The organism is Paenibacillus sp. GCM10027630, from assembly GCF_042676305.1.
In the GTDB taxonomy this organism is placed as follows: domain Bacteria; phylum Bacillota; class Bacilli; order Paenibacillales; family NBRC-103111; genus Paenibacillus_S.
Genome location: NZ_JBHTGY010000030.1, coordinates 1 through 57,671, shown reverse-complemented (window position 1 = coordinate 57,671; position 57,671 = coordinate 1). Strand labels below are relative to the sequence as shown.

Sequence of the window (57,671 nt, the reverse complement as noted above, 5' to 3'; positions counted from 1 at the left end):
GAATGGCGGAACAATTGCAATTGTTAATTACCAAATTTAAGGTGTAGTTTTTGAAATCAATTATTAGGAGTGAGGCATCTTTATGAGCAGAGTTAAAAAGCGTGCCGGCTTTCGCATTCTGACAGGATTCATTATTGCTATTGTAATGGCTCTAAGTTCAGTGCCTGTTTATGCTGATTTTATCCCGATAGACTACGCATTGAATTCAACGGTAGGCAGCATTAAGACAAGCTCAATACGGGCAGGCTCCAAGCCGGAAAATGTATTTAAAGCTGGAATATCCGATTATTGGGATGTTGATCAGTCACAATCAACATCGGCTTCCGTTTCTCAGGGGAAAAACCAATTTTGGATTGCGGTTGACTTGAAAGAGCAAAAAGATATTTTTCAGTTTGTTGTTAACTTCCAAACTAATTTTACCCAGTTAAAGCAGAGAGCATCGCAGTATCGCATCGAGTATACCAATGACACCGATAAGTGGAGTGCACTGTCAACCACCACAATCGAGGGCTCTGGCGGCCTTGCTAATTATAACAAACCGGTTGGTTGGACTACTGTGGTAACCCAGAATACTGCAGATTTAGTTGATGGTAACGGTAATAAGACCATGACTTATACACTCGATAACATGATTAATGCCAGATACGTCATGCTGACAGGTGAAATGATACAGGGAGCGAGCTTTATACGGATTTACAACTTTATGGCCAATGGCAAACAGGAGATTGATCCGAAGCCGCCAGTAGTTTATCCGACCGAAAACATTGCAGATATCCTTCCGGTATACTCGGGCATGAGTCAGACTATAGGCCGTCCAGCCTTGGTTGAGCTAAATGGAAATGTCCCTAAGTTCACTGTTAAAGCCAAAAAAGATATTGTAATTGGCGGTGTGCTAAAGGACCCTGGCGGCAACCCTATATATTCATTCCCCCAACAGAACCTTGGCAAAGATGCGCTGTTAGAAATAACGCCATCTGCAACAGCAAGTCTTAAAGGCACGTATGTTATGAATTTCAATTTGAGTGATAACGGGAAACAATACTACGACAGCTATTATTTTACCGCAGTTACAGGTTCATCTGCCTATAATGACAGCACCCCCTATCCGGCTGTGGATAAAGGCAGTGACGGAAAGCTGGTTTACTTCCCTGACTATAAGGGAAATCGGGTTATAGACTATTCCGACGTAGGTTATAAGGGTGGGGGAGTTGCGATACCGAATGTTCCAGTAAAAATTATTCTTGAGCCGATTCCAGGCAATGGAGATGATTATACCCGCATACAGAATGCTATCGATGCCCTTAGTCGTATTGCCCCGGATGCGAACGGCTTTAGGGGAGCTATTCTTTTAAAAGCGGGAACTTATAGAACGAGCAGTACGCTCAAAATTAGCGCGAGCGGTATCGTAATCAAGGGAGAAGGCAATGGCATGATTGACAAGAATGCCCCCGCTATTACCCAAGACAATTGGTATGATTATGCTCAGTCCGAAAACCCTGAATCCGATGTCACGAAGATTGTCGCAACCTGGAAGTCGTTAGCCTATGATAAAAGTACGGCAATTTTCAATGTTGCAGGGGGCAGAGATTCCGTTAGTGAAGCTGCGATTCATGTGGTTGACCAATATGTTCCGGCAGGAGCACATACCTTCCGGCTTGAAAGTGTCAATGGTCTTAATGCGGGAGATACCGTGAATGTGAAAAAAGCAACTAATCTTGCATGGGTTCACGATCTTTATATGGATGTAATAACCGAAATGCCAGGAGTTATTTCTGAAAATCAGTGGTCAAGTGACATGAGCTATTGGGATAGTCTGGTAAAGGAAAGAACTATTAAGGCAGTAGATCAAGCTACAAATACAATTACATTAAAGGAACCATTGGATGATTCTCTGGATATGAAATATGGAGTGTCCACCGTTACTAAATTCAGCACTTTAGGCAGAATAGAAAACGTTGGAATAGAGAATATTCAACTGATATCAAGGTTTGATAAAGCAGTTACAAGTGTAAGCACATCATTCGGAATGACATATAAGCAATATGAGGATGAACTCCATGCACAGGTTGGTGTGCGATTCTCGGACGCCCAAAATGTTTGGGTAAGAAACTATACCACCTATCATATTGATGTGGCTGTAACTGCTACCAATGGCGTGAAATGGCTAACTATTCAGGATGCCAATGTATTGGAGCCTGTAAGCAAAACTACGGCGGGTGAACGCCGTTATGGTTTTTCCATATCTGGAGGACAGCTGGTTTTGACACAAAGGGCCTTTGCCAGATATCCTCGTCACGGATATATCGTTATGGGTGGTATATCGGGACCTAATGTGTTTTACAACTCCACAGCCACTTATTCAATGGATGCAAGTGAGCCGCATCTTAGATGGTCTTCAGGAGGACTTTATGACAGTATGAATGCTCGGATTTACATTCAGAACAGATGGAATAATGGTACAGCCCATGGCTGGGCGGGCGTCAACTATACGTTGTGGAACAACAATGGTCCGTATATCATAAGTCAGCCGCCACTCGATGCCAACTATTTATTCGGACAGTCAGCCGCATCGGTTAGAGTACCCTTTATCATGGAGAATGTGGACCCTGGAAAAGTTCCCAATTTCCCGGCATATGAGTACAGTAATGGGACAGCCGTTAATCCGGCAAGCCTATATATTCAGCAGCTTACGGATAGGCTTGGCCTCCAAGCTGTAGCTAAAATAAGCTCATCAACTGTTCCAAATTATATGGATGAGTCTGGTACGCTGAACACCTATGTTCCGAAGCTGTCAGGCATATATCTGGATGGTCAGCTTATTAACGGGTTTAACCCGGAAACAACAATGTATTCGGTACCCATTCCGCTTGATTATGAAAATTTGCCTGTTCTTACGGCTATAGGGGAGAATGGCTCTACAGTAACGATAACCACGCCAAACGATGCTGCAAAAAGCCCGTTTATAATTAAGGTTCATAAAGGTACAGATATTGACGGTTCTTATTCAGTTAATTATGATATTATCCCCAAAACAGAAACAATTACAGCAAGCAACGGAAGCAGCAGTGTAATCAATCTAATTGATAGCAATAAGGATACCAGCTGGTCGGCTTCGTCAAATGGAGGAGTTTGGGTACGTTTCTACCTTGGCGATACGCCAAAGATAATAAACAGTGTTTCTATAGGCTTCAATAAAGATACGCAAAACAGGAGACAATACTATTTTGATATTGAAACATCAATGGATGGAATCAACTGGACGAAGCAATCGAATCCGGCTTGGCAGCTTGATAATCTTGGAAACGGCCATATTATGAGCCACCAGGTTTTACCTGGAACAGAGTCTTCTCTGGCTGATGTTGAAACGTTCTTATTAGGGGCGCCCGTGCAGGCACGACTGGTTCGCATAACGGGCTACGGGACCCGAATAGGGACCGGGACTGGAACAGCTACTGCTAACAGTTATTTCTCCATGGAGCTTGGAGTCACGGATGGCGGCACGGTGGATACAATACCGCCAGTATGGCCAGTTAACAGTAGTATGACAGCTTCTAATGTTAGCCCTTCGGGGGCTACTCTTAATTGGTCAGCTGCAGCTGATAATATAGGGGTAACCAGATATAAGATTTACACAGTTACAGGCAATACCTATTCTGAGATCGCTTCCTTAAGCAGCCCGTTGACCCAATACAATCTGACGCAATTAAACCCGGACACTAACTATACGTTTACAGTCAAGGCAGCCGACGGAGCTGGGAACTGGAGCATGTATGGCCCTAGCGCTTCAATTCATACACCAACAAACGCCTCCGTAAGCCTTGTCACCTATATCAATTTATCTAGTAGTGGCGGTTCCGCAATCCATACTAAAGGAGGAACACTACAATTATCTGCCACGGTATTGCCTGTTAATGCGAGTAATAAGTCGGTTACTTGGTCGGTATATAACATCGACGGAACAGCCACTAATTTGGGGACAATTGATCAGAACGGGTTGTTGACTGCATTATTAAATGGAACCGTTAAAGTGGAGGCAGCAGCCAAAGACAGCTCCGGCGTCAAAGGACAAATGATGATCACAATCAGCGGTCAAGACGCTGCTCCCGCTCTATCTGCGACTTTACTTGGCAGCTCCAGCGTGAATTCAGGGCAAACCCTTGATTTGATCTACGGGTTAAACAATGGGATTCAGACTGTAAATGGAAAGATCTATGCTCAAGATCTGACTATAAACTATGATCCGGTGCAATTGGAATGGCTCTCTGTAACTCCATTGCTTAACGGTATCTTCATCAGTAAGTCCGAAACCTTAGGGCAGGTCCGAATTATTGCAGCAAGTGAAGGCTCTAACTATGCAATTAACCCAAACAACAGCGGAGCTATTCTGAAGCTGGGCTTTAAAGCCCGCTCCATTTCCCAATCTGCAACAAGTGCAGTAACTGTATCTAAGGTTGCTGTCTCTGACGGTGACGGGATAGTGAGCCAAGCAGAAGGAGCCACTTATACAGTACAAATTCATGTGGTCGATAAAGCACCTCTGAATGCGTTAATTCAAGATGCTCAGGCTCTATATAATTCAGCTGTGGAGGGCAACCAGCCAGGACAGTATCCAGCGGGGTCAAAAGCGATTCTGCAGGCCGCTATTGATAAAGCTAGGGCTGCAGCGGGCAGCGGGACTGTTTCACAAGAGCAGGTGAATCAGGAGCTCCAGCATTTGAATGCTTCCATACAGAGCTTCGTAGCTTCCGTTCATATTGCATTACAAGGAGACTTGAACGGAGACAACATCATTAATATCGGGGATTTGGCCATTGTTGCGAGTCATTATGGAGAAACCTTGGGAAGCCCTAATTGGCTTAATAGTGCGGATATCAATAAAGATGGTGTGATTGACATTGTGGACCTCGCAGCGGTAGCACAGAAAATCATTACTCCTTGAACGTCTTCAGAATGACGTTCGAGAGCTAGTGGAGCGATCCCCCACTAGCTCTGCCTTAAATAGCAACAAAGAGACTGCGATGGAATCTTTCCATCGCAGTCTCTCATTTGTGACGCAAATGCCGCTATATTGGATTATCTGAATTAGTTCATAAATTGCAGCAATTGCAATGATCTTTTCAGCATTACAGCCGCTTGGGCACGGGTTGCATTGTCATTCGGCGCAAATGTGCTGTCTGTAACACCATTCATGATACCCATACTAACAGAACGGGCAACAGCATCTTTCGCCCACCCGCTGATCGATGGGGCGTCTACGAATGAGGGGGTCCGTACAGGATATGCATTTACCTTTTTACCGGTCAGTGCTATAGCCCGTGTGATCATAACGGCCATCTGCTCTCGCGTAATATTGGCATTTGGACGGAACGTGCTGTCCTCATAGCCGTCTATTAAACCAGCTTTAACTGCGGCCCCAACTGCTGGAGCAAACCAATCTGAGGATTGGATATCAACAAACTTGGATGTATCAGATGCTGTAAGGCCAAGTCCGCGAGCCAGCAGTATAGCAAATTCCGCACGGGTAATTTGATTTTGAGGAGCAAAGCGGGTGTCGCTTTTGCCTTTGATGAGCAGTTTAGAAGTCAATTGCTCGACATCTGCTTTTGCCCAATGGCCCTCCATGTCTAAAAATGTCTTGGATGACTTTATAACCGTGTAGATGCTGTTACCGGTTCGTTGGATAGTAACCTGTAAGATACCGTTCGACTCTGTGAAGAGGGCTGGGACAAAGTTAATTTCCCCGGTGCTAGGATCGTAAATTACAGCAGCAGCCGTGTTTACATTGACTGAATCAGGTAAAACCAGAGTCCGGGGCACATAGGTCGAACCGAAGTCATTGACCGAAAGCGAGTTTCCGTTGGCTTCTGCTGTGATGTTAAATTCTATTGCATTCGTTAGTAATTGATATCCGGCTTCCTTTATTTTAGAGTCAAGTTGAGCAGCTGCAACTCCTTCAAGCTTTTGAATGGATATTGTGATTTTTATATCCTTTGCATCTGAATTCAGTGCACGGGTCAAGTCAGTCATATTCAGCGCTTTAAGAGGCAAGTCATAGCTAACGGTATCGAATTTTATGGAAATAACCGACTCGGATATTTTGGATAGAGCATATGCCAAACTATCAACGGGCAGCTGTACCTGTACGGCTTGAGTGTTTCCCCTTATTTCCAGTTCTATTTTACTTTGATTTCCGGAAGCAATTAATTGATCAACCGCTTGATTTAAAGCTGTCGCATCCAAATTCCATTTGGAAATGATACTTCCATCCGAGGTTTGCTCAAGCAGCGGGGAAGAATTAATAATATGTACTCCATCAGATGACTTACTGGGTCCATCTGCTGTCGGATTTCCAATATCGGGGGTACCAGTACTACTATTACTACCGCTGCTGCCCTTGTTGTTTACTAAAAGATTAGCTTGAGATCCCGAGTTCCATAACTGGTAATCAAGGTAATCGTCATGCTGGTTAACGGCTTTTACAGATCGCAGGATAATGGGAGAATTTCCAGAACTCTTACTAAAAAATGTAAATGTGCTTAGATTAAAATTACCGCTATTTACGTTATCCTTCCCTATATTGGTATGGGCAAAAGTGATGCGGTTTCCTTGCAGGATTGGAGTAATCGATAAACCGCCATCACCCATAATATTGACGGTTCGGACATATTCCAATTTATCCGGTTCATATTCCAATACAACTTCATAGCCATACAGATTGACTGCATGCTCAGCTTTGACCGTAACCTTCACTTCATTTCCTACTGTCACTTGCCCATTGTCTAAGGCCAGGCTGTAGACCGGAGCGCTGTCAGCTAATGTGGGTCCAGGATTAAACCACACTGCAAATAACAAAACAGCGACAAAAAGAAGATGGTTTGCTTTACGTAACATTGGGATGCCATCCTTTCGATTATCACTGGAGAGTAAGGGGAGAAGCGGAAACCATAAATGAAGCGCTTCCAAACACTAGATTTGAAGTCCAGAAGGGTCCTTTGAGAGCATTTTAACATCCATTTAGGTAAACGTTTACCTATCCGCTAAAATATTAATTAAGTAGCGCACCCCTCCATTCTCTAATGAAGTATAATTAACGACCTAAAATAAAGCCTACCCTTGAGCAGCCATGCTTGCTATACACAGGAGAAAGCCCCGTATTTATTGAATCTAAGGCTAATTGGAGAGATTATAACATACCCTGTTTTGATATTACAATACCCAGAAAGAATGGTTGATTTACCCAAAAATAACTCTTGACTTCGCTTACATTCCAGCATAATATTAATTTTAGAACACGTGTGCATAAAAATTTTTGAGTTGTTTGGAACACGTGTGCATAAACGGAATAAAGCAACTCGGTTGCTTTTTATAACATTAGAAAAGTAAACGTTTCCCTGTTATAATTAATAAGTTAGTAAACGTTTACCTAAGGAGAGGTGTTATCAAATGGAAAAGCTGAAAAAGAAGAAATACGCTACCCTAAATGACGTGGCCAAGTTGGCAGAGACATCTATAGCCACCGTTTCATATATCCTTAACGACTCAAATAAACGTTATGTGAGTGAGGATCTTAAGGAGAGGGTGCTGCAGGCAGCGAAAGAGCTGAATTACATGAAGAGCGCCGTGGCCAGCAGCTTGAAAGGTAAGGAGCGGGGCATCCTTGCTGTTCTGGTTCCGCAGTTCGACAATCCATTCTTTACCCGGATTATAATCGCGATAGAGGAAGCTGCACATCGACACGGATACTTTATTTCGATCAGTACAACCGTGGATGATATGGATAAGGAAAGACAAATTATCCAGAAGATGATTGAGCAGCGAGTAGACGGATTAATTATCAGCCCTAGTATTGGCGGGACCGAAAATACGGATCATCTGCGAAGCTTGGGTATCCCCTACGTAATTCTGGAAAGACCTTTGATTGGCGTTGAGCATTATGACTTCGTTGGTTCCGACAACTGGAACAGTGGTTACTCCGCCGTCAAGCATTTGGTTTCTCAAGGCCATACCCGTATCGGGTTTATTGGCTGGGATACATTTATTAACGTCCAAGAAAGGAAGCTGGGATATACAGCAGCTATGCACGAATGTGGTTTACAGTTGGAATCTAAATGGATTCAATTAGGTGACCTTAGCTCTGCGGAAGGTTATCGCTTAACAGAGCCGTTTCTTAATTCAAATGTAACCGCTATCGTTTTTGGACACCATATTATGGCAGAGGGGGGAATACAGTTATTAAGAGAGAAAGGGGTGAGAATACCGGAAGATTTTTCTGTGGTAATTATTGGAACACCGAGTTGGACTCAATTGAATGTACCTAAGTTTACATGTATCAGTCAGTCTGAGCAGCAAATCGGTGAGGTAGCTATGAAAGCTTTGATGAGAAGTATTTTAGACGAATCGGAAACCGAGCAATGGCATCAGGAGAAAATAGCTTGTGAGCTTATGCTGGGCGAATCGGTCAAGAAACTAAACTAATGGAGGTTGTATTTTATGAATCAAAAGGCAGTTGTTTGGGGTATTGCGGCAGTTGTTGTGGTTGGCCTTGCTATAGCTTGGCCAAAGGTTTCCTCAGTTTTCAAAGCATCGGAAGCAAACTGGCCGGCCAAAGATATTACTATAGTGGTTCCTTATAATCCAGGCGGAGGAACGGATCTTACCACAAGAGCAGTAGCGGACGAAATGGGCAAAGCATTGGGGAAAAATATTTCCGTAGTCAACACCCCGGGAGCAAGCGGATCGGTAGGAACATTGAATGTTCAAAACGCTCCTCATGATGGATATACAATAATGGGTAACGGTTTTATGTCCTTTGTAAGCTACCCGGTTATGGGCTATACAGAGAAAACACATCGTGATTGGCATATGTGGATTGCTGCCTTTTCTCCAAATGTCATATCTGTGAAAGCGGATTCAAAGTACAAGGATGTCAAGGAATTGATCAAAGGCATCAAAGACAATCCGGGTAGCGTATCCTTCGGTACTGCGGGTATTGGTACAGGCGGGCATATTGCGAGCGAAGTGTTGAAGTCTTCTCTTGGTTTTAACTACAAGCATGTACCTTATCAAGGTGGAAATCCTGCGATTATCGCTGCTATTGCCGGTGAAGTGGATGCTGTTCCTCAATTATCTATGGAAATGGTCGATATGTTCAGAGGTAAAAAATTAAAAGGTCTAGCAGCACTTACAGATAAACCGTTGGTTATTGAAGGCGCTGACCCGATTCCTTCCATTGCTGAGTTAGTTCCAGAAATGAAACCGTCCGTTCCACTTGGTGAAGCATTTGGTATTGCAGTACCTAAAGATACTCCTGAGGCTGTTGTGAAAAAAATCGATGAAGCTTTCAAAAAAGCAATAGCCAGCGAAAGCATCAAGAAATTTGCCAAAGAAAAAGGCGTGGAGATACTAGGCTACAGCGGTGATGAATCTCAAAAATATGTGGAAAAGCTTGCTTCAACTGTAGACTGGGCTTTGTTTGATGGCGGCGTAGCTAAGATTTCTCCTGAGAAATTTAATATCAAAAAACCAGCTAAATAATTTCAATGAAATAAGGTGAGCAGCAGATGGAGAAAAAATCGGAAATAATGGTAGAGAAGGTCAGGCATCTTGATTTTGCATCATCAATCTGTTTATTTCTGTTATCGTTATTTATTGTTTTGGAAAGCAATTTTATCCGTACAGACGCTGGAGGACCGCTATATTCATCTCCGGGGTTATTGCCATTATTTATTGGCAGCATGCTTATGCTTTGTTCGATCATCTTATTTTTCAAAAGTTTAAAAAATGCCGGAATTACAGGTAATTTCCGAGCTTTAGGTGCATGGTTTCCTCAATTCATTAAAGATAAAGATGTTTTAAACATGTTGGCAGGCATCGCAATTATCGGAATTTTCACATTTGTTCTAGTACCCAGATTTCCATTCATGCTGTCTTCATTTATCTTTTTAGTTTTTCTGATGAAGATTATGGAAGCAGGATCTTATCGTAAAATCATTCTGACAGCGGCTTCCGTAAGTATTTTCATCTATGTGCTTTTCGAAATTGGCTTCAAGGTGTCATTACCTTAAGGAAAGGGTAGGGGAAACATGGGCTTACATTATTTTCTGGAATCTCTTTATTTGCTCATTACACCGGTTAATATTTTGGTGCTCGTCCTTTCTGTATTGTTCGGACTGATCGCTGGCGTGCTTCCGGGACTAACTTCAACGATGGCAATAGCACTGTTGACTGGATTAACTTATGGTATTGGTGCGGAGTCAGCTATTTTATCCTTGGTCGGCGTCTATGTCGGTGCGATATCGGGAGGGGTTCAGACGGCTATTCTGTTGAACATCCCCGGGACGCCTGCCTCAGCGGCAACTGCTTTGGATGGCTACAAGATTGGACAGAGGGGGGAAGCCGGCCTAGGTATATTTATCGGAAATGCCTCTGCTTTTCTTGGTACTATATTCGGTGCTATTTGTGTCTTGCTGTTAACACCGCTTCTGTCATCGTTATCGTTAAAGTTCGGTTCTTGGGAGTTCTTTTTGCTGGCTCTCTTCGGCGTACTGATTTGCGGCAGCTTGACATCAGGTGGAGACTCGATTAAAGGCTGGATCTCCGGTTTGCTGGGATTATTCGTAGCACAAATCGGCTTAGATTCAATGAATTCATATCCGCGTTTTTCCTTTGGGCATGTGGAATTGATGGCAGGGCTTTCATTAGTTCCGATCATGATTGGATTGTTTGGTTTCCCTGAAATCGTAAATTCATTCAAACAAAATCAACTGAAGATTCCTACAGAGGTTCTCACCCTAAGAGTAAAAAGGGGATTGCAGATCATTAAAGGGAAAATACCAACGGTATTCAGATCGGGGTTCATCGGTGTCGTCGTTGGACTTATTCCTGGGGTAGGAGAGGATGTTGCTGGCTGGGTATCGTACTGGGCCGCCAAATTGCGCAGTAAAAATAAAGAAGAATTCGGTAATGGCGCTTATGAAGGTGTTATTGCTGCAGAAACAGGTATCAATTCCACTATCGGCGGACACATTATCCCGCTTCTGACTTTGGCTATACCAGGTAGTACCTCTTCTGCCGTACTTCTTGCGGCGATGTGGCTACATGGCTATAGACCGGGTCCGCTTATGATGAGCGAAAATCCTGGATTTATTTATACGATGAGTATGTATTTGGTTGCAAGTGCTTTTGTTATGCTAATCCTGGGTCTGCTTATTTCCCGATACACAGTTAAGGTTTTACGGATTGACAAACGAATTCTCATGCCGGTTATTTTCGTCATTTGTGCTGTAGGCTCATTCGTAATTGATAGCAAAATTTCAAGTATTTATGTCATGTTTATTTTCGGTATTATAGGGCTGCTTATGTCTAAGCTGAATTATCCGGCATCACCATTTTTGCTCGGAGTTGTTCTTGGGCCGATGGCAGATTCCAATTTAAGAAGAGCTTTGGTGTTGTCAGACGGCAGTCTGGAGCCTTTCTTTACAAGACCATTGTGCCTTGGATTGGTGTTCTGCATTTTGATCTTAATTATGTCGCAATTTAACATGTTTAGTAAGCTGAAGACAGTTATCTTCAAGAAGAAGGACACCGTGGAGGAACATCGCTAATGATAAGGGTTAATGTAGGCATTGTCGGTAGTGGATTTATCGCAACGACTCATGGTGACTGTTATAAAAAAGTATTCGGCATTGACGTCTGTCTTAAAACAGTAGCATCAACCAATAAGAGGACGAGGTCATTTGCCGAGAAATTCGGGATAGAGAAGATTTATACCGAGTTTGAACAGCTGCTAGAGGATAAAGAGATTGATGTTGTTGATATTTGTACCCCCGCATACCTGCACGAGGAAATGACGGTTCGCGCGCTGCAAGCGGGTAAACATGTCATTTGTGAAAAGCCGATGACAGGATATTATGGAACGTTGGGTGACGCTAATGTGGGCCTTAACGTTTCCAAAGAAATGATGTATCACGATGTGATCAGGCGCATGGATAAGCTTAGAGAAGTAGCGGAGCAAAGCGGGAAGCTGTTCATGTATGCAGAGAACTGGGTTTATGCGCCTTCCATTACCAAATGCTCAGAAATCATTCAAGCTAGAAAAAGCAAGCTGCTTCTGTTGAAAGGTGAAGAAAGCCACGGCGGTTCCCATGCAGCTCATGCTGCTCTATGGAATCATACGGGAGGCGGAGCTTTGATCAGGCAAGGCTGCCACCCATTATCGGCGATTCTTTACTTGAAGAAAGTAGAGGCAAAGGCTAGAAATGAACAAATTACGATTCAGAGTGTAGTTGCCGAGATTGGAAATATCACCAATCAATTGAGCGAAGAAGATAGGGGAGTTATCGCTGCCCGTCCCGTTGACGTCGAAGACTGGGCGAATGTGACCCTGACTTTCTCGGATGGAACGAAGGCTAACGTTATGGCAGGAGATATGATTGTTGGCGGGGTAAGAAACATTGTAGAGGTCTATTCCCCGGAAAGCGCACATCTGTGTAATCTAACGCCAAACAATCATATGCTGTCTTATTTCGCTGATGAGTCGAATTTGGAGAACACTTTTATTAGTGAGAAAGTAGAAACGAAACAAGGCTGGCAGTTCGTTAGCGCATTGGATGATATCATGAGAGGCTATGTCGACGAATTTCAGGATTTTATGGAATGTGTGGCTTATAATCGACAGCCCAAATCGGATTTCGATCTTGCTTATGATTCAATGAAAACGATATATGCAGCTTATTGGTCGGCTAGTGAAGGCAAAAGAATTCATGTTTAAAAAGTCATATTATAGAGAGTATGAAGATTCAGTCAGATTACTTGCATAAGCAGGATAAGAATCTTCATGAGGAGGAGCGGAGACATGGACAAACAGCAATATGGATTTGCAATCGTTGGTGCTGGAGTAATAGGGCAAACTCATGCGGAGCGTTTATTAAGTGTAGATAAAGGGAAATTAGTAGTCATTTGCGATGAAGTCGTAGACAAAGCCAAGGAGCTTGCTGAAAAATATGGTTGCGAATGGTCCAGCAATTTGGATGAAGTGCTCGCGCGCACGGATGTGGATATTGTTAATATTTGTTTGCCTAGTGGAATGCACGCCAAGTATACGATAGCAGCTGCACGAGCAGGCAAACATGTTATCACTGAGAAACCGATGGATATTACTTCAGACAATGCTTTGCAAATGATCCAGGAATGCCGTAAAGCAGGCGTGAAGCTAGCGGTTATATCCCAGCATCGCTTGCAGGCTTCTACGCAACAAATCAAGCAGGATATTGAAAGCGGCAAATTCGGGAAATTAATTATTGGAACCGGTGCAATCAACTGGTACCGATCGCAGGAGTACTATGACAGTGGGGCATGGCGCGGGACTTGGGCATTTGATGGTGGCGGAGCATTAATGAACCAAGGCGTACACACGGTTGACGTTTTGCAATATTTGATGGGGCCAGTTGAAAGTGTGCATGCCGCCTGCGAAACATTAGGTCATGAGCGAATTGAAGTAGAGGATGCAGCCGTAGCGACATTGCGTTTTCGTAATGGAGCTATAGGAACACTAGTCGCCACTACTTGCGCGTATCCAGGTCTTACGACCCGTGTCGAAATCTTCGGACAAGATGGCAGTGCCGTTATTGAAGGAGATGAGCTGGTATTTAGAAAGTTGAAGTCTGAATCGGGTGAGGATGGAAGTAACGCAAGCCATAGCTCAGTCAGTAAGAGCAATAAAGGGAACGGAACAACGGCTGCTGATCCAACAGCGATTGAAGGTGCAGGTCATATTAAACAGATGAATGATATGATAGCTGCCATTGAGGAGAATCGTGAACCGATTATTAATGGAGAAGAGGGCTACAAGCCTCTGGAGATCATCTTGGCTATTTACGAATCTGCACGTACCGGTCAAACTGTTCAGCTATCAAAGCTGGTTGGAGCTGTGTAAGTAAACGTTTACCTGATAGCGAATATTCATTAGAATAAGTATAAGGGTCTGTCCTAAAAGTCATTTTTGGACGGCCCACACACTACTTTATCCTGAATAGCTGGTTGCAAAGAACCCTCAATTCCGATTTGGAATTAAAGGTTCTTTTGCACTTTTTATGAGTCTCACTAGGGTACTCTTTTGAGACTTTTGAGACTACGGGTATTCTCAGCGATGCTGAGATGAGGTCACATTCCAACGTATGTTAATGTTGAGTCGGGATTTGGGGTTCGATTACGGCATTGGGTTGTCCTGCTAAAAAACGATTGACACTAGACAATGTAAACGCTAAAATTAACTTGTACAGTATTAACGTTAATACACCAAGCAGCTGCATAATCAGTAAACAGTATGAAGATTAGAGGTGATTCGTTATATGGAGTTAACGGGAATAGTGGCCGTAGTTTCTGGTGCGAGCTCAGGCGTAGGTCTCGCAACCTTGAAGGCTTTGGTGCAAAAAGGTGCATATGTAGTTGCACTTGCCAGGAATGAGCAAAATTTGATACAAGCTATAGAGTCCATTCATCCAGATTTAAAAAAGAACATAATCCCTATTGCCACAGATGTTAGAAATGAGACATCCGTAAAAATTGCAATTGACCATGCAGCTACCCAATTTGGTCATATTGATATTTTAATTAATGCGGCTGGAGTCAGTATGAGTGGCAAGCAATTGGTACAGGAAATTGATCTCGCTGAGTGGAATCGGATTATGGAAACGAATTTAACTGGAACTTTTCTTATGTGCCGTGAAGCGCTCCTCAAGATGACAGAGAGAAACTCCGGATATATTATTAATATTTTATCAACGGCGGCTTTTCAAGTCTCAGGAGGGAACAGTATTTATGCCGCTTCTAAATTTGGCGCAAGAGCTTTAACGGAAGCTATGATTGCAGCTAACAGGCGCTCCGGAATTCGGGTAACTTCTATCAGCCCAGGGGCAATCGACACTAACATCTGGAGTCATAAATTAAATCCTGTTTCACAGGAAAGCAGAGACACGATGCTGAAAGCGGAGAGTATTGCCGATATCGTTCTATTCCTTGTGAGTCAACCTCCTGAAGTACATATTGAGAATATTACGGTGACTCCCTGGTATCGGTGAATTCCGTAAGATGAGGGCTGGACTAGGATCATTTGCAGTAAATTTCTGATTTCTTAGAATGTATCACTTATAAGTGAAGTATCATGAAGGAGAGAGTACAATTGAAGACAAAAGCGTTGGGTAAAACGGATATCCAGGTTTCAAGCATTACTTTTGGCTGCTGGGAGCTCGGAGGAGGACCTTGGGAGTTTACAAGCGATGATAATAATATTAAAGCGATTCAGGCAGCCTTCGAGATGGGAATTACTACCTTTGATACGGCAGAGGGCTATGGGGATGGCCATTCAGAGGAAGTTGTTGGCACTGCTCTGGAAGGAAAGCGTAAGGAAACAGTAATTTCAACTAAAGTCAGTCGAGCTAATCTGGCACCGGCTAACGTACGCCGCTCTGCGGAAAGAAGCTTAAAGCAGCTGAGAACAGATTATGTGGATATTTATTATATCCATTGGCCAAGCTTTGAGATTCCGGTATCGGAAACCTTAAATGAATTTAATAAGCTGAAGGAAGAAGGCTTAATTCGTGCAATTGGGGTGTCTAATTTTTCATTAGAGCAGTTGAAGGAAGCATCGAACTACGTACAAATTGATGTCATTCAGCCTGAATACAGCCTGCTGCACCGGTCTATTGAAGAAGATATCGTTCCATATTGTGTGCAAGAAAACATTGGCATAATGAGCTATAGCTCTATCGCTAAAGGAATATTAACGGGAGCCTTTCACCTGAAAGGGAAACAACTGGACGAAGATGATTTCCGAAGTAAACGGCGGTTATTCTCCCCCGAGCATATGGAAAAATCAAGAGAATTGATTGTACTGCTCAAAGATATTGCAGAAGGAAAAAACAAGGCGATCTCACAGGTTGCTATCAGCTGGCTGCTTCATCAGCATGCTCTGACTACAGCTATAGTGGGCTCCCAAAGCATCAAGCATATGAAAGAAAATATTGAAGCAGTGGATATTGCTTTGACATCGGAAGAGCTAAGTGCTCTGGATACCCTAAGCCGTAAAGTCATTGCTGAAATAGACGCTGAATAAAGGAAGAAGGGTTTTTAGTATGTATGTTTATGCGGGCTGTATGACTGCCGAGGCATCTCCGAGCTTGTACCTGTGCGAGTTTCATGAAGAAGACGGGTCCCTTACTTTGGTCAACTCCTATAATGACATGTCCAAAACATCCTATTTGGCTGTTGATGCACCCGGAAATACTTTATATGCAGTAGGGATGGATTTTGAAAATGAAGGAATAGCGGCTTCGTATATATTCAATCCTGACACGACACAATTGCAGTTAGTTAGCAAACAAGCAACATTAGGTAAAAATCCAATCTATGTTAGCGCAGATCCAGATTTCACTACATTATTTGCAGCTAATTTCACGGGTGGGAGCATTATCGCTCTGCCATTGAAGCCAGGCGGGATCATGGAGGACATTTCCTGCTGCATCTCCTTCGAAGTTCACCATATAGGATTTGGCTCGAAGAACAAATCACGTCCGCATAGTATTGTGGTAGACCCGACAAACCGGTTTGTAGTCGTACCGGATTTGGGGACCGACCGGCTGTACATTTATGAAATAGATTATGCCCACCATGATTTGAAGCTGAAACAAACTATTTTTGTTGAACCCGGATCTGGTCCCAGACATTTTTTGTTTCATCCAACGAATCATTGCGCTTATATGATCAACGAGTATAGCTCGACTATCACCATATTTACTCATGATGCTTCGCAATGTGTTCTTGAGACGATTCAAACCGTATCAACTCTACCCGCAGATTTTGATGCGTTCAACAAATGTGCGGATATACAGTTATCTGCCTGTGGCAAATATGTATACGGTTCCAATCGCGGCCATGATAGTATTATCCAATATCGAATTGATGAAGACGGAAAGCTCACGTATGTGGGACATATATTCTCAGGAGGGAACAAGCCTCGGAGTATGGCTGTTTCTCCAAGCGGCAAATACATGTTGGTTGCCAACGAAGGGGCAAATCATGTTGCCTCATTTGCGATTAACCAGCACACAGGCGAACTGACTCCGGCCGGACAATTGAATTTGGAATCGAGTCCTATTTGCATCAAATTTATGATATAAGGGGAAACTTTCCGATTCTCTGCAACCTAACTTGATTGCTTATGGATAGAGACTGAGCTCTAAGCAAACAGGAAAAAGTCTTGCACGCAGATATGCGAGCAAGACTGTATACGAGCTGCACCGATTCGATTGGGAATGACATCTACTTAGAGCTGCAGCTTCTTTTTCATACGGACATGAGGGATGCCTGCATCCAGAAAGATTTCAGGCGATAGGGTAACATAGCCCAGCTTATGATAGAATGCTTCCGCTTGGCATTGTGCATCAAGAAGCGAGTAGTCAAAGCCTTGCTCGCGAGCCAGATCCTCCAGAGCGAGCACAATGGTTTTGCCTGCTCCTGTACCTCTTTGTTCCTTGCGGACGGCTATTCGCTGCAGCTTCATCGTTGTCTCATCATAAGGACGCATTCTTCCAGTAGCCAAAGCTTGTCCGTTGTCCAGTAGCAGCACATGCACACAGGCATCGGGACTTTGATCGAATTCGTCGATCTCGAGGCTTTCATCTACCTGCTGTTCTTGTATGAACACCTCATACCTAATAGCTAAGCACTGCTGTAATTGTTCTCTAGTTGTAACGATAAGAGTTGGTTTCACGGATAAGTCTCCTTTTTGTTCAAAAGAACCTTTGTCGAATGGCTAAAATGAAAGCTAGGAATAGGGTAACCTTCCATACGGCAATCGTCAAGCTGTTGTAAAATATTGAGAATTTAAAAGTAAAGCATTATTTCACCAATTAAAAAACAGAGCCATGGAGAAGGAGAAATGATATGAGTATTGTACACACCAATGAAGAGCCGTCCTCACAAGTTTACGAACAAATCCCTACCAGTCATTATTTGGTTGACAGCCGTAAAGGGCCTTATTATACAGGCGATTTCAAGATGGGCCTTAACTTTTACAGCTTCAGTCATAACTTGAACTCATGGGTGAATGGCAGCACGGATGGAGCCCCCCCAATCGATACGATGGAGGTTATCCGGTTCGCCAAAGAAGCGGGCTTCGACGCTGTCGATATTACCTCGTACTATATCCCGGGATATGATAATTATACGATGCCAACCCGATCAGATGAAGAGATTTTTGAATATGCAAGAAGTATTAAGAAGCTGTGTGAAGAGTTAGGGATTGCAATCAGCGGAACAGGGGTAAAGAATGATTTTGCCGATCCGAGCGATGAAAGACGTGCATTGGACGTTAAACGTGTCAAATATTGGATTGATGTGGCAGCTGTGATGGGAGCTCCTGTCATGAGAGTGTTTAATGGTGCGGTTCCAGAGGATATAAAGGATTCTAACTGGGAAACCATAGCAAGAGAGAGAATTGTACCGGCGCTTAGAGAATGTGCTGAATATGGTGCGGAAAAAGGAGTCATCATCGGTATGCAGAACCATGGAGACATGGTGTGTACAGCTGATCAGGTGATCCGGATTCTGAATTGGGTAGACCATCCTAACGTTGGACTAATCAATGATTCCGGTTTTTTCAAAAAGTTTCTTGAACGTACCGGTGAAGGTTATGCTTGGTATGACGATATTGAAGCAGTGCTTCCTTACACGGTGAACTTTCAGGTGAAAAGAAAGCCGGCCGGGGCTAATACAGACATTCTGGTTGATCTGGAGGAGCTCTTTACCCGAATCAGGTACAGCAATTACCGCGGTTATATTCCATTAGAAACATTGTGGGTGAATGGTGACAAGGATCATCCCAAGGACCTATCCGAGCCGCCTTTCGAACAAATAAAAGATTTTCTTGGCAAGATGAAGGCTGCCTCAGAAAGTACGAAAACATTACCGAAATAGTATCATAAAAATAAAACTGCCCTATTTGTTGATTTTGACATAGGGGCAGTTATTTTTTTGCTCAAAAAAGGCAAGCTGGTAGTATGGGTGTTTTTCCTGGGATTAAAGGAATTCTGAATACCGTTGCAGAATTGTATAGAGTGGATGACAGTTCTCATGATAAGGAACGGATTAACTGCAGAGGTGAGTAAAGTGAGCAAGCGAGTACGCCAAGAGGACATAGCCAAAGAACTTGGATTATCGATCAATTCCGTATCTTTAGCTTTAAAAAATAGCAAGCGAATTAATGAGGAAACAAGACAAAGAGTACAGCAGGTGGCCAAAGAATTAAACTATATTCCGAATTCCATCGCCCGTTCTCTTGTAGAAAAGAAATCGAAAATCATAGGATTCATCTTACCGAAAATAACGAATCCTGTCCAAATAGAGACGGCCCAGCTTATTGAAAGAAAACTTATGGCCAACGGATACAATATGATGCTTATGACCACCGATAGCGATAGAGATTATGAATCCTTCGCTCTGGACATCCTTGTATCCCGGCAGGTGGACGGCATATTCCTGTTTCCTACGAATAAACAAAATCAGGATAAAATCAGGTCCATACGAAATGCTCATATCCCGATGGTTCTTTTATCCGGTGGTAATTATGAGCCGGCGAGCGATTCCGTCTACATGAATCAGTATAAGGGCGCTTATAAAGCTACAGCCCATCTGGCCCAATTAGGTCATCGGCAGATCGCGTTTATTCATGGCGGGGCAGCGAATATGGAAAAATATACGGGATATCAAACGGCATTGAAGGATAACGGGATCGAGTTTAATCCGGAGCTTGTTATTACCGTCGACAAATATAGCTACGAACAAGGCTATCTGTCGGCTTCTAAGCTTTTTCCTCAGGGGGGAGTAACAGCCCTCTTGGCATCCAGCGATTATTTGGCGCTGGGAGCGCTGCGTTGGTGCCGCGAGCAAGGAATGCGAGTACCCGAGGATGTGGCTATTGTTGGCTTCGATGACCTGGAAGCAGCCCAATATGCTGAAATACCTCTGACTAGTGTAACCTATAAGGTAGAGGAATTAACTACTCTTGCCGTAGAACTGCTATATCGGTTGATAACCGAGCAGGAGCAGACTGCCAAGTCCAAACCGACAAGAATCGAAATCGAGCCTTCGCTGCAAATAAGGAGCTCATGTGGATATAAAAGCCAAAATAGTGAGGTCTCAGCATGCAAAAAAGGTTAAGCCGCAAACATTTCCGGGCTCGGCTGGAAGTCATGATTGGTACTTTGCGTCAAGAAATTCGGTCTGGCAAACTGGCGATTGGCAGCTACTTGCCTTCCGAAAGTGATTTGGAAAAGCAATTCGAGCTCAGCAATGCTTCCGTTCGCAGCGGTCTGAAGGTTCTGGTTGAGGATGGATACATCGAGAAAATACCACGGGTAGGCAATAAGGTACTGAATCCCTCATCTAAACAAAAGACCGTTATTAAATTTGGCTATGTCCATTCTTTTGCCCGAATAGTCGAGATGGAAGTGCTGCTGGCTGAGTTTTCCCGGCAATTTCCGCATATTATTGTACAGCCGATAGAGCTGTCGTCAAGCAGCTATTCCAAATCATTAAAGCAATATATGGAATCGGAGATCCTCGATGCAGTTTTGATCAATAATAATAATTTTCAGGATTTCATTGAAAATGGCTGTACGGACTTATTGGAGCCGATTGAGCAAATAGATGATATATATCCGTTCCTGACGCAACCATTTCAACAAGGAAAGGATACGCTGGTTCGTCCGTTCAATTATTCACCTGTAGTTTTATGCTATAACAAAAAACATTTCGAGCAGTCTCATGTTCCACAGCCAGACAGCAGCTGGGCATGGAGAGATCTTTTTAAATACGGCCAACAATTATCGGTAAAAAATGAAAGGTTCGGATTTTATTTTTATATGCCGTCGCGTAACCGCTGGCCGATCTTTATGCTGCAGAGTGGAACGAGCTTTCAAACGGATGCTAACGGAAAATACCAATTGCGGGGGAGCAAGATAATAGAAAGTCTGGAGGCGTGCAGAGAACTGCTGGCGATGACAGATGTTTTCCCAAGAATTTTGTCAGAGAGCGATGCCGATGCGGAGGCCCTCTTTCTGGAAGGAAAAGTTTCGGTTATTATGACAACCTATTTTTTCTTAAATCAGCTTAGGGATTCCAATATTTCCTTCGATGTTTCTCCATTGCCGGGGTTGCAGGATACGAGCACACTGCTCATTATTAATGGACTTGCCGTCAATAGCCGGTCTTCTAACAAAGAGGCAGCCAAACTGCTGGTCGATTTCCTGTCTTCCTACGAAATCCAATTATTGCTTCGCCGCAAAACGTTGAATATTACCGCACACCGACATGCTATGGAATGGGAGGGGGAGGAGTCCTTATATCGTCCCTCCAGATTTTTTTTGTATAGAGAAATTTTCCCAACCTTACGGTTGCTCACGGAGCTCGGCCTCAGCAATTACCAATTGAAAAGCATCCAACGTGATATTATGTTATTTTTGTCCGGCTTGCAAAATAGCGATGCGCTTAGCTCGAGGCTGGAACAATTGCTCATTGAGGCTAAAGAAAGCAACATCATTCAATCGTCCTAAAATTTTGCTTTTGCCAAACTAAATCGTAATAGGCATGCTTTAATACATAAAAGGTGCAGGCTCTGAAATAGAGCTTGCATCTTTTTTTGTCGCTACATTATCATTATCTACCCCATAAAATCACAAGTCAAACTAAAAAAAACCACATTGACTACGCTTACATTAGTGATATCATGATGTTAATGAGTTAGATATGAGTCACAATAATGAAAAATGATTGGTGGGTCAACTAGCATGCAGCATAAGGATGTTTATTTTCATAATGTCACGGAGCTTGAACAGCGCCCGCATCTGCCGGGACTAAGATTACACCGGTTTCCGAGGCAAGTTCGCCACAGCTTAACGGAGAAGGGAAGAACGAAGGCTGTACAGTCGAACGGCTGCGAGCTTCGTTTTGTTACAGAAGCGAAGCACGTGCAAGTGGTGCTGGCCTCGCAGGATACTAACGGTAAAGTGCTGGTGTTTAAAGGCGACTTCTTCCATTCCTCTCATCAGCTGGAAGCGGGGGTTGTTACAACGATCCAATTGGAAGAACCCGAAAGATTTGCACAGGTATTCCCCGATAAGCTGAACAACAGAGCATTTTCTTCCAAGGTTTGGCGTATTTTCTTTGAGCGGTTCAGCGCCGTATTTTATGACATCGATGCGTTCGGATTTGAAGTGAGGCCTCCTCATAAGCATGAGATGCCACAATTGACGCTGCTTGCCTATGGCTCATCTATAACTCAAGGGGCAGGGGCTTTAAGTCATTACAACGGCTATGTACAGCAGGCTGCCAGACGTCTGGAAATAGATGCCCTTAACCTGGGCCTTAGCGGGTCCTGCTTCTGTGAACGGGAGCTGTCAGATCATATTGCGGAGCGCAATGACTGGGATATGGCCTATCTTGAAATCGGTGTCAACATGAGGGCGGTAGTACCTGTTGAAGAATTTGAACGGCGCTCGTCCTATTTGCTAGACCGTATCATTGAACGGCAGCCGGAGAAGCCGGTGTTTCTAACTTATATTTATCCGAACCGAGCCACGTATTTCAGCGACTATAGCCATGCTTTGAGCGAGGCAGAAAGACGCTACAATGAAGTTTTGGAGAAGTATACGACAAACAGAAACCACCCTTTCCTGCATCTTTTAGACGGGAACAAGATTATGGATGATTTTACATCGTTGACTAGCGATCTTATTCATCCTTCCGATTACGGCCATATTCGCATGGGGGAAATGCTGGCAGGATTAATGCTTCCAACTGTAAATAAACTGCGGGAATCGCTTGTGAAGCATGCCGTGCACTTGGGGCAGAAGTAAGGTTTCTGAAGGCTCAACTACTTTTATTAAGGGGAGATTGATATGAGAAAGAAATGGCTTTTATCGATAGTCAGCGCATCATTGCTTGCCACAACAGCAGCGGGATGCTCGCAGTCAGGGAAGCAGGAAGCGGAAACCGCAGGCAAGCCTGGGGGAGGGAAAGCGGCCTTCTCCATCTCCTTCCGTTCCGGGAACATTTCGTACGCGGAAAATCATCCGAACATTAACGATGAGAAATGGGTAAAAAAGCTGGAGGAGCTAACGAATACGGATTTGGACATCCGTTTAATGCCGCACAAAGAGTTTGATCAGAAGATGATCCAGATGTTTGCTATAAACGATATTCCCGATGTTGTGCAGGCAAGCTCCGGCTTAACTAATCCGCAATTGGCCGGGTCGGTGCAGGCTGGGGTATTTATACCTTTGAATGATTTGTTGGAAAAGCACGGCAAAAACCTTTTGAAAAAAATACCTAAAGAAGCATGGGAGAAAGAAACGGACGCCAAAGGAAATATTTACGCAATACCGGAGTGGTTGTCCAATCCTTCCAGAAGAGCAACGTGGATTCGTACGGATTTATTAGAAAAGACAGGACTACCAGAGCCCAAAACGGTTGATGATTACCTCAATGTTATGCGAGCATTCAAGAAACTGGGTGTTGAGAATCCATTCATGGGACGGGAGGATTTCGTATATGCGGATGCTTTCTTCGGCGCTTATGATGTTTTTGGAAATTTCTTTATGAAGCAGGGCGACAAGGTCGTTCCTAAGTTTTTTAACGTAGAAAATATGCAAAAGGCAATCCAAACCTATAAAACAATGGTGGATGAGGGCTTGGTCAGCAAAGAGTTTGCAACGATCAATCCGACGAAGTTTAAAAATGATATTATAGCCGGAAAAGCGGGGATTTGGAACATGAATGCCAACTTGTTGATTCAATGGGATCAGCAGCTGAAAGAAAGCGTTCCCACCGGGAAAATGAAATTGATTGCATCCCCGACCGGGCCGGATGGCAAGGGAGGCTTGCGCCTTGTAGGCAACGTTACCAGAGCTTATTTGATCAATAAAAAGGCAAAGGATCCCGCGGCTATCATTAAATTTTTCGATTGGATGGTTAGTGACGAGGCGGAGAAATTTTTTACCTTTGGCATTAAAGGCGAGAATTACACCGAAGAGAACGGCAAGATCAACTATAAAGCGCCTACCAATGCAAAGGATGTGGATGAGGAGACGTACAGACAGGTTTTACTATGGCTTGTTCAGGATACGACCTATAACAAAGGAACGTTGAGCCTTACACCGGAGGGGCAAGGTTTGATGAAGCTGTATGACACGGTATTGGCCAAGGAAGGCCGAGACGGGATTCAATTCGATCCTCAGCTGCAGGGATATTTGAAAAATCCCGATATTGCGCCAACTGGAGATAAGCTTCCGCCGGTTATTCTTACACATGTATTGAAAATGGTTTATGGAAAGGAACCGATATCGGACTATCCGAAGGTTTTGGAAGAGTGGAAGCAAAAGGGTGGCAATGATGTCATTAAAGAAGCTACGGAGAGATTTGAAAAGAATGATGGCGTTAACCTGTCAAGAACTAAGTAATATCGAAGGTATGAAACTGTGTAGAGCTGGCATCTATGCAGTTTTTCTTTAGGGGCAAAATAACAAGGTGAGCGAGGAGATAAAATGAACTATTTACTGCGAAGTATCGGGGTACGTATAGCCTTATGTATAATGCTGCTGCTGACTATGATTACACCAATATTCGGAATTCAAACGCTTTCGGCTGAGTCTGCAGATAAACAGCTTTTTTATGACAGCTTTGAATATGGTGACGGAGTTGCTGTCCCGACTGCATCGCCATCCCTGTGGTCTCAAGATGGCTCAGGCGGAAGTCTCGTAAAGACGACAACCAGTGGCAAGCATACTGGAGCCTACGGTATAAAACTTGATGCGACCGATTCGTTAAGTCTGCATCTTAGTACGGTTGGATACCAAAATATTCAGATGAGCTACTGGTACAAATCCAGTGTCACAGCCGGTGGCGTAAAGGTAGAGTATTCTGCGAACGGGGGTTCCACTTGGTTTGCTTTAGATCCCATTAATGGGGCACAAGGTTCCTTTAAACAAAGAACGTATACCATCACGGCAGCAACCTACACATCTATGGATAATTTACCGGATGTCAGAGTGAGGTTCAGCGTGGATTCGGCAGTACCTTTAGCCGGCAACGTCTATATAGATGATGTGGAAGTTAGAGGCACGGCTATTCCGAGTACGCCGGAGGAGCCTTCGACTCCACAGCCCGAAGGGCCGGAAATCGAATTCTTCTCCGATAATTTCGATGATCCGGACAACTACGGTTCAGATGGCAATGTAACCATCCCATCTCCTTGGGTACAGGAAGGTGCTGGGGGAAGCGCAGCAAAAACTTCAGTTTCAGCTAGTGCGCCATCGCTTCCCAACTTCGTCAAAATCGATTCTACCGATGCGCTGGCATTGCCACTCAACACGACCGGATATGGAAATATCAAGCTGAGCTACTATACAAGGGCGTCCTCTTATGTTAGCGGAAGCATTATAGTGGAGTGGTCGGGGAATGGAGGAAGCAGTTGGACGACATTAGAAGAATTCAAGCTGCCTCAAGGCACTGCGGAGCAGAAGAATAGCGAATCCAACAAGCTGAAAGCTTGGATATTAGGGGCTGGTGCCAATAACAACACGAACCTGAAGATAAGATTCAGGGTTGGAAATCCGATGCAGGCGAATATGTACATAGACAGTGTATCAATTAAAGGGCAGGCTATTCCGGGTATTCCGCCTGCTGTAACACCTGTGCCGGATTCTCCGACAACGGACCCGGTGCCTTTCCCAGTGCCGAATGGGGTTACTTTGTATGAAGATGTCGCAATAGGAACGGCTGGCAGCCGCCCCTTATATACATCGATAGCGGTTCCCAGTACTCCGCCTGCGGCTCCAATGCCTGTCGTGGTTTATATACATGGTGGAGGCTGGAATCATGGAGACAGGAAGCAGGCGCTGGCTAACATATGCGGATATGTGACGAAGAGGGGATATATTGGCGTTTCACTCGACTACCGCCTTACTCCTGAAGCGCCTTTTCCGGCTCAAATTCAGGATGTGAAGCTGGCAATTCGTTATTTGCGAGCGAATGCAGCTCAATATCATATTGATCCAGATCGTATCGGTGTCTGGGGCTCATCGGCGGGGGGACATCTTGCTTCCCTGCTCGGGACCTCCGGGGATCTTATGACTACGGATCGGGTAGTTCTCGATACTGGAAACACGGTGCAAGTTCCGGATCTGGAAGGCTCAGGAGGCTGGCAGGAATATTCGGATAAAGTGCAGGCGGTGGCTGACTGGTTTGGGCCTGCTGATTTCACGACAACCTTTGCCAATAATTATAGCTCTGTAACAGCTCTCATGGGTGGCAAGAAAGCCTTCACGGTTCCGGACCAAGCCAGACTCGCAATGCCCGGTACGTACGCATCTCCAGATGACCCGCCATTCTGGATCCGGCATGGGGACGCCGACTCTACGATTCCCTATACAGATAGCGTAACATTTGCTAATCAGCTAACAGCAGCGGGCGTTAAAGTCGTTGACTTTAAAGTTGTTCCAGGCCAGGGCCACGGATTTACGGGAGCTGCATCCGAAACAGCCAATGCGGAAGCATGGGCATTTATGGATCAGCATGTTAAGAACAGAACCGTGACAGAACACATTTTATACAAAAACGGCCACACACCAGGCAATCCAACCGATCCTAATAATCCTAATCCGGGAGCTCCGAATGTTGCAGCTGTATTGAATCCATCTGCATTTACTTTGGAAGCAAACGGGACAAAGGAGTTGACTGTATCGCTTGCGCCTAGTGACACAATAGCGAAGACGGTCACATGGACAACTTATGACAGCAGCGTTGCTGCCGTGTCCTCCTCCGGGCTGACATCCGCCTTAGTGACAGCTGTAGGTCCGGGCAAAACGAAAATACGGGCAAACATTACAACCTCCGTCAATCAGCAGGTTTATGCGGAAAGTGAAATAACGGTCATGCCTCAGCAGCCGTCAGGGCCCGGAGCTGTGGTGGAAACGGATATAGGCAGTCCGCTGCCTACAGATGATGCACTCATTGACAGCAGCAAAGCAGATACGAATTTCAATTCCGCCACAGGTACAAGTGCTGGACTGTTCAGTGTTTCCTCAGGAAATACCAATAAAAAATTTGTATATTTCAAATATGATTTGTCCGGCTTAAGCGATCCCGCTTACAACTATATATTTCAAGTGGCCGGGAAAAAGGGCAGCTCCAACACCAATGTGGAGATGTCACTTTATGGCATAGAGAATACGGATTGGAACGAAACGGATCTCACATGGGGCAATGCGCCGGTCAATAATCTGGCTGCTGCTGCATTTGTCGGCAAGTTTACGGTTTCAGCTGATAAAGGATCCAATCCGGAATTGTACAGTGTGGATGTATCCGACTATGTCAGAAGCCATTTGTCTCAAGGTAAGATTACCTTTGTAGTAGGAGATGCAGCTAATACAGGCACTTCTATAAACATCTATTCGAAGGAAGCCAACGGCACGAGTAATCCAAAGCCACGATTAGTTGTTAAGGAGATCATCGATATTTCCAACGACAAGACGCCTCCCTCATGGTTGAGCGGCAGTAAATTAGCCGTATCCAACCTGGGGACTGATTTCATCAACTTATACTGGCCTGCTGCAGTAGATGATACCAAAGTAACCCAATACCAGGTTTATCAAAATAATACGCTGCTTGCAGTTGTAAAAGGAAGCACTTCTTATAACGCTGCAGGGTTGAATCCAGGGGCAGCGTATACATTCAAGGTTGAAGCAGTAGATGCAGCGGGAAATATCAGCACGACTCCGCTGACTATTAGCCGAACAACGCTTTCGGAACCGCTGACACCTCTACCTGTCATAGGTGTAACCGCAAGCAGCAGCGATGGAAACATCGAGATTAACACGATAGACAGCAATTCTTACACTCGTTGGTCTGCATCGGGTGACGGTCAATGGATTATGTTCGACTTGGATGAAATCAAAAGCATCGGATATGTCGGTATCGGATTTTACAAGGGAGATATGCGGTCAACGAATTTCGAAATTGAGACGTCTGTTGACGGAATAACATGGACGCAGCGGTTCAGCGGTTCCAGCAGCGGCCGAACTACGGCTATGCAAGCCTTTGACATTCCGGATACGGATGCCAGATACGTGCGAGTCACAGGTCATGGCAACTCAGATGGCAGCACCTTCACAAGCCTTACAGATGTCCATATTTATGCTCCATTTGCTAATGGGGACACTCCGGTTGCCGTTATTCCTTATATCGTACCGGGCCCGCCTCCTGGAGCCGTACCTTTCACCCAACCGGGGATGACGAATGCAGATGGCACGAACCATCCTGTTCATATGCCTCATGTAACATCGGGCAGAGTTATTAATGTGCTGGATTATGGTGCAGACCCTTCAGATAACCGTACAGATGACCGTCCAGCCATTCAAGCGGCTATAAATGCAGCGGTTGAAGGGGACGAAGTTTACCTGCCGAATGGAACGTACAACCTGAATACCGCTCCTGACGGCATAGCTAATCTATTGTTGAAGACCGGGGTCAACCTTCGTGGTGAAAGTGAATCCGGAACGGTTTTGAAAACAGCTCTTAATAAAGTTAAAAACAGTACGTTGTTAAAAGCAGCCAATCAGCATGAGCTGGTTATTTCCAATCTGACGCTAACCTCAACATGGGAAGGCGCCTATACAACAGACCATAAGGTTAACAATCCGGCAAGCGGCGGACCGGATAGCATGATCGTCATTGCGAACTATGGAGATTATCCTTCCTACAATATCACCATAGATCATGTAACGGTTGAAAAGTTCACTCGGATGGGAATTCGCATCGACAATAGTCATGATGTAGTTGTAAAAAACAGCAGCTTCCGCAATGCCACCGACGTAGGTCCGGGAGGGTCGGGGTATGGAGTTGCTATCCAAGGGATGGCGAAGGTGGATCGGCTTGGGTATGACAATGATACAAGATGGAATTTGGTGGAAAACTCATCCTTTGAGGGGCCATACTTAAGACATGGAGCGCTCATTCAATTTGTCGCACATAACAATACGGTACGCAACAATCATTTCAATAAGACCAAGCTGGATGCTATTGATCTCCATGGGGAACTGGAATACCTAAATGACATCTATGGCAATCTCGTGACCGACATTACCACTGGCGGAGCTGTAGGTCTCGGTAATACAGGCGGCACAGCGCCAAGCAACCATAGTAAATCGGGTCCCAAAAACTATATCCACGACAATATTATCAGAAACTCCCGAGAAGGTATTGTGGTTACGATGGGTACACCGGATACGATTATTGAGAACAATCTAATCGAAAATACGACGAATGTTGAAGATGCCGCAGGCATCAATGTTTTGAACGGACCTGGAACCATTATTAGAAATAATGTGATCCGCAATAATACAGCCCCTAATTATTGGGCTATTCTTCTGGAGCATGACAAAGGGGATGAGAAAGCGAATTATATCGGTGAAGGTGATCCGCTTAACGTGCAGATTTTGAATAATACGATTACCGGGAACACCAACGGCATACAGCTTCAAGCCGGGACTGGCATTGTGCTTAGAGGCAATAAACTGGACAACAGCGGTACAAATTACTTGAAGGCTCCAGGTGTGACGGCTGTGGAGGAGGAGGAACCGCCGATTGAAGAAGCCTCCTCCAATGCCGACCTGAGCGATCTTAAGCTTAGTACCGGAACGTTGGCTCCTGTATTCAATCCCGGCACAACCGCGTACACCGTAACCGTGCCAAATACGGTTTCAAGCATTGCGGTTACACCGACTGCAGCGGATGGCAAAGCATCGCTGACTGTCAACGGCACTACAAGTGTGAGCGGAGCTGCTTACAACGGGTTGAGCTTGAACGTGGGGGATAACCCGATTCAAGTGATAGTTACGGCTGCCAATAAAGCAGTCAAAACGTACACAGTGGTTGTTAAACGGCTGGAACCGCCGATTGAAGAAGCCTCATCCAATGCCGACCTGAGTGATCTTACGCTTAGTGCGGGAACGCTTGCTCCCGCATTCAATTCCGGCACAACAGCGTACACTGCAACCGTACCGAATACGGTTTCAAGCATCGCGGTTACACCGACTGCAGCGGATGGCAAAGCATCGCTGACTGTCAACGGTACTGCAAGTGTGAGCGGAGCTGCTTACAACGGGTTGAGCTTGAACGTGGGGGATAACCCGATTCAAGTGATAGTTACGGCTGCAAACAAAGCAGCCAAAACGTTTACAGTGGTTGTTAAACGGCTTGGATCATCCGGCTCCAGCAACCGGAACTCTGGCGGAACTTCTTCTTCCTCTTCTGAGCCATCAACCGGTAATGCTGCTGATGCCGGAGTTACAGGAGTTACAGGAATTACAGAAATCAAAAACATAGATGGCAAGTTGGCTTCGTTTACAATTGTAAATGAAGAACAGATTGGCAAAGCTTTGCAAAACACAAGCAATGGTTTGCTCGCCATCTCTGTTGATAGCCGTGAGGCCGAGCAAGTGAATGTAATGCTGGACAGTAAAGCACTGCAAAAAATAATCGATGCTCAATCGATCCAGACCGTTTCAATTAGTACGAAGCAGGGAACGTATTTGCTGCCGAGCCAGCAGATTAACATTATTCAATGGGTTTCACAATTGAACGTCAAACGCGAGGATATGAAGCTTGAAATAGTCATCAGCCGGAACGATAGCGCTGAGCAGCGCGCTGAAGCATCCGGATTAAAGGTGCTTAGTGCTGTCGATTTCACCATACATGTGACTGCGTCCGATGGTAGAACATTGAATATTGATTCATTTACCCAATATGTAGCAAGGAGTATTAAATCGGAACACCCAGTAAATGAAGGAACCCTTGCTGCAGTCCGTGTTTCGACTGATGGCAGCGGAAATGTCGGCTACTCTCCGGTACCATTTACTGTAAAGGGCAATGAAGTGACCCTTTACAGCAGGACGAACAGCACCTACATGCTGATGGATAATCATCTTACATTCAACGATATTGAGAAGCACTGGGCCAAGGCCGATATTGAGAAAATGGCCAATAAACGAATCGTTCAAGGTGTGACATTTGAGGAATTCCATCCGAATGAATCGGTTACTCGCGCAGAATTCGCTGCACTCATTACCCGTGTTCTTGGATTGGAGCATGTGAAGTTATCAGGCGAGGTCAGCTTCAAAGATGTCCCAGACGATGCTTGGTATCGCAGCTCCGTTGCAGCCGCTGTACAATCAGGTATTGTAAGCGGGTATGAAGACGGCATCTTCCGCCCCGACCAAACCATTAGCAGGCAGGAGATGGCACTTATGATCTTCCGGACTATTCAATTTGCAGGGAGCAAGGAGCAACAGACGGTCAATAAGCAGACGCTGTTTGCGGATCAGGGTAAAATAGCGGGCTGGGCACAAGAGGCAGTTAGCCGCTTGACTGGAATGAAACTGATGGAAGGCGTTTCTACCGATAGATTCGCGCCTTCCGATGCTGCAACCCGTGCTCAAAGTGCGGTTATGTTATCCAGAATGCTTTCTGTGCTTTCGTTTACGAAGTAGGAAAGGTCATTGAAATTGGCTTACATATTAAAAAGATACAACAAAATCTAAAAAAATCCCAAGCATCCGCGGCCACATATAGGGTACTCTTAAGGTTAAGGGTTATTCGATTCTATGGAGTGGCTCCGGATGTTGGGTAAAACTGTCTCAGCTATTGTCCGAGTATTAGCCATCACCCTGGTGGTTGCGGTATAATTAAGAGGATTTTACACTTGAACATCTGCAATGACATTAGTATGGAGTGCACTTATTTATTACTTGGGAGGTACATAGGAATGAGCAATATTGGTGTATGGGAAAATGCGGAGCCTGGCGTAAAAAGAAAAATTTTTGAACCAGGTGAAACGATTATGATGATGGAAGTTCATTTTGAAGAGAACGCTGAAGGCTACGAGCACAGCCACCCGCATGAGCAGCTGTCCTACTTGATTAAAGGAAAGATTGAATTTACGATCGACGGACAAAAGACAGTAATTGGCGTAGGGGAAACAATCTTTATTCCAAGCGGAGCTAAACATGGTGCCAAGGCTTTGGAACCTAGCATCCTGCTGGATACATTTACTCCGGTTCGGGAAGATCTGGTCAAACGTTAAATAGTGATTCCGATGAATAAGAAGTCTGTTCAATCTCCTGCAGCCGCAATAATGGAGAATGAGCAGGCTTTTTAGTTATTTCTGAAATTTCAGATGCAAGGAGCTTTGTTGTATGCATATCCATATTTTTCCGGTTTCTGCAACTATAGTAAATCTAGAACGTTTATGTTATTAACTTCCCGGAACCAATGGACCAAGAATCTGTCATAATGTGAGTGCGATGTTCGACCTATTGAGCGCTTTCAGCCTTTAGGTACTATAAAATAATAGTACTGTTCACTTCCCTTTAAAGCGTCTATTATGGGGTTAGTTAGCTTCTGATTCGAACACAGCTGGAGGTTCTGATGAAAAAGGGGATCGCACTGCTTGTGCTTACAGCGTTATGCTTCTTTAATTATGTGAAAAATGACACGCTGGAACAAAACCCTTTTCTGATTACCGATTACAGCCGGCTGCAGCCCGTTAAGGTGGAGCGGGTGGCAAAGGGGAGAGAAGAACAGCAACTGATTCAATTAGTTAATGAAGCCAAAGAGAAGAAATTAACAGTATCCATCGCCGGACAGCGTCACAGCCAAGGCGGCCATACTTATTACAAGGACGGCATAGTTGTAGATATGACCGGCTATAATAAAATTTTATCGTTCGATCCCATAGCACAAAAAATTCGTGTTCAAGCAGGTGCTACATGGAAGGACATTCAGGAGAAAATCAATCCGTACGGGCTCTCGGTCAAAACGATGCAATCGCAAAATATTTTTACGGTTGGGGGATCCATTAGCATTAACGCCCATGGCCGGGATCTTAGAAATGGCTCGATGATTAAGAGTGTGGAATCGTTTCGGTTGTTGACGGCAGATGGACAGATTAAACAGGTAAGCCGAACTGAAAACGAAGACATGTTCCCTCTCGCTCTCGGCGGGTTTGGCTTATTCGGTATTATTTTGGATGTGACTTTAACGCTAACAGAAGATGAAGTGTACAGGGTAAGGACGGACACCGTTAACGTTGGTTTATACAGCCGTTATTTTGCGGAACAGGTGAAATCGAATCCCGATGTTCACATGCACATCGCCCGCATCTCGGTTGCGCCTGGCAGTTTTCTTACCGACATGTACGCCGTTAATTATACCGCAGACAAATCCCCTCCCCTGTCAAAATACAATAGGTTGAAAACGCGGGAGGCTTGGGTGATTCCGACAAAGGCTCTTTTTAACCTCAATCGATCCTCTGACTGGGGAAAAGATGTCTTTTGGTCCCTCCAAACGTACTATTTCTCCAATCAAAAAGATACATGGATCAGCCGCAACAATGCGATGAACTCCGAATCCGAATTTATGGAATATCACGAAGCAGGGAAAAACGATGTGCTGCAGGAATATTTCATCCCGATGGATCGGTTTAATGGGTTTGTCCAGAGCTTGAAAACGGTGCTGCAGGAAGAAAATTTAAACCTGTTAAATATTACCGTTCGGTACGTGAATGAGGATGAGGAAGCGGTACTGTCGTATGCTAGGAAGGATATGTTTGCGCTCGTCTGTTTGTTCAATGTGTCACTTTCTAATGAAGAGCAAGCCACGACCAAGCAAAGCATTCAAAAAGTACTCAATGAAGTTATCCGGCACGAAGGCACCTATTATTTACCGTACGCTTCTTATCCTAGCCAAGCTCAGTTTGAAGAAGTATATCCGCGCCACCGATTATTTTTTGATAAGAAAGATCAGTATGATCCGGAACATCTGTTTATGAATTATTTTTATGAGCAATACAAAGGGGAATAGGACAATGGATATCCAATGGCTTGTTCGGTCTCAAAGCATCGTAACGCTGGCAGCGGGAATGATTTATCCGTATTACTTACTATTTTTAAAAAATCTGGGAAACAGCTATTCCAAGTATGGGCTGGCTTTTGCAGTTTTTACCGTTAGCTCAGCTGCCGTCTCTGGTTGGCTTGCCCCACGTCTGGACCGTAACGCTCGTCAAATGCTCTGTTTAAGCTCTCTTGGCATGATGGCGGTGATGCTAGCTTTTCCTTGGGTAGTATCTTATGTGTGGGTGCTTATTCTTCAACTTCTGATGGGCATCTGTAGCGCCATGCAAAAAATGAGCGAGCGGCTCCTTCTAGCCGACAACTCGAAGCAAGGCGCGCGTGGTCCGCTGATTGGCTCTTACCACTTCTGGACTTCTGCAGCCTCTGGCTTTGCGGTTATCCTTGGAGGGTACTTAATTGATTGGCTTACTATCAACGCATTGTTTTATTTGAGTGCTCTGTTATATGGCGCTAGTGCTTGGGTTGTTTGGAGGACACGGAAGGTGTAGCTTCAGATCGGCTTAGATGGACCATGACGAAGCAGCCGCTTCCGTATAAGCTCGTTTTACTTGATTGTACCAAAGCAGGGTAGTGGGAGAATCATGATTTTTTTGCAGATGGACGAGCCGCTGCTTCACCTGTTCATTTTCTTCGGGAGACAAGTAATCGTTCAATATTTTGGAATGGGCAGCAAGCAGAGCTACAGAGAAGATCTCATTATTCATGGCTCCATCTTTTAATAAATCATTTTTTAGCCGATGGACAAGGTTTTCCTTCACATTCACTTGTACGGTCCAGTAGGTGAACGGAAGGAGGGACAACCATTTTTTTTGATGCTTTTCCATCAGTCCTTGAGCTTCCATTGACTCGGTTAATTGCTGTTGAATAGTGCGGCTGTTCCAAGTATAGAGAGAAACTATCCAATTTTTGATGGAATCAGTTTGGGTTTTCTTATTTATTTTATCGGTAATTAGTTCCAAATGGGCTTGAATTCCTGCGGGGGGTGTCTTGTTGAACATCACTTGATCGTTATTGGTCAGTCGAATGGTATCCGAAAGAAGCAATTCCAGCAGGCCTGATGCTGCCAAATAAAATCCGAGCATGCCGGACAGCTGTTTGTTGAATAAGCCGGAGCTTCTGTCTAACGCGAGTAATATAAATTGTTCAGATACGGATAATTGCATAACATCCCTCCATTTCCATACGAAGCTGCATTTTTTCTGATAGTAACCATTTTGTCATGAAAAAAGACCGCTGCCAACTGCTAATGCGCAGCTTGCCCGGTCTTTCGGGTGGACCCGATCAGATCAGATGTCTGTAAAGTTAATGGTACCTACGATTTGCGACAGGAATTCAGTCAATTCACCGGCTTCTTCTTCCGAGATCTTGAAAACATGCTCCAGATAGCCTTCTTCCTGCAAATCATCTGGACCAATAACGGCTGTTTTCCCGGACTGCAAATCGGTAATAAGCTTCTTTCCATAAAAACGGTTCGTATTAGTGATAGCCAGATCGAAACGATGCAGCGATGTCCCTACAAAACAGACAAAGCGGGTCGTTGTTTCCTCGTTCGTATCATATAAATAATCAAAATCAAACATAATGTCATGTCACTCCGTTCAGTTCATAATTGCAGTGTAACCTGATTATACATGAACATTGGAGTTCCGGCAAAAGGAAAGAGCATCTATTTCGGTACTTAACGTTTTCATTTTCGGTCAAACATGATAGAATTTAAAGAATGCAAGCATCATGAGTACCATGCAATTGACCCTAAAAGAAACGGGAGGCCGTACTTGAAATGTCTAAAACCAAAATGAGAAGTGATATGATTAAAAAAGGCTTTGATCGCGCACCACACCGCAGTTTGCTGCGTGCTGCAGGCGTCAAAGAGGAAGATTTCGACAAGCCATTTATTGCTGTTTGTAACTCTTACATCGATATTGTCCCTGGTCATGTTCATCTTCAGGAGTTCGGAAAAATCGTTAAGGAAGCAATCCGTGAAGCGGGCGGCGTGCCTTTTGAATTTAATACAATCGGTGTAGATGACGGAATTGCAATGGGCCATATCGGCATGCGTTATTCACTGCCAAGCCGTGAAATTATTGCGGATTCCCTTGAAACCGTAGTTGCAGCCCATTGGTTCGATGGTATGGTCTGTATTCCAAACTGTGATAAAATCACCCCGGGTATGATGATGGGAGCACTGCGTGTCAATATCCCGACAATGTTTGTCAGCGGCGGCCCTATGAAAGCGGGTAAAGACAAGAACGGTAAATCGATCTCCCTTTCCTCCGTGTTCGAGGGTGTAGGAGCTTTCCAAGCCGGCAGAATTGAAGAAGCGGATTTGACCGAGCTTGAACAATACGGTTGTCCAACATGTGGTTCATGTTCAGGCATGTTCACAGCTAACTCTATGAACTGTTTGGCAGAAGGTCTTGGCCTTGCGCTTCCGGGTAACGGAACGATTCTTGCTGTAGCAGAAGAACGTAAGGAATTTGTTAAGCGCTCAGCTAAGCAGCTTATGGAGCTTATCAAGCTGGATATCAAGCCACGTGATATCGTTACATTGGAAGCTATCGATAATGCGTTTGCTCTTGATATGGCAATGGGTGGTTCAACTAACACTGTACTTCATACATTGGCTCTTGCACATGAAGCAGGATTTGAATATCCGATTGAGCGTATCAACGAAGTAGCTAAGCGAGTGCCTCACTTGGCGAAGATTGCTCCGGCTTCCGATTATCACATTGAGGATGTTCACAATGCTGGCGGCGTAAGTGCAATTATCAATGAGCTGTTGAAAAAACCAGGCGCGTTGAATGGGGATTGCATCACCGTATCCGGTAAAACTCTTCGTGAGAATGTAGCTGGTTGCGAAATTTTGAATAAGGACGTTATCCATCCATTGGACAACCCGCACAGCGAGCAAGGCGGATTGGCTGTATTATTCGGTAATATTGCTCCTCACGGAAGTATTATTAAAGTAGGCGCAGTCGATAAAGAAGTTGGCGGCTACCATAAAGGACCTGCTATTTGCTTCGAGTCCCAGGATGAAGCTTTGTCAGGAATTGCTAACGGTAAAGTAAAAGAAGGGCATGTTGTCGTTATCCGTTATGAAGGTCCGAAGGGTGGACCAGGGATGCCGGAAATGCTTGCACCTACTTCGCAAATCGTTGGAATGGGCTTAGGCGCCAAGGTAGCTCTTATTACCGATGGCCGCTTCTCCGGCGCTTCCCGCGGAATTAGTCTTGGGCATATCTCACCGGAAGCGGCTGAAGGCGGTCCGATAGCTTTCGTCGAAGACGGCGATATTATTGAGCTGGATCTTGTTAATCGTACGATTGACCTTCAAATCTCTGATGAAGAGATGGAACGTCGTAAGGCGAACTGGAAGGGCTTTGAGCCAAAGGTTAAAACAGGATATTTGGCTCGTTATTCGAAGCTAGTTACTTCCGCAAGTACTGGCGGAGTTATGAAGATCTAATGTCAATATAAGATACGGCAGGAGGGGCAGTAATGTCCTTTCTGCCGTTTTTGCATTTACACCATCTGGGTAGGGCCTATTCTTCAAGAGTTTCCACATCGTCATCGCCTGAGGAATCATGGGTTGGGTGTGCTCCAGGGTAATCACGTGAAATACCTGCGTGCAGCTCGCGGTTTTCATAGGTAAAGCGATTTGGCGGGCGCTGATCCTCACGCCAAGGCGTACTTTTCCCAAGAGTCTCAGATATAAGGCTTGAGCCGTAGGGGCCTTCGGGAAATTCCTCGGCTATAAGGTCATTGCGCTGAGATTCCACGCTTGCCAGATCGGTATACTTATGACGTTCCTCTTCGATGAATTTATTTTTCTTTTGAAAAGAACTCATGGCTGCGGGCACCTCCTTAAATAGTGATTTTGAGTATAGGTTGTCCATTGCTAAAGCTATTATCCATTTTTCGCCGTATTTCGAGGGAATTCTCTTTTGTCTATTGCCACATTCCCCATATTGTGATAATATGGAAATAATTTCAAACCGTTGAGGAAGCACCTCTCTTACTTTTGTAGGAGGGGTGCTTTTTTGCGTTTGAATTAATACATGTTGGAGGGATGCTTGTTGAATATGATGTTTTTGAACAGCCTGGAGATGAAGGTGGGGGACGATCAGGTACGCAGTGCTCAAGTTTCCATAAGTGAAAATCAAGGGAATTGGTTTGTGGATTGGAAGGAAATGGATGGTAATGTGTTGTTATTACAGGAGTCATGGTATGAGGGGATTAGTCTGGAAGAGATGCTGACCGTATTCCGAACTCATATTTTTACGAAACAATGTCAAGGGTTCACACCTATATTCGATGGCAGAGTTCAGTCGGATGCTGTAAATCTTGAGAGCAGAGCAGCACAAGCCCAGCTTTTGCATTATTATAGTGAAATCCATGTGAATGATGAGCTGTACGAGCAGCTGCGGCAGTGGCGGCTAAAGCAGTCAAGCTTGGAGGGGAAATCGCCATTTCTGGTAGCTACGAACCGCTTGCTGCGTATGATCTGCACTTTTCTTCCGCATAGTCTGGAGGAGCTGCGGCAGCTTCCCGGTCTAGGGGCAAGCAAGATCGCAGCTTATGGCAATGACTTGCTTGAGTATACGCAAAAGCATGAAAGAGGCACTGAGTTTCCACTGCATTGGGTGGAAGCAGAGGTTGACCCAGCCAAGTTCAATGCATGGCTGCAGCATGAGAAGGACCGCAAGCTGAAGGCAGAGCAGAATAAGCGGGATACCAAGCGCAAGCTGCTTGAAGCTATTACACGCGGCGACAGCTTGGATGCATTGCGGGAGCAGACTCAGCTGCAGCGAAGAGATCTGCTGCTATGGATTGAGGAGCTGGATCGGGAAGGCTATGATCTGGAGCCATATATCGAGAGAATGCTCCTCGATGTATCCGCAGAGGAGCAAGAATTGGCTTGGGCTGCCTTTGAGCTGCAAGGAGACCGTTATTTGAAGCCGGTTCTGCAAGCTTTATATAAGCAAGAAGAGCTTGAAGCTAAGGAAGTGGACCGCATTTATGAATGGTTAAGAGTACTGCGGATGAAGTTCCGCCGTGTGAATACGGTGAGGCAGGCTGAAGCGGGCTAATAGTGGGCTTTTGGATGATATGAAAAGGCTTTTCACCTCGCCTCATAAGCTTGCAGGACAGGGTGAAAAGCCTTTTTGGTATATGGGCTTGTGAAGATATCAATTAAGAATGATGGCAAATATCAATGCAGGTGAATGCGCCTAATGTTTAGCTGAAGCAGGCTTATAGATAATTTATTTAACAATTAACACGGGTATCTTGGCATGTTGTACAATTTCGTAGCTCACACTGCCCAGCAGCAGCTCCTTGAACGTTCCTAAACCTCTGCTGCCCGAGATGATAAGATCAAATTGATGCTCTTCGGCATAGTCTAAAATGACTTTGGCTGGCGGTCCGCCATCAAGTAATGTAGCCGCTGCAAAGGGAAGATGAGCAATCTGCTGTCTGACTTCACTTGTTAGTGTCTCAGCTGCTTCATACAGATCGTCTTGCACCATTACAGGTGCGGTTAAGAGTGCATCGCCAAGAACAGCACTAGCGACTTGGAATACATGTACGACTTCAAGATAAGAATCCTTTAATGTCATTTTCATCTCAATAGCTTTGTGCAATGCGTTTTGCGCTGTTTCGGAACCGTCATAGGCAACCAATATTTTGTTGAACATGGCTATCACCTCTCTATTCGGTTTATCTAATTTATTAAACATTTCAGAATATTTTGAAACATGAGGTTCATGAAAAAAGCCTCCGCGCTGGCTGGATGCCAAGGCAGAAGCTTTGCAAAAATTGTTTACAGCCAATCCTTTTTTCGGAACAAAACCAACATGGATATACCGACAAGTACCATGAAAATGACAGCGGCAACTCCGCCAAACTCCCAATGAATACCAGGGATATATTCGAAGTTCATTCCATAAATACCGGTTATAAATGTGAGCGGCATGAATATGGTAGTTAAAGCCGTAAAAACACGCATGATTTCATTCGCCCGGTTGGCCAGGCTGGATTGGTAGGCCTCACGTAAGTTGGCCATCAAATCGCGGAATGTATCGAATGTTTCTGAGATTTTGACGGCATTTTCGTAAATGTCTCCAAAATATTTTTTGAGCGGCTCGCTGATCAATCTAAGTTCCTTTTTGTTTAAAGTGGAGATTACTTCTTTTTGTGGAACGAGAACCTTTTTCAACCATAAAATTTCACTTCGCAAACCGATGATTTCGTTCAAGTGAGATTTCTTGGTGTGCATTAATATATCTTCTTCCAGCTTCTCGATCTTAACCTCGATCCGATCGCCAACGCTGGTATAATTATCGACTACAAGATCCATCAAGTGATAAAGAAAACGGTCCGGCGCAGCAACCTCTTCCTCCCACAAAATGGGTTTTAATGCGCGCAGTTCATTAATTTTTTGGCGTGTAACCGTAATAATATAATGCTTGCCAAGAAAAATGTTCAACGCCCGCAGAAAGATTTCCTCGTCATCAAAACGAATGCTATTAATCACTATGAAATAATTAGAGTCATAAAGTTCGATTTTGGGACGCTGTTCTTCTTCAGTCAAGCAGTCCTCTACAGCCAATTCATGGAGATGGAATAAAGGCTGGAGAATCTCCAAATCCTCAGTATCCGCATCAATCCAGTAAAAGCCGTGCTCCGGCGCTTCCATTGCATGTGTTACATCTTCAACCAACGTAAAAATACCGTCCTGCACCAAACGTGTTTTCATCTGCCCCACCCCTTCACATAGATAAGTGACAACCAAACTTCATAGTGTCTGAAGTCATGGTTGCACTGTAACCGTGAGGAATACAGCACAGAAGAAACGTCGTCGATTTGTGCGAGACAGCTCCTTAGGTAAAATTGGATGAGATCAACCGTAAAATTAGGATAAAGCGGCTAAGGTCTGTTCGGCGCAAGCAAATCGGCGGCGTAAGCCGGCTGCATTCCAAACGAAATATTTGGTTGTACTTGAACGCAGATACTACTCCTCGGGTCTCCGTCCATTCGATTGCTGCACCCCTTTGCTAGTGTTGTCTAATACTTGTCTAGTATAACCCTTCATTTTCCACACATCAAGGTGAAATGAATGGATTCCATATGTTTTTTGTATGTATGATACTGTATGCAAAAAAGCGGGGAGAGGGTCCTCAGAATGAGCGGATCGGTTCAACTTTTCAACATTTTTTGACCGCTTGACGTTAAAGAAGTTTTCGTATAAAGTATTGCTATAACATCTGAATCTTATAATTCAGCCAAGCTGAATGATTTAGATGGTTCAAGAAAAGCTACCGCTTATACACGAATGTATCTTCATCGAATAAGCATCGAATGGAAGCTTTTCTTATAACATCTGAATCTTATAATTCAGCCAAGCTGAATGATTTAGGTGACAACTTAATAAACTTTAGATTTAAACTCTTATCAAGAGCAGGTGGAGGGACTAGCCCTATGACACCCGGCAACCGACAAACTTTTGTCAATACGCTAACAGCGTGTAGATAGAAGAATGCACGGTGCTAATTCTTGCGGAAGCTTCAAGCTTCTGAGAGATGAGAGAGGACATTGTTAAGTATATAACAAGGCCTTTCTCGTTTGCGCGAAAAAGGCCTTTTTTGTGCCTTTTTGCGGGATTTCGATGATATACAACGGAGATAATGCTTAAGAAGCAAGCTTTCTGCGAAACCACTTAAAGGAGTGATTTACCCATGCCTATTAAAATCCCCGACCACTTGCCAGCTAAGGACATCCTATTGAATGAGAATATTTTCGTGATGGATGAAACGGTTGCTTATCACCAGGATATCCGCCCCTTGAGGATTGCCATATTGAATTTGATGCCTACCAAGGAAACAACAGAAACTCAGATTTTACGATTAATCGGCAATACACCGCTGCAGTTGGAGTTTGTGCTGCTGCATCCGGGAACGCATACTTCGAAGAATACTTCTGCTGAGCATTTGGAGCAATTTTATAAAACCTTTGAGGATGTCCGGCATGAGAAGTTCGACGGTCTTATCATCACTGGAGCGCCGGTTGAGCAGCTGGAATTTGAAGATGTAACCTACTGGGAAGAACTGAAGCAAATTTTGAAATGGAGCCGCAGCAACGTCACTTCAACTTTGCATATATGTTGGGCAGCGCAGGCAGGACTTTATTATCATTTTGGAATACCGAAATACGGTTTGGATGAGAAAATGTTCGGCGTATTCCCGCATGTGACGACCAAGCAAAATGTTAAATTACTGCGCGGCTTCGACGAGATGTTTCTGGTACCGCAATCCCGTCATACCGAGGTTCGCAAAGAGGATATCGATAAGGTGGCTCATCTTGAAATTTTATCGGAGTCACCTGAAGCCGGTGTGTATATCGTAGGAACTAAAGATGGCAAGCATATATTTGTAACCGGCCATTCTGAATACGATGCTTGTACATTGAAAGCTGAATATGACCGTGACGTGAATAAAGGAATGGACGTAAAGGTACCTAAAAACTACTATCCTAATGACGACCCGTCCAAGCCGCCTCTTGTTTCATGGAGAGCCCATGCGAATCTGCTGTTTTCCAATTGGTTGAACTACTACGTGTACCAAGAAACCCCGTATGACTTACACAAGGAGGACTTTTCTATATGAACGAACAAAATAAGGATTTGAAAATCGAGAGCCGATTGGCTCAAATCGGTTCCATTGAGGAGCCGGTTACGGGTGCGGTGAGCTTCCCAATCTACCAGGCAACGGCTTTCCGCCACCCGCAGCTGGGTCAAAGCACCGGCTTTGATTATGCCCGCACGAAAAGCCCGACGCGCAAGGTGCTGGAGGAAGCTATCGCACAGCTGGAATCCGGCGACGCGGGTTTTGCCTGCAGCTCAGGCATGGCTGCTCTGCAAACGATCTTTGCCTTGTTTAGCCAGGGAGATCACCTGATTGTCTCGCTTGATCTATACGGAGGCACTTATCGTTTGCTGGAGAAAATTATGTCCCGCTTTGGTGTAACGGCAACTTATGTGGACACGAATGATCTGGACGCATTGGAATCGCATTATACTGCGAATACCAAAGCGATACTGATCGAAACACCGACGAACCCGTTGATGATGATTACTGACCTTGAGCTTGTATGCGGATGGGCCCAGAAGAAAGGCATATTATCGATCGTCGATAATACGTTGTTAACGCCTTTCTTCCAACGTCCGATTGAGCTCGGAGCCGACATCGTAATTCACAGTGCGACGAAGTATTTGGGCGGACACAATGATGTGCTTGCCGGTCTGATTGTAACCAAGGGCAAGGAACTTTCTGAGCAAATGGCATTTTTACATAATTCCATGGGTGCCGTACTAGGCCCTCAGGACAGCTGGCTGTTGATGAGAGGCATGAAGACGTTGGCGATTCGTATGGAACGCCATCAGTATAATGCTACCCAAATGGCCCACTTCCTTCTGCAGCATCCGCAGGTGGAGAGCGTATATTATCCGGCTTTGGAAACTCACCCAGGCTATGAAATTCAGCAGAAGCAATCTTCAGGCAATACGGGTATTTTCTCCTTTAAGCTTAAGGATGCCCGATTCATTGAGCCGATTTTGCGTCATATTAAATTAATTGCTTTCGCGGAAAGTCTTGGGGGAGTAGAATCGCTTATGACCTACCCTGCGGTCCAGACTCATGCGGACATTCCCGAAGAAATACGTCGACAACTTGGTGTGGATGACCGGTTGCTTCGTTATTCAGTCGGCATTGAGCACGTGGATGACCTGATTGCTGATCTGTCTAGAGCGATTGATCTTGCACAGGCGGAAGTCGAGGGGGTTTAGTCGATGGCGCGCAATCGTACCGAAGGACAAGCTGAACGTCAATTCGCAACGAAGCTCATTCATTTTAATAGAGCCATCGATTCAACAACAGGAGCTTCCAGTACTCCAATTTATCAGGCTTCAACTTTCCATCAAGAAGCTTTGGATGAGCAGCAAGAATTTGATTACACGCGCTCAGGAAATCCGACCCGTCAAGCTCTAGAGGATTACATTGCGGTGCTGGAGGGCGGAACGCGCGGTTTTGCTTTTGCATCAGGTATGGCAGCTATTTCGGCTGCTGCGATGCTGCTATCCGCAGGCGATCACGTCATATGCACTGAAGATGTGTATGGGGGCACCTATCGGCTGCTGAGCACGATCATGACGAGGATGAATGTCGAGACAACCTTTGTCGATATGACCGATCTGGATAAGGTAAAAGCGGCGCTCCAGCCGAATACCAAGGCTGTGTTCATGGAAACTCCATCGAATCCTACACTGAAGATTACGGATATCGGGGAAATCACAGCATGGGCTAAGCAGCACGACCTGTTGACGATGCTTGACAACACATTCATGACTCCATACCATCAACGTCCCATAGAGCACGGAGTTGATATTGTATTGCACAGTGCCACCAAGTTTTTGGGCGGTCACAGTGATGTCACTGCTGGTCTTGCTGTTGTTGCCAACGAAAGCTTGGGTATCCGTATGAAACAGCTGCAGAATGGGCTTGGAACCATTCTAGGTGTATCTGATTCCTGGCTGCTTATGCGTGGGATGAAAACCTTGAAAACACGCATGGATGCTCATGAGAAAAGTGCACAACGCTTGGCTGAGTGGCTTTCAGAGCATCCTGAAGTAGAAGCTGTATATTATCCTGGCTTACCGGGTCATCCTGGCCGTGCCATCCACGAGAAACAATCGCTTGGTTACGGAGCTGTCGTATCCTTCGATGTTGGCTCAGGAGAACGTGCCAAGAAGGTGCTGGGCAAGGTGGAGATTCCATTGGTTGCTGTCAGCCTGGGGGCTGTGGAAAGTATATTGTCCTACCCAGCCATGATGTCTCATGCGGCAATGCCACGGGAGGTTCGATTGGAGCGAGGGATTACGGACGGTCTAATCCGATATTCAGTAGGGCTGGAAAGCATCGAAGACTTGATTGCTGATCTGGAGCAAGCATTAACATTTGCCGAATAATGTCAAATTTTCAGCCGAAGGATTGTTAGTTGACATTCTTCGGCTGTTTTCTATATATTTTGAGCAATTGTTTAGTTCTTCGGCATCATTTTTAATTTGAAAGCGCTATCTTTATGTTATTATACTATTCACCAACGGTTAACTCATGATATGATTAATTTCAAATTTCCAACAATTGTTGGCGGCAAAATGGGGGATACAATGACCGTACTTTCTTATTCTAACTGGAAAGAAAAATTAAAAATGATTTGTTATTTACCTTTTTCCAACAAGTCATTGAAGTATTTCCCCCCTGATTTTTCACTACGCGATCCTATAGTCTCGATCCTTCAGCAATATCGGCGTCAAGGCGGTAATTGCGGTTTGCTTTTGTTTTATATGGAAGATTTCCATCATCTTTTTGCCACTTATCCCCACTCATTTATTCAGAATTTGCAGCAGCACATACGCATAACGATGCGCGAAGTGATACCAACATTTTTTAAGAAGCAAGATATTCTTGGAATTAAGCAATTTGGCGGTGAAGATTTCTGTATTTTCATCAAGGAGCATCAAGGCTTCACTTATGACGAGATGCATCGAAAATCCATTCTATTACGGAATGAGTTAGAGCGGAGACTGCGCTTGCCAGCCCGTTTTCATGAGGAAGCTTCATATACATTTCAGGTCGGCTGCTACATGATAAATCAGGATATTGAAAATACGGAAGCGGCCATACATAGTGCCTACCATTATGCCCATTCGATCGCAACCAAGAAATTGCCGCCCCATTTTACTAAATCAAGGCAGCATTTGGTTGATATTATACAAACGGAGAATATTTCCGTGCTGACGCAGCCGATTATGAACTTAAATACCGGTGAAATCTTCGGTTGGGAGATTTTGACCCGAGGCCCGCATAATACTCCTTTTCACTCCCCCATTGAATTGTTTGATTTTGCTTATCAGGCTGATCTATTATCAAAAATGGAGTTTTTAGTTATCAAGAAAGCATTTAATGAAATTGCCGTCAGACAGATCCGTGAGCAAGTATTTATTAACATCACACCTGTAACCTTGTGTCATCCGCTTTTTTTAAATGAACTGCTAGACGTCATGTCTCAGCATCCAGAAGTTTCACCTTCGCAAATTGTTTTGGAGATTACAGAACGCCATGCCATTCGAAATTTTGATTATATGGGTCATTTACTAACCAAATACCGTTCCCATGGCTTTCGTTTTGCTGTTGATGACGCCGGCGCAGGATACTCCAGTCTGCAAACGATCTCGGAGCTCGTTCCGGACATCATCAAAATCGATAGATCGCTTATTCAAAATATCGACAAATTTGAAGTGAAGCAGTCACTGCTTCGTGCCATGCTTCATTTTGCGGAAAATATTAATTGTCAAGTTATTGCTGAGGGTGTTGAGAGGCAAGAAGAAGCCGATGTCCTGTATGAAATGCAGGTACAGATGGGGCAAGGCTTTTATTTTGCAAGACCGGAGCCTTTCATAGCGAATCAAGACCGAACTCAACAGTTCCGGTTGGTGAAAGAGAAGATTAGAGGGAACCGCCAAGTATACAGCGCCTAGAGCTATGAACTAACCCAAGAGATTGCCGAAGAGCATTTTGCTCAGGGTAATCTCTTGTTTGTTAAATTTTAAACGGGATTTTCTTTTAATGACTAAGCCCTTCGTTTATGGTACGATAGTTTAGATGATTTTCTTCGTATACAAAACATATAGCCAGAATAAAAGGAGTGAGCAGGATGAGTTCCGTTGACCGCATCCTTGATAATGCTTTAGCAGGAAACCGTATCAGTCTTGAAGACTGCATCGAATTATATGGATCTGACCAGATTGAGAAAATGGGACATGTAGCCAATCGGATTATGCTCAAACATCATCCGGAGCCGATTACTACATTCGTCATTGGACGTAATGTCAATTACACTAATATTTGCGATGTGTATTGTAAGTTTTGTGCCTTTTACCGTGCTCCCGGCTCCAAGGAAGGTTATGTTCTGTCCGACGAGACCATCTTCAACAAAATTCAAGAAACGTTGGATGTGGGCGGTACAGAAATATTGATGCAAGGTGGGACTAATCCAAACCTTCCGTTTACTTATTATACAAATCTGCTTCGCGAAATTAAGAAGCGGTTTTCCATTCAAATGCATTCCTTCTCACCGGCAGAAATTTTGAAGATGAAGGATGTATCGGATGGGCTTACGCTGGAAGAGGTTATGCGTGAGCTGCATGAGGCTGGATTAGATTCATTGCCTGGCGGTGGCGCTGAAATATTGGATGACCGTACCCGGAGAAAGATCAGCCGTCTGAAAGGGTCCTGGCGTGATTGGATGGATGTCATGCAGACAGCTCATAAAATCGGCATGCATACTACAGGCACAATGGTAATTGGCTTTGGTGAGTCGATGGAGGAGCGGGCCCTTCACTTGCTTCGCATCCGTGACGCTCAAGACGAATGTATTGCGAATAAACATAAGACGCCAGGATTTCTGGCATTCATTTCTTGGTTGTTTCAGCCCGACAATACGAATTTGAAGGCTGAAAAGCTAGGACCACAGGATTATTTGAAGAATGTTGCGATCAGTCGGATCATGCTGGACAATATCCCTAATTTCCAATCTTCCTGGGTAACAATGGGACCGGAGGTAGGGAAGCAATCCCTTCATTATGGTTGCAATGATTTTGGTTCTACCATGATTGAGGAGAATGTTGTTTCGGCTGCAGGCACCACGCATAAGGTCAACATTTCATCCACCTTGGACATTATTCGTGATGCTGGCAAAATCCCTGCGCAGCGCAATACGAAGTATGACATTCTACGTGTGTTTGACGATGTTAACGAAAAGATTGAAAACGACTTTATGATGCAAAATTAATAGCTAATAAAAAACAACGAACCCGATTAATTCGGGTTCGTTGTTTCTTTTTGTGGATCATGGACTACCGTGCGGTTACGGCCATTTCTTTTTGCCTCATACAAGGCCTGATCGGCTCCTGTGAAAAGAGCCTCCTTCGTACAGCCCTTTACATAATCCTGAACACCGATGCTTATGGTTACCGCATTGCCTTTCAGTTCCTCATGGTGCTGCTCAGAAATGTAAGTGCGAATATTTTCAAGATTAAGTAATGACTCGTTTAATTCAATATCTGTGAAAATAACTGCGAATTCCTCGCCGCCATAACGGGCTGTAAAATCGTTGGGTGATACCATAGACGTTATCGACTGGGCGACCTTCTTCAGTACAATATCTCCTGCCCGGTGACCGAAAGTATCATTCACTTTCTTGAAGTGGTCGATATCCAGAACGGCAAGCTGGAAGGAAAGATTATACTTTTCCCCTTGCTCAATCAACTTATCCAAATACTCATGGAAGGACATATGGTTATATAATCCGGTTAGCGCATCGGTTTTTATCTGCTTGTCCATTATTACATTTTTTACAAGTAGATCTTGGCTGGATGCGAGTGAAGTTTGCAAATGCTTCAAAAGCTCGGACCCGCGGCTCATGACACTTATTGCAACAATGGCGCCACAGAGAAGAACACAGGTCATGATTATGAGGTCATTTGTTGAATACAAAGCAGTTTCACTTAAGCACAATAAGTAAAGAGCATAAAAGCTTATTAAACTTAGGATAGCCGAGAAAATAACCTTACGGAGCTGAAAATACAACACGGAGATTAGAATTGGAAGGTATAGTGTTGTTAATAAAACGCTGTCTTCAGGAAACGAATAAATCAAACTGACCGGAATGATGAAAGCGCCCGTAATAATAATATAATCGAGCCCTTTCTTAATCCAATAATTGGCAGCTTCCAAAGCCGCCACCCCAAGAACCCACACGACACCAAGCGTGATTATAGGAACCGAATCATATTGTTTGGTAAAGTAACTGATCACATTGTTAAAGATGGAGAGCAAGACAGCAAGGCCTATAATAATCCAATAACCGTTTATAATCTTACGGTTCCATAGAGGCAAGTTAACCAATTGTATAAAGTCAAACCCCATTCAGTTGTCACTCCATTATTGCGGCTTTCTAATTACTTAACTATACCATGGGAAATTGTTGTTTGTATATATGCCTTCAAGTGACCATATACTTTAAGTAGGAGCTACTAGGTAAGAAGGGAGTGAATGGTATGAAGCTGTTTGCTTTGACTTTAATGAAAGTACCGGAAGAATCGGTTCAACGACTTCATGAATCGGTTGCAGCTGCGGTATGGGATTCTTATAAACACAATGCGGTAATTGAACTGCAGCATGATAAAACCTGTTCCATAATTGAAGTTAATGGGGTTATGCCTCGATTTCAATTGGACAAACGTATGGACGCGCTAATTCAGAAGGTTTCTGAGAAAATTGCTGATTGGGTAATAAGCGATAAGGAAGAGGAATTGCTGAGGGCTCTGATTTTAAAAGAATTTGATTACAAACAAGAAACTGATATTAATTCCATTCTAGGCTACTATAGACAAATGCTTATGGTCGAAAAGACGAATGAATTCTGGGAGCAGCGTGAGATGGTACTGCGCCGTAAGGAGAAAATACGCCAGGGCATTCAAAGCTTTTTACAGGAAAATACAGTCTTAAACATCGATGGTTTCATGAGATTTAGATTAGATGAGTACACTGAAGAGCTTCGGGAAATCGCCGAATATGCCATTGATGAGTTTTTGATGGATCAACAATACCGGGAGTTTATTTCACTGCTTCAATATTTTGTTTACATCCAGGAGGCCAAAATTCCACTTGCCCATTTAATACATAAAGGCGGCAATGAGTTTTTACTATTTAACGAAGAAATGGAGAAAATCGATACATCCGGCGATACAACATTGACCATCGAAATGCTTGAAAAAGACATTAATTTCGAGGATGTCATTGTAAGTACTTTGATATCCGTATCCCCACAGCTTATTTATATTCACACAAGAGACCCGGATGTACAAATAATCCAAACCATTAAGCAAATTTTTGAAAACCGTGTTGAAATATGTGAATATTGCAGGTTATGCCAAAATCTTGACCGTTCGGCTGCATCTGATTATAATAAAGGATAAGACTGAAATCAAAGACAATAAGGATGAAGTACTGCGCAGAGAGAGGAGACTTGGCTGGAAGCTCCTTCAGTTTAAACGACATTCCTTTACCCCTTTGTAGTTGAGAGTTGGAACGCTGGCATTGTCGCCTGACTAGTATAATTCTCCGGTTCATTTCCGTTATCAGATGCTTATTGAGGATTTGTTGATCGGCCTGCATACATCAGGAAAGATTGCGAATCGAATTAGGGTGGAACCACGAGACCAAGCGCACTCGTCCCTTTCTGGGATGATGCGCTTTTTTTGTTTGCAAAAAAAGAATGGAGGCTGAAATGAAATGGCAGTAAAGGTAACATTTCCGGATGGAGCAGTTAGGGAGTATGAGCAAGGAACTACAATCGAAGATATTGCTGGTTCAATCAGCTCAGGGCTTAAGAAGAATGCAGTGATTGGTAAACTTAACGGAAAAGCGGTGGATCTGAACACAGCTTTGGAGCAGGATGCTGCGGTATCTATTGTCACATTGGACAGTGAGGACGGGTTGGAGGTATATCGGCACAGTACAGCTCATCTTATGGCTCAGGCGATTAAACGCATCTACGGTGAGAAGGCAGTTAAGCTCGGAATCGGTCCTGTAATCGAAGATGGCTTCTATTACGATATTGATCTGGAAACACCGCTAACACCGGATGATCTGGTTAAGATTGAGAAGGAGATGGAGAAGGTTGCTCAGGAAAACCTGCCAATCCGCAGACGTGTGGTCAGCCGTGAAGAAGCCAATCGTATTTTTTCCGAGCTTGAGGATCCATTGAAGCTTGAATTAATCCGTGATTTGCCGGAAGACGCTGAATTGACTATTTATGATCAAGGGGAGTTTTTTGACCTTTGCCGCGGACCACATTTGCCTTCAACTGGACGTATTAAAGCGTTCAAGCTTCTAAGTGTAGCAGGAGCCTACTGGCGTGGTGATTCGAAAAATAAAATGCTTCAGCGTATTTATGGAACAGCTTTCCCGAAAAAAGCGGACCTGGATGAGCATCTACATTTATTGGAGGAAGCTAAGAAACGTGACCACCGTAAGCTAGGCAAAGAATTGCAGATGTTCACCTTCTCCCGTGAAGTTGGCCAAGGCTTGCCGTTGTGGCTGCCTCATGGTGCCAAAGTACGCCGAACCATGGAACGTTATATCGTTGATTTGGAAGAGCGTCTTGGTTACCAGCATGTGTATACACCAGTGCTCGCTAATGTTGAATTATACAAAACATCCGGCCACTGGGAGCACTATCAGGAGGATATGTTCCCGAAAATGATTATGGACAATGAAGAGCTTGTCCTTCGTCCAATGAACTGTCCTCATCATATGATGGTATATAAAAGCGATATGCGCAGCTATAGAGATCTTCCGGTACGTATTGCGGAGCTTGGGACCATGCACCGTTATGAAATGTCAGGAGCATTGACTGGGCTTCATCGGGTAAGAGCTATGACATTGAATGATGCGCATATCTTCTGCCGTCCTGATCAAATCAAGGAAGAGTTTGCACGAGTCGTTAATTTGATTCGCCATGTTTATGAAGATTTCGGTATTAAGGAATACCGCTTCCGCTTATCCTACCGGGATCCTAAGGATACTGAGAAATATTTCCCGAATGATGAGATGTGGGAAATGTCACAACGCATGCTGCGCGAGGTAGTTGAGGAATTGGGATTACCGTTCTATGAAGCAGAGGGTGAAGCTGCCTTCTACGGACCGAAGCTTGATGTTCAGATCAAAACTGCACTGAAGAAGGAAGAGACTTTGGGTACGGCCCAATTGGATTTCTTGCTGCCTGAGCGTTTTGAGCTTGAATACGTTGGAGATGATGGGCAGAAGCATCGTCCTGTTGTTATTCATCGCGGCGTCATCTCAACAATGGAACGTATGACAGCATTCCTTCTGGAAAATTTCGCTGGAGCTTTACCAACATGGTTATGCCCGGTACAAGCGAAGATGATCCCGGTTTCAACTGCGTTCGAGAGCTATGCTAAAGAGGTAGCTGAGAAGCTTCAGCTGGCTGGCGTACGCGTGGAATCCGATCTTCGCAACGAGAAGCTGGGCTATAAAATACGTGAAGCTCAGCTGGAGAAAATTCCTTATATGCTTGTTGTAGGGGAAAATGAAATGAATAGCTCAAGTGTATCCGTACGTAAGCGTGGAGAAGGCGATCTGGGCGTTCAGAGCTTGGATAGTGTTGTAAGTCTAATTGAAACGGCAATTAGAACAAAGCAAATCGACTAATGGATGATACAGGGCTGTCTCAAAAGAAGGCATATTGGGATAGCCTATCCATCATTTTATCTTGAAAATATGGTTGCAAAAAGAACCCTCAATTCCAACTTTGATAGTGGATTTGAAGGGTTTTTTTGCACATTTCATGGGATTCAATTACTAGGACTAGGGAGTACCCTTTGAGGCGGCCCTTACTCGGTCTTCTCAGCTAAATGCAGAGATGAGGCTACTTCGCGCGCGAATGCCTAATCTCGGGTATCGGAGTTTAGAGTTCGGAGTTCGGAGTTCAGTTACGTCATTGCATCGCATCCAGGTGAATCCCACGCAAATAACAGGAAAATGTCAGGTTAATTGCACCGAAAAATTGCGTTCCGAACCCTATAGCTGGAATTTCTCATGCTAATTTTACTGATTTTTAATGATATCACCAATATCGGCTATATTAGCGTTAGTTTTTCCAGTTATATTGATTTCAAACGATATCCAGGCTGGATTAACGTGAGGATTTCCATCTATTTCCTTTCCTTCGGCAATCGCCCAAAATCCCAATCTCCTCTAGGATAAAACGCAATATTCAAACATTCGTTCCCTCCATTCACGTAAATAATATCCCCAAAAGTGCTGCCTCTAAAAGCTCAGGCTATTTTTGCACAACCCCGTTTTTTGTAAGTAACGACTGTTTATCAGGTATTCAATATGGAGCATTCAAATTCTTAGAGGTTAGTGTCAGCGGTACTCTAAATGGATTTTACGTATAATTCCTTCAATTAATGGACAGCCTCTTATAAATAAGGGGTGGTTTAAAGAAGCTATGTTACCTAAAGCCGTAAATCATGCAAGGTGGATCTTTTTGTTTGCTGTTTTGCTGGTGTTGTTTCTTCTGTTCGTGCAGGAGCAACGGGATCAGGTTAGTGAGGCCTCGCAAATGTATCCGGTGCTTAACCGGGAGCAGGAGCAAGCTCGTGACCCAGTCAGTAAAATACAAGATCAGGATCCTAAAAGCAATGAGACGAGGGCTGTGTCCACTGTAAGCTATAACCTCCAAGCAGAGAATAAACAAAAATCGAATAAATATAACGTCATACCTAATTTAAACCATGACTTGTCCCGGTTAAAAGCTGTGGAAGTGGTGGCTACTGGGTATTATGCTGGCAAGGAATCGACAGGGAAAAATCCTGGGCATCCTGAGTACGGGGTCACCTATTCGGGTATGAAGGTAAAACGTAATAAAAACTCTCTGTCCACGATAGCGGCCGACCCTTCGGTATTTCCGATAGGAACCGTATTGTGGATTCCTGGCTACGGTTATGGTGTTGTTGCTGATACAGGCGGAGCCATTAAAGGAAATCGGATTGACCTTTACTTCGAGACGAAAGACCAGGTCTACAAGGAATGGGGCAAAAAAACCTTGAATGTCTTTATCGTTAAACAAGGCGGAGGGAAAATTACCGAGGTCATGTGGAATCAGCTGCAAAACGAAATATTGTTTTAAATTTCCAACATAAAACATGGTTGTTCGTCCCATACTATAGTTGTGTAAGGGGAGGTGATAAACCATGGCAAAAAACAAAAACAACAATAAATTCAACAACAACAACAATAACAACCAACAGCAACAACAAAATGATACAGAGTTTTCTGAAGAGGTTTTGGCTAATAACGTAAAGCGTGCTGCGCAAAATAATCCAAGTCAAAGCACGAATGAGAGTTCAAAACAATAGTCATTGATTAAGTGGTGTAAGTAAAAGTGCCAGGGTTGCATATAAATGTGCAGCTCTGGCATTTTTATTTAAAATAAATGTTTTCAAAGCGGCTGCTTTAGTGTAAAATATTATTATTGTGATGATAGTTAACATGAAAAGACAGGTGATATTCCATGCTGAATGCTCTGTTAACAGGGAGTACGATTCCAGTGAATAAACGAAAAGCAGCCGAAGTGTATCCGTTTTTGGAAAAGTATATGGCTCGTAAAGAAGAGCAAATTGCGGAGATTGAACAGGTTATTGAGCGTTACGAGAAAAAGCGTCAAATGGAAGAAAGAAGCTACCAATCGATGTCACCTTTACGCCGGATGTTTACGGGGAAAAAACCGGATCATCATCTAGCAGTTGAATATATCCACTATGTTAAGAAGCCGTTGCAGCAGATTCGGCAGCTGCGTGCGGAGCTGGAGAATGCCAGGTTAATTTTGAACAATAGTGATCCTGCTGATCTGGTAACAATCAGTGATGATTTGGAGAAGGAACTAGTTTAGATTTTAGTTAACGTAATGGCCGGATTCCTTGGGGAGTCCGGTTTTTTGCGTATGTTTTGTATGCTATGAGTTTTCAATTTAAGGCTCTGTTGCCATCATAGAGGAGGTGCTTTTGATTTATAAGACAAGATTCGATATAATGTGACTACGGCATGCAAGTGTGGAGCTGGCAAATTTTCTCTTGTACGATAATATGGATGGAGGAGATTTGAATATGAAAATGAATAAACTATACATTGGACTCCTGGCTTTAATGTTAGTGGGGACAGCATGTACTAAGCAAGAAAATAAACCGGCTCAAAATACAGAACCGCCTGTTAGTTCTCCAAGCGGTATTCAACCACCAGCTACAGCACCTAGCGGGAACAATACGCCAGTGACTCCACCAGCAAACAACGCCGATGCTTCCAAGCCTGATTCAGGTAAAACAGATCCTGCTCCGGTAGAAGCGCCAAAGGGAGCGAAAGAGCAGCCTATCGCAACCAAGGAACAGTTAGATTCTGTTGATTTCGGAATGACTTATGATGAAGTTTCGAAAAAAATGGGGCAAATAGGAAAGCTAACGTCAGAAAGTAAAGACGATAGTGGCATGAATGTTTTCCAAACTTATCAGTACAAAACAAAAGATGGTCAGAACATGAATGTTACCTTTAGAAATGGTAAAGTGCTGAATAAGTCGGGTTGATTAATCTTAATGAATGTATTTGTATGGAAAAAAAGTGTGTTCCCCAGGTCATCGCAGACCAGTGGGGACACACTTTTTTTGTTAAGTGATATGTGGGTTAGCTGTTCTTTAATTTGGTTAACTCAATGAAATCGTTGTCTTGACTGTATGCCGGTACTCCATGAGTTCCAACATCAAGGCCGACCAATTCTTCATCGCGGCTTACACGTGCAGGAACGAAAAGATTAATCAGCTTAAAAGCGATCCAGGTCATTCCAAAGCCCCATACGAGGACAATGATGAGGCCTAGGGCCTGTACTCCGAGGAGATTCCAGCCGCCTCCATAGAAAAGCCCGCTGTAGCCTTGGCCAATACCTTCTGTGAGTTCCGGTTTTGCGAATAAGCCTAGAGCCAAAGCTCCGATGCTCCCGCTTACTCCGTGCACAGCAAAAGCACCAACTGGATCGTCAATACGTTTGGATTCCAAAAACTCTGTAGCAAATACCATTGCAATACCGCAGACGGCTCCAATCACAATGGCAACAACGTCACTAACGAAAGCACAACCAGCTGTGATTCCAACCAAACCAGCCAGAGAGCCGTTGATGACCATAGGCGGATCAGCTTTCCGGTAGCGGAACATTGTGAACAAAATACAAGTGGCGCCACCTGATGCAGCGGCCAGCATGGTCGTAACGGCTATATGGCCTATAGAGCCGTTAGTTGCACTTAGTGTGCTGCCGGAGTTAAAGCCGAACCAACCGAACCAGAGAATAAAAGCGCCGACTGAAGCCAGTGGAAGATTGGATGGTGGCACGATATTAGGAGTACCGTTTTCCGAAAATTTCCCGATGCGCGGCCCGATGAACATTGCAGCTGCTAAAGCAGAAGCGCCGCCTAGAGCATGAATAACAGCGGAGCCGGCAAAATCGATCATGCCAAGGCTGCCAAGCCAGCCTCCCACGCTCCAAACCCAATGGCCGGCGATAGGATAAATAAGTCCTGTCATAGCTATTGTATAAAGAATATAAGCGTGGAAGTTAATTCGCTCTGCCACTGCACCGGATACAATGGAAATAACGGCGATAACAAAAGCGCATTGAAATAACCAATAGGTGTCATTAGTGATCGTAAGCTTGATGTGTGTGAGGTCTCCTCCCATCATAAAGCCGCTTGTTCCAATTAATCCGTTGAAATCCTTTCCATACATGAAAGCGAAACCAATAAAATAAAAGACAAGTGCCCCGAATGTAATATCGACAAATACTTTCATAATGATGCTGACTGCATTTTTCTGTCTTACAAAACCGGCCTCCAGCAAGGCGAATCCGCCTTCCATCAACAAAATCATCGCTGCGGTAAGAACCACCCAGATGGTGTCTAATCCACTAGCCAACGTGGAAATATCCATAGAGCTCATCTCCTTGTTATACGCAAATTATGCGCTTACTCCGCCCATTATTATACGTTTTTGATGGTAGTTATGTCAACGAATTACGTAAGATATAATGACATGTAGCTAATAATGTTCAGTTATCCTTTTACAGCATAATTTTTGCATTTTACGATCATTCTATTAATAAAATTAACTGGAGGATTTACAAATGATCCCTTTGAAATTTGAATTAGTTGACCGCGAGGAAGCATTTGATGAAGTTCGCAATTATTTGCATGAATTTGATTTTTCGTTAGGTGGCAATTGGGATTATGAACACGGCTATTTTGACCGTAGCTTAGATGAAGCGAACAAAGTGTGGCTGCGTATTCCTTTTGAGGTGACACACGGAGCATTGGATGGAGATGCCGACTCAACGGATGCGATTATTCACTTGGGAACTCCATTTGTATTGAAACACGTATATAACGAAGGCTTGGATAAGGAAGCCAAGGTTAATTTTACCGGAGCTTTGATCGATCAGTTTCAGGAGCCGATTGACAAGGATGCACCTNAGGTTAATTTTACCGGAGCTTTGATCGATCAGTTTCAGGAGCCGATTGACAAGGATGCACCTGTTGAGGCGCAATGGGTAGATAAAGCTCAGGATCTGCTGAGTCAAGTGGAGAGTACATTTCCGTCCTAGGTGGTTCGAACCCCCCAAACCCCCGAAGTTATCATTCCCCCCACCCCCCCCCTTTCTCCAAAGGGGGGCCCCAGGGTGCTGGCGCCCCTGGACCCCGCAAGGTTGGTGGAGAGAGGTTATTTGGTGCTTCGATGGGAACGTTGGTGGATGGAACGCGTCGGTCGGGGATCCTTTGGCTGACGCGAAGGTAGCCCCTCCACGCTTGAGGTTATCAATCCCCCCCACCCCCCCTTTCTCCAAAGGGGGGCCCCAGGGCGCTGGCTCCCCTGGACCCCGCAAGTTTGGTGGAGAGAGGGTTATTTGGTGCTTCGA

Annotated in this window: 43 protein-coding genes and 1 riboswitch (1 of these 44 running past the window's edge); of the genes, 34 read left to right on the top strand and 9 right to left on the bottom strand. The window is 44.3% G+C overall.

The genetic code is table 11. The annotated features are described in order from the left end of the window. Together ACFQ0C_RS13545 and ACFQ0C_RS13540 are read left to right on the top strand one after the other, a co-directional pair. Positions 1-47, top strand: the final stretch of a protein-coding gene (locus tag ACFQ0C_RS13545; protein ID WP_379367568.1) for a methyl-accepting chemotaxis protein. Its footprint begins 1,651 nt before the window's first position; only the last 47 of its 1,698 coding nucleotides appear in the window; the start codon falls outside the window, past its left edge; its stop codon occupies positions 45-47. Positions 48-82: 35 nt separating this feature from the next. Continuing rightward, positions 83-4,939 (top strand): discoidin domain-containing protein, encoded by a 4,857-nt coding sequence (locus ACFQ0C_RS13540; protein ID WP_379367566.1) that lies wholly within the window; start codon positions 83-85, stop codon positions 4,937-4,939. A gap of 143 nt (positions 4,940-5,082) precedes the next feature. Here ACFQ0C_RS13540 and ACFQ0C_RS13535 read toward each other — a convergent pair whose 3' ends face one another. Then, positions 5,083-6,891: an S-layer homology domain-containing protein gene (locus tag ACFQ0C_RS13535; RefSeq protein ID WP_379367564.1), complete on the bottom strand. Its 1,809-nt coding sequence runs from the start codon at positions 6,889-6,891 to the stop codon at positions 5,083-5,085. A 552-nt stretch (positions 6,892-7,443) separates the two neighbouring features. On the opposite strand from ACFQ0C_RS13535, the gene ACFQ0C_RS13530 reads away from it, so the two are divergent. The 9 genes from ACFQ0C_RS13530 (at position 7,444) to ACFQ0C_RS13490 (ending at position 17,174) form a co-directional block, all read left to right on the top strand. Then, positions 7,444-8,475 carry a LacI family DNA-binding transcriptional regulator gene (locus tag ACFQ0C_RS13530; protein ID WP_379367562.1) on the top strand — a complete coding sequence of 344 codons (1,032 nt, stop codon included), beginning with the start codon at positions 7,444-7,446 and terminating at the stop codon, positions 8,473-8,475. 15 nt (positions 8,476-8,490) lie between these two features. Next, entirely contained in the window at positions 8,491-9,534 is a 1,044-nt protein-coding gene (locus tag ACFQ0C_RS13525) for a Bug family tripartite tricarboxylate transporter substrate binding protein (RefSeq protein ID WP_379367560.1), read from the top strand. A gap of 26 nt (positions 9,535-9,560) precedes the next feature. Further along, the gene (locus ACFQ0C_RS13520) at positions 9,561-10,064 is read left to right on the top strand and encodes a tripartite tricarboxylate transporter TctB family protein (RefSeq protein ID WP_379367558.1); all 504 of its coding nucleotides are present in this window, start codon (positions 9,561-9,563) and stop codon (positions 10,062-10,064) included. A gap of 18 nt (positions 10,065-10,082) precedes the next feature. Then, a complete protein-coding gene (locus ACFQ0C_RS13515) occupies positions 10,083-11,603 on the top strand; it encodes a tripartite tricarboxylate transporter permease (RefSeq protein ID WP_379367556.1) in 1,521 nt (506 codons plus the stop codon). After that, positions 11,603-12,769 carry a Gfo/Idh/MocA family protein gene (locus ACFQ0C_RS13510; protein WP_379367554.1) on the top strand — a complete coding sequence of 389 codons (1,167 nt, stop codon included), beginning with the start codon at positions 11,603-11,605 and terminating at the stop codon, positions 12,767-12,769. The genes ACFQ0C_RS13515 and ACFQ0C_RS13510 overlap by 1 nt, the downstream gene beginning before the upstream one ends. Positions 12,770-12,853: 84 nt before the next feature. Continuing rightward, positions 12,854-13,933: a Gfo/Idh/MocA family protein gene (locus tag ACFQ0C_RS13505; protein ID WP_379367552.1), complete on the top strand. Its 1,080-nt coding sequence runs from the start codon at positions 12,854-12,856 to the stop codon at positions 13,931-13,933. 415 nt (positions 13,934-14,348) lie between these two features. Beyond that, on the top strand, positions 14,349-15,077 hold the full coding sequence (locus ACFQ0C_RS13500; protein WP_379367550.1) for an SDR family oxidoreductase: 729 nt from the start codon (positions 14,349-14,351) through the stop codon (positions 15,075-15,077). 101 nt (positions 15,078-15,178) lie between these two features. Beyond that, positions 15,179-16,111, top strand: a complete 933-nt coding sequence (locus tag ACFQ0C_RS13495; RefSeq protein WP_379367548.1) for an aldo/keto reductase — start codon at positions 15,179-15,181, stop codon at positions 16,109-16,111. Between the two features lie 19 nt (positions 16,112-16,130). Then, positions 16,131-17,174, top strand: a complete 1,044-nt coding sequence (locus ACFQ0C_RS13490) for a lactonase family protein (protein ID WP_379367546.1) — start codon at positions 16,131-16,133, stop codon at positions 17,172-17,174. 146 nt (positions 17,175-17,320) lie between these two features. Here the strand turns inward: ACFQ0C_RS13490 and ACFQ0C_RS13485 are convergent, their stop codons facing one another. Further along, a complete protein-coding gene (locus ACFQ0C_RS13485) occupies positions 17,321-17,767 on the bottom strand; it encodes a GNAT family N-acetyltransferase (protein WP_379367544.1) in 447 nt (148 codons plus the stop codon). Positions 17,768-17,940: 173 nt separating this feature from the next. Between ACFQ0C_RS13485 and ACFQ0C_RS13480 the strand changes: the two genes are divergently transcribed. The 9 genes from ACFQ0C_RS13480 to ACFQ0C_RS13440 all read left to right on the top strand — a co-directional run bounded on the left by ACFQ0C_RS13480 (position 17,941) and on the right by ACFQ0C_RS13440 (position 34,507). Beyond that, positions 17,941-18,972, top strand: coding sequence for a sugar phosphate isomerase/epimerase family protein (locus tag ACFQ0C_RS13480; protein ID WP_379367542.1), 1,032 nt, complete (start codon positions 17,941-17,943; stop codon positions 18,970-18,972). A 156-nt stretch (positions 18,973-19,128) separates the two neighbouring features. Continuing rightward, a complete protein-coding gene (locus ACFQ0C_RS13475; RefSeq protein WP_379367540.1) occupies positions 19,129-20,214 on the top strand; it encodes a LacI family DNA-binding transcriptional regulator in 1,086 nt (361 codons plus the stop codon). After that, the gene (locus tag ACFQ0C_RS13470; protein WP_379367538.1) at positions 20,199-21,608 is read left to right on the top strand and encodes an extracellular solute-binding protein; all 1,410 of its coding nucleotides are present in this window, start codon (positions 20,199-20,201) and stop codon (positions 21,606-21,608) included. Before ACFQ0C_RS13475 ends, ACFQ0C_RS13470 begins: the two co-directional genes overlap by 16 nt. 234 nt (positions 21,609-21,842) lie before the next feature. Continuing rightward, entirely contained in the window at positions 21,843-22,910 is a 1,068-nt protein-coding gene (locus tag ACFQ0C_RS13465) for an SGNH/GDSL hydrolase family protein (RefSeq protein WP_379367536.1), read from the top strand. A 42-nt stretch (positions 22,911-22,952) separates the two neighbouring features. Next, positions 22,953-24,512 (top strand): extracellular solute-binding protein, encoded by a 1,560-nt coding sequence (locus tag ACFQ0C_RS13460; protein ID WP_258214987.1) that lies wholly within the window; start codon positions 22,953-22,955, stop codon positions 24,510-24,512. Between the two features lie 84 nt (positions 24,513-24,596). After that, entirely contained in the window at positions 24,597-31,598 is a 7,002-nt protein-coding gene (locus tag ACFQ0C_RS13455) for an S-layer homology domain-containing protein (protein WP_379367533.1), read from the top strand. 275 nt (positions 31,599-31,873) lie between these two features. Beyond that, positions 31,874-32,191, top strand: a complete 318-nt coding sequence (locus ACFQ0C_RS13450) for a cupin domain-containing protein (protein WP_379367531.1) — start codon at positions 31,874-31,876, stop codon at positions 32,189-32,191. A 344-nt stretch (positions 32,192-32,535) separates the two neighbouring features. Continuing rightward, positions 32,536-33,969, top strand: coding sequence for an FAD-binding oxidoreductase (locus ACFQ0C_RS13445; protein WP_379367529.1), 1,434 nt, complete (start codon positions 32,536-32,538; stop codon positions 33,967-33,969). Between the two features lie 4 nt (positions 33,970-33,973). Next, positions 33,974-34,507, top strand: coding sequence for an MFS transporter (locus tag ACFQ0C_RS13440; protein WP_379367527.1), 534 nt, complete (start codon positions 33,974-33,976; stop codon positions 34,505-34,507). 12 nt (positions 34,508-34,519) lie between these two features. Here the strand turns inward: ACFQ0C_RS13440 and ACFQ0C_RS13435 are convergent, their stop codons facing one another. Beyond that, on the bottom strand, positions 34,520-35,182 hold the full coding sequence (locus ACFQ0C_RS13435; RefSeq protein ID WP_379367525.1) for a GOLPH3/VPS74 family protein: 663 nt from the start codon (positions 35,180-35,182) through the stop codon (positions 34,520-34,522). Between the two features lie 123 nt (positions 35,183-35,305). Then, positions 35,306-35,599 (bottom strand): DUF3055 domain-containing protein, encoded by a 294-nt coding sequence (locus ACFQ0C_RS13430; RefSeq protein ID WP_379367523.1) that lies wholly within the window; start codon positions 35,597-35,599, stop codon positions 35,306-35,308. A 200-nt stretch (positions 35,600-35,799) separates the two neighbouring features. Here ACFQ0C_RS13430 and ilvD point away from each other — a divergent pair, with 200 nt between their 5' ends. Further along, positions 35,800-37,485 carry a dihydroxy-acid dehydratase gene (gene ilvD, locus ACFQ0C_RS13425; RefSeq protein ID WP_379367521.1) on the top strand — a complete coding sequence of 562 codons (1,686 nt, stop codon included), beginning with the start codon at positions 35,800-35,802 and terminating at the stop codon, positions 37,483-37,485. A 76-nt stretch (positions 37,486-37,561) separates the two neighbouring features. On the opposite strand, the gene ACFQ0C_RS13420 is transcribed toward ilvD, so the two are convergent. Next, a complete protein-coding gene (locus tag ACFQ0C_RS13420; RefSeq protein WP_258214982.1) occupies positions 37,562-37,867 on the bottom strand; it encodes a hypothetical protein in 306 nt (101 codons plus the stop codon). A 234-nt stretch (positions 37,868-38,101) separates the two neighbouring features. Here ACFQ0C_RS13420 and ACFQ0C_RS13415 point away from each other — a divergent pair, with 234 nt between their 5' ends. Continuing rightward, the gene (locus ACFQ0C_RS13415; protein WP_379367638.1) at positions 38,102-39,109 is read left to right on the top strand and encodes an HRDC domain-containing protein; all 1,008 of its coding nucleotides are present in this window, start codon (positions 38,102-38,104) and stop codon (positions 39,107-39,109) included. A gap of 174 nt (positions 39,110-39,283) precedes the next feature. On the opposite strand, the gene ACFQ0C_RS13410 is transcribed toward ACFQ0C_RS13415, so the two are convergent. Together ACFQ0C_RS13410 and corA are read right to left on the bottom strand one after the other, a co-directional pair. Further along, entirely contained in the window at positions 39,284-39,715 is a 432-nt protein-coding gene (locus tag ACFQ0C_RS13410) for a universal stress protein (protein WP_258214981.1), read from the bottom strand. A 125-nt stretch (positions 39,716-39,840) separates the two neighbouring features. Further along, positions 39,841-40,776 (bottom strand): magnesium/cobalt transporter CorA, encoded by a 936-nt coding sequence (gene corA, locus ACFQ0C_RS13405; protein WP_379367518.1) that lies wholly within the window; start codon positions 40,774-40,776, stop codon positions 39,841-39,843. A 689-nt stretch (positions 40,777-41,465) separates the two neighbouring features. Further along, positions 41,466-41,606, top strand: a riboswitch (SAM riboswitch). A 149-nt stretch (positions 41,607-41,755) separates the two neighbouring features. On the opposite strand from corA, the gene metA reads away from it, so the two are divergent. From metA to mqnC, 5 genes are all read left to right on the top strand, one after another. Beyond that, positions 41,756-42,682: a homoserine O-acetyltransferase MetA gene (metA, locus tag ACFQ0C_RS13400; RefSeq protein WP_258214979.1), complete on the top strand. Its 927-nt coding sequence runs from the start codon at positions 41,756-41,758 to the stop codon at positions 42,680-42,682. Further along, on the top strand, positions 42,679-43,860 hold the full coding sequence (locus ACFQ0C_RS13395) for an aminotransferase class I/II-fold pyridoxal phosphate-dependent enzyme (protein WP_258214978.1): 1,182 nt from the start codon (positions 42,679-42,681) through the stop codon (positions 43,858-43,860). Before metA ends, ACFQ0C_RS13395 begins: the two co-directional genes overlap by 4 nt. A 3-nt stretch (positions 43,861-43,863) precedes the next feature. Next, entirely contained in the window at positions 43,864-45,039 is a 1,176-nt protein-coding gene (locus tag ACFQ0C_RS13390; RefSeq protein WP_379367515.1) for a trans-sulfuration enzyme family protein, read from the top strand. Between the two features lie 150 nt (positions 45,040-45,189). Further along, positions 45,190-46,611, top strand: coding sequence for an EAL domain-containing protein (locus tag ACFQ0C_RS13385; protein WP_379367512.1), 1,422 nt, complete (start codon positions 45,190-45,192; stop codon positions 46,609-46,611). 176 nt (positions 46,612-46,787) lie between these two features. Then, the gene (gene mqnC, locus ACFQ0C_RS13380; RefSeq protein WP_379367510.1) at positions 46,788-47,924 is read left to right on the top strand and encodes a cyclic dehypoxanthinyl futalosine synthase; all 1,137 of its coding nucleotides are present in this window, start codon (positions 46,788-46,790) and stop codon (positions 47,922-47,924) included. Positions 47,925-47,950: 26 nt separating this feature from the next. Here the strand turns inward: mqnC and ACFQ0C_RS13375 are convergent, their stop codons facing one another. Further along, positions 47,951-49,060 (bottom strand): GGDEF domain-containing protein, encoded by a 1,110-nt coding sequence (locus tag ACFQ0C_RS13375; protein WP_258214974.1) that lies wholly within the window; start codon positions 49,058-49,060, stop codon positions 47,951-47,953. Positions 49,061-49,191: 131 nt separating this feature from the next. Between ACFQ0C_RS13375 and ytxC the strand changes: the two genes are divergently transcribed. From ytxC to ACFQ0C_RS13345, 6 genes are all read left to right on the top strand, one after another. After that, the gene (gene ytxC, locus ACFQ0C_RS13370) at positions 49,192-50,112 is read left to right on the top strand and encodes a sporulation protein YtxC (RefSeq protein ID WP_379367508.1); all 921 of its coding nucleotides are present in this window, start codon (positions 49,192-49,194) and stop codon (positions 50,110-50,112) included. 316 nt (positions 50,113-50,428) lie between these two features. Beyond that, a complete protein-coding gene (gene thrS, locus ACFQ0C_RS13365) occupies positions 50,429-52,369 on the top strand; it encodes a threonine--tRNA ligase (protein WP_379367506.1) in 1,941 nt (646 codons plus the stop codon). 802 nt (positions 52,370-53,171) lie between these two features. Then, positions 53,172-53,852, top strand: a complete 681-nt coding sequence (locus ACFQ0C_RS13360; RefSeq protein WP_258214971.1) for a 3D domain-containing protein — start codon at positions 53,172-53,174, stop codon at positions 53,850-53,852. A 64-nt stretch (positions 53,853-53,916) separates the two neighbouring features. Beyond that, positions 53,917-54,081: a hypothetical protein gene (locus ACFQ0C_RS13355; protein WP_379367503.1), complete on the top strand. Its 165-nt coding sequence runs from the start codon at positions 53,917-53,919 to the stop codon at positions 54,079-54,081. Positions 54,082-54,272: 191 nt separating this feature from the next. Continuing rightward, complete coding sequence (locus ACFQ0C_RS13350) at positions 54,273-54,614, top strand: hypothetical protein (RefSeq protein ID WP_379367501.1); 342 nt, start codon at positions 54,273-54,275, stop codon at positions 54,612-54,614. A gap of 214 nt (positions 54,615-54,828) precedes the next feature. After that, positions 54,829-55,299: a hypothetical protein gene (locus tag ACFQ0C_RS13345; RefSeq protein ID WP_379367499.1), complete on the top strand. Its 471-nt coding sequence runs from the start codon at positions 54,829-54,831 to the stop codon at positions 55,297-55,299. Positions 55,300-55,396: 97 nt separating this feature from the next. Here ACFQ0C_RS13345 and ACFQ0C_RS13340 read toward each other — a convergent pair whose 3' ends face one another. Then, positions 55,397-56,689, bottom strand: a complete 1,293-nt coding sequence (locus ACFQ0C_RS13340; protein ID WP_379367497.1) for an ammonium transporter — start codon at positions 56,687-56,689, stop codon at positions 55,397-55,399. Between the two features lie 193 nt (positions 56,690-56,882). On the opposite strand from ACFQ0C_RS13340, the gene ACFQ0C_RS13335 reads away from it, so the two are divergent. Then, positions 56,883-57,359: a YugN family protein gene (locus ACFQ0C_RS13335; protein WP_379367495.1), complete on the top strand. Its 477-nt coding sequence runs from the start codon at positions 56,883-56,885 to the stop codon at positions 57,357-57,359. Positions 57,360-57,671: the final 312 nt, after the last annotated feature.

What these genes read in the sequence shown, in the direction of transcription:
- ACFQ0C_RS13540 (WP_379367566.1), top strand. Translation starts at nt 83, where the DNA reads ATGAGCAGAGTTAAAAAGCGTGCCGGCTTTCGCATTCTGACAGGATTC.
- ACFQ0C_RS13535 (WP_379367564.1), bottom strand. Translation starts at nt 6,891, where the DNA reads ATGTTACGTAAAGCAAACCATCTTCTTTTTGTCGCTGTTTTGTTATTT.
- ACFQ0C_RS13530 (WP_379367562.1), top strand. Translation starts at nt 7,444, where the DNA reads ATGGAAAAGCTGAAAAAGAAGAAATACGCTACCCTAAATGACGTGGCC.
- ACFQ0C_RS13525 (WP_379367560.1), top strand. Translation starts at nt 8,491, where the DNA reads ATGAATCAAAAGGCAGTTGTTTGGGGTATTGCGGCAGTTGTTGTGGTT.
- ACFQ0C_RS13520 (WP_379367558.1), top strand. Translation starts at nt 9,561, where the DNA reads ATGGAGAAAAAATCGGAAATAATGGTAGAGAAGGTCAGGCATCTTGAT.
- ACFQ0C_RS13515 (WP_379367556.1), top strand. Translation starts at nt 10,083, where the DNA reads ATGGGCTTACATTATTTTCTGGAATCTCTTTATTTGCTCATTACACCG.
- ACFQ0C_RS13510 (WP_379367554.1), top strand. Translation starts at nt 11,603, where the DNA reads ATGATAAGGGTTAATGTAGGCATTGTCGGTAGTGGATTTATCGCAACG.
- ACFQ0C_RS13505 (WP_379367552.1), top strand. Translation starts at nt 12,854, where the DNA reads ATGGACAAACAGCAATATGGATTTGCAATCGTTGGTGCTGGAGTAATA.
- ACFQ0C_RS13500 (WP_379367550.1), top strand. Translation starts at nt 14,349, where the DNA reads ATGGAGTTAACGGGAATAGTGGCCGTAGTTTCTGGTGCGAGCTCAGGC.
- ACFQ0C_RS13490 (WP_379367546.1), top strand. Translation starts at nt 16,131, where the DNA reads ATGTATGTTTATGCGGGCTGTATGACTGCCGAGGCATCTCCGAGCTTG.
- ACFQ0C_RS13480 (WP_379367542.1), top strand. Translation starts at nt 17,941, where the DNA reads ATGAGTATTGTACACACCAATGAAGAGCCGTCCTCACAAGTTTACGAA.
- ACFQ0C_RS13475 (WP_379367540.1), top strand. Translation starts at nt 19,129, where the DNA reads ATGATAAGGAACGGATTAACTGCAGAGGTGAGTAAAGTGAGCAAGCGA.
- ACFQ0C_RS13470 (WP_379367538.1), top strand. Translation starts at nt 20,199, where the DNA reads ATGCAAAAAAGGTTAAGCCGCAAACATTTCCGGGCTCGGCTGGAAGTC.
- ACFQ0C_RS13465 (WP_379367536.1), top strand. Translation starts at nt 21,843, where the DNA reads ATGCAGCATAAGGATGTTTATTTTCATAATGTCACGGAGCTTGAACAG.
- ACFQ0C_RS13460 (WP_258214987.1), top strand. Translation starts at nt 22,953, where the DNA reads ATGAGAAAGAAATGGCTTTTATCGATAGTCAGCGCATCATTGCTTGCC.
- ACFQ0C_RS13455 (WP_379367533.1), top strand. Translation starts at nt 24,597, where the DNA reads ATGAACTATTTACTGCGAAGTATCGGGGTACGTATAGCCTTATGTATA.
- ACFQ0C_RS13450 (WP_379367531.1), top strand. Translation starts at nt 31,874, where the DNA reads ATGAGCAATATTGGTGTATGGGAAAATGCGGAGCCTGGCGTAAAAAGA.
- ACFQ0C_RS13445 (WP_379367529.1), top strand. Translation starts at nt 32,536, where the DNA reads ATGAAAAAGGGGATCGCACTGCTTGTGCTTACAGCGTTATGCTTCTTT.
- ACFQ0C_RS13440 (WP_379367527.1), top strand. Translation starts at nt 33,974, where the DNA reads ATGGATATCCAATGGCTTGTTCGGTCTCAAAGCATCGTAACGCTGGCA.
- ACFQ0C_RS13435 (WP_379367525.1), bottom strand. Translation starts at nt 35,182, where the DNA reads ATGCAATTATCCGTATCTGAACAATTTATATTACTCGCGTTAGACAGA.
- ACFQ0C_RS13430 (WP_379367523.1), bottom strand. Translation starts at nt 35,599, where the DNA reads ATGTTTGATTTTGATTATTTATATGATACGAACGAGGAAACAACGACC.
- ilvD (WP_379367521.1), top strand. Translation starts at nt 35,800, where the DNA reads ATGTCTAAAACCAAAATGAGAAGTGATATGATTAAAAAAGGCTTTGAT.
- ACFQ0C_RS13420 (WP_258214982.1), bottom strand. Translation starts at nt 37,867, where the DNA reads ATGAGTTCTTTTCAAAAGAAAAATAAATTCATCGAAGAGGAACGTCAT.
- ACFQ0C_RS13415 (WP_379367638.1), top strand. Translation starts at nt 38,102, where the DNA reads ATGATGTTTTTGAACAGCCTGGAGATGAAGGTGGGGGACGATCAGGTA.
- ACFQ0C_RS13410 (WP_258214981.1), bottom strand. Translation starts at nt 39,715, where the DNA reads ATGTTCAACAAAATATTGGTTGCCTATGACGGTTCCGAAACAGCGCAA.
- corA (WP_379367518.1), bottom strand. Translation starts at nt 40,776, where the DNA reads ATGAAAACACGTTTGGTGCAGGACGGTATTTTTACGTTGGTTGAAGAT.
- metA (WP_258214979.1), top strand. Translation starts at nt 41,756, where the DNA reads ATGCCTATTAAAATCCCCGACCACTTGCCAGCTAAGGACATCCTATTG.
- ACFQ0C_RS13395 (WP_258214978.1), top strand. Translation starts at nt 42,679, where the DNA reads ATGAACGAACAAAATAAGGATTTGAAAATCGAGAGCCGATTGGCTCAA.
- ACFQ0C_RS13390 (WP_379367515.1), top strand. Translation starts at nt 43,864, where the DNA reads ATGGCGCGCAATCGTACCGAAGGACAAGCTGAACGTCAATTCGCAACG.
- ACFQ0C_RS13385 (WP_379367512.1), top strand. Translation starts at nt 45,190, where the DNA reads ATGATTAATTTCAAATTTCCAACAATTGTTGGCGGCAAAATGGGGGAT.
- mqnC (WP_379367510.1), top strand. Translation starts at nt 46,788, where the DNA reads ATGAGTTCCGTTGACCGCATCCTTGATAATGCTTTAGCAGGAAACCGT.
- ACFQ0C_RS13375 (WP_258214974.1), bottom strand. Translation starts at nt 49,060, where the DNA reads ATGGGGTTTGACTTTATACAATTGGTTAACTTGCCTCTATGGAACCGT.
- ytxC (WP_379367508.1), top strand. Translation starts at nt 49,192, where the DNA reads ATGAAGCTGTTTGCTTTGACTTTAATGAAAGTACCGGAAGAATCGGTT.
- thrS (WP_379367506.1), top strand. Translation starts at nt 50,429, where the DNA reads ATGGCAGTAAAGGTAACATTTCCGGATGGAGCAGTTAGGGAGTATGAG.
- ACFQ0C_RS13360 (WP_258214971.1), top strand. Translation starts at nt 53,172, where the DNA reads ATGTTACCTAAAGCCGTAAATCATGCAAGGTGGATCTTTTTGTTTGCT.
- ACFQ0C_RS13355 (WP_379367503.1), top strand. Translation starts at nt 53,917, where the DNA reads ATGGCAAAAAACAAAAACAACAATAAATTCAACAACAACAACAATAAC.
- ACFQ0C_RS13345 (WP_379367499.1), top strand. Translation starts at nt 54,829, where the DNA reads ATGAAAATGAATAAACTATACATTGGACTCCTGGCTTTAATGTTAGTG.
- ACFQ0C_RS13340 (WP_379367497.1), bottom strand. Translation starts at nt 56,689, where the DNA reads ATGGATATTTCCACGTTGGCTAGTGGATTAGACACCATCTGGGTGGTT.